The organism is Kyrpidia sp. (assembly GCF_023512215.1).
In the GTDB taxonomy this organism is placed as follows: Bacteria; Bacillota; Bacilli; order Kyrpidiales; family Kyrpidiaceae; genus Kyrpidia; species Kyrpidia spormannii.
In genome coordinates this window covers 1-56,944 of the sequence record NZ_JAILZZ010000011.1, presented here as the reverse complement: position 1 = coordinate 56,944, position 56,944 = coordinate 1, and the positions used below count along the sequence as shown (strand labels likewise).

Here is a 56,944-nt window from a genome sequence, read left to right as displayed (position 1 = left end):
GCCGGAACAACATAGATGTCGCAGTTCCGGTACCGGAGGGATTCCAACATGCCGTGCTTCAACCCATAATCCACCAAGACCACCCTCTTGCCCTGTCCGGGTATCCGATACGGGGCCCGGGCGGTCACCTGGGCCACGTGATCCCGGGGGATCGGCTGCTCCAGGTGCGCCCAGAGCGCTGCTTTATCCGGCAAACCCTCCCCGGGCCCCGTGGATACGAGTGCTCCTTTCATTGTCCCTTCGCGCCGGATGTGCCGGACAAGGCTCCGGGTGTCGATTCCCTCAATCCCCGGGACCCCGTGCCGCCGCAGGTATTCGTCCAACGTCTCCACCGATCGCCGGTGGCTCGGAGTGGGCGCCGCCTCCCGGACCACCACCCCGAAAGCCCGGACTTGCCAGGACTGTTCGACCCCCGGCGCCAGGCCGTAGTTTCCGATCAAGGGGTAGGTAAAGGTCACAATCTGTCTGTAATAAGAAGGATCTGTCAACGTCTCCTGATAGCCCGTCATGCCCGTGGTGAACACCACCTCGCCCACCGAGATGGCCGCAGCCCCAAAACCTTTCCCTTCAAAGGCCGTCCCATCTTCGAGCAGTAGATACGCCTTTCGCTCTCCGTGTTTCACGCCGGCGTTCCCCCCTTAACCTGTGCCTTTGCCGTCCCTTCTCCTTCGGCGATGCTGAGGGTCCCCATGGCTGGGACCGACAGCGCCTCCGATCCCTCCGGGTACGCTTCACCCGCGTCTTCGAGACATTGGCACAACAAGGCCATGCGCACGTACAGCCCCCCTGCGGCCTGGCGAAAATACGCCGCCCGGGGATCCGCATCCACGGCGGGATCAATCTCCCCCGCCCGGGGCAAGGGATGCAGGATCACCGCGTCCGCCCTCATCCGAGCGAGCAGCGACGGATCCAACACATACCGGCCATAGGCCCGTTCATACATTTCCATAGAAGGAAACCGCTCCTTCTGAATCCGGGTCTGGTACAGGACGTCCGCTTGGGCCGCCACCCGGGCCAGATCCGTCTCCCTGGACCAGGAGGTTCCCCGCTCATCGAGATACGCCAGCACGCGATCCGGCACCGGCGTCTCCGGCGGTGAGACAAAATCGATATGAATGTCCCGGAAGAGGGACAACAGGTAGGCCAGGGAATGCACCGTCCGGCCATAGGCCAAATCCCCCACCATCGCCACCCGCAGCCCGTCCATCCGGCCCTTTTCCCGGTAAATCGCGTACAAATCCAAGAGCGCCTGGGTGGGGTGCTCCCCGGGCCCGTCCCCGGCATTAATCACCGGAACCGAGGAGACGGCCGCCGCCCGGGCCGCCGCCCCCTCCTCGTGGTGGCGCAACACGATCACATCGGCGTAAGCGCCGATCACGCGAATGGAGTCTTCCAGGGTTTCCCCTTTGATGGCCGAGGAGAACTGCGCGGCGTTCTCGGTGCTGATCACCTGACCGCCCAGCCGCAGCATCGCCGCTTCAAAAGACAATCGAGTCCGGGTGCTTGGCTCAAAAAACACCGTCGCCATGATTCGCCCCCGAAGGCGGTCCAACACCTGCCCGCCCTTCACCTTCTCTTCGAAAGTCCGGGAGGTTTCAAACAACGCCTCGACTTCAGGCCGGGTAAATTGTTTGGCTCCCAACACGTGCCTCATCAGCCCAGCGCCCCCTCTTCGCCTTTACCTTTCCCCGATTTTCCCCGGGACGCCCCCAAATCCGCCCCGGTCTCTTCACTTCCCGGGCGATCGCCTGACTCCCGGTCTTTTCTCTCCGGAAAAATCGCGTTGAGAATCATGCCGCCAAAGGTGGCCAGAGCCAACCCCCCGATCTCCAGTCCGCCCAGGTGCAGCACCGTGTTCCCCACCACGCCCACACCGAGCACCATGATGACACTGGCGATGGCCAAGTTCCGCGGCCGGGAAAAATCTACCCGGTGCTCCACCATCATCCGCACCCCGGCTGCTGCGATCGTCCCGAACAATAGCACGCTGATCCCACCCATCACCGGCACGGGGATGGAGTGCACCAAGGCGCCCAGTTTGCCGACGAAGGCGAACAGCATGGCAATCACCGCCGCGCCTCCGATCACCCACACGCTGTACACCCGGGTGATGGCCATGACCCCGATGTTCTCCCCGTAGGTCGTGGTGGGAGGTCCGCCGACGAGCCCGGCCACCACCGTGGCGACTCCGTCGCCCAGGAGCGATCGATGCAGCCCGGGGTCCCGCATGAGCGGCTTGCGGACGATGTTTTCCGTCACCAACAGGTGACCGATGTGCTCGGCGATGGTCACCAGAGCCACCGGGGCGATCGTCCACAACGCCAGGGTCGAAGGTTTTGGAGCGACAAAATGCGGCAGTGAAAACCAGGGCGCCTGAGCCACAACCTGCCAGTCCACCTGGCCCGCCGCCGCGCTGTACAGATAACCGACGATGATGCCAAACAAAATGGGAATCACGTTCAGGAATCCCCGGAAGAAGACCATCGCCGCCATGGCCGCCGCCAGGGCGATGACCGCCGCCAAATACCCCTCGGCGGCCATGGATACAGCTGTTCCCGCCAGGCTCAAGCCGATCACCACCACCACGGGTCCCACCACGATGGGAGGAAGGAGTTTCTCCAGCCACGCCGTGCCGAACCGCCCGATGAGAAGCGCCACCGCGATGTACACCACCCCGGACATCGCCGCCCCAAAGAGAGCCTCGCCCATCCCCTGGGCTTTGGACACCGCCAGGATCGGGGCGATGAAGGCGAACGAGGACCCGAGATACGCGGGGATTTTGCCTTTGGTCAGCAGAATGTACAACAGGGTTCCCAACCCGCCGGTGAACAGGGCCACCGAAGGGTCGAGCCCGGTCAGAAAAGGCACCATCACCGTGGAGCCAAACATGGCGAACATATGCTGGGCGCTCAAGGGAAGCGCCCGGCCTAAGGGAAGCCGGTCCTGAACGTCGACGATCCGTCCCATGGTCATTCCTCCTCGATGGCCATAAAAAAACCTCTGCGCCGGCGCAGAGGTTCTCGGCTCCTCGGGGAATCCTCCCCTACAGGTGCCGAATCCCTCCCTTTCCGGCCTCGCGGGACCGTTTTTAAAGGGAGTGTTCATCACTGTGATTGAAAACAAGAATGTCCACTAACAGCCGGGCGGCCGGGCCGATCCGTCCCCCGCCTCCTCGATGACCACGCGGTCGACTCCGTCCACCTCCTGAAGCCTCACCGCCACGGTTTCCTCCCGGGAGGTGGGGACGTTCTTGCCAACATAATCCGGCCGAATCGGCAACTCCCGGTGGCCGCGGTCGATGAGCACCGCCAGCTGAATCGATCGCGGCCGACCCACATCGATCAGGGCATCCATGGCGGCCCGGACGGTGCGGCCGGTGTACAACACATCATCCACCAGCACCACCCGGCGGTTAATCACCGAGACGGGAATGTCGGCGCTTTGGATCCGGGGTTCCCGGCGAGCCTCCCCCGAGCGTTCCCGATCATCCCGATAGTGGGTCACATCCAGAGAGCCCACCGGCACCGTCCCTTCTTCAAACGAAGCGATCATCGCGCTCAGCCGCTGGGCGAGGTGAACCCCCCGGGTCCGGATCCCCACCAACACCACATCCTCTGTGCCTTTATTTCGTTCCACAATTTCGTGGGCGATCCGCACCAGCGCCCGGCGCACCGCCTGGGCATCGAGAATAACCGCCTTCTCCGCCACCGCCACCACCCCCCGGGTACAAAAAAACCTTTGCCCGCCGGCAAAGGTGAATAATCCGCCTCACCCCTCCTTACCGGCCTCGCGGGACCTGTTTCAAGGAAGGCCTATCCTTGTTCTCGCCTATCATACCGCGCGCTTTCCGCGTCGTCAACCCCTGAGTTCAGCGATGAGATCCAGCATATCTTCGGGCAACGGCGACTCGAAGCGCACCCGCTCCCCGGTGCGGGGGTGATCAAAGCCGAGCACACCGGCGTGAAGCGCCTGCCCCTTCATCCCCAGGGAACGCCGGGGACCGTATTTCGGATCTCCGATCACCGGAAAGCCGATGAACTCCATGTGCACCCGAATTTGATGCGTCCGTCCGGTCTCCAGGCGCAGCCGCAGCAGCGTCGCCCGGGCAAAGCGCTCGATCACGATAAAATGGGTCACCGCCGGCCGGCCGCCCCTCACCACTGCCATCTGCTGCCGAAGATGAGGATGGCGCCCCACCGGGGCGTCCACCGTTCCGTGATCGTGGGGAACCACCCCGTGGACCAAGGCGAGATACTCCCGATCCACAGTGTGGTCGTGAAACTGCTTGGCCAAGCCCATATAGGCGAGGTCCGTTTTCGCCGCCACCAAAAGACCCGACGTGTCCCGGTCGATTCGGTGCACGATCCCCGGCCGCAAAAACCCGCCCAAACGCGACAGTCGCCCACAGTGGGCGAGAAGACCGTGAACCAGCGTGCCCCGGGAGTGGCCCGGAGCCGGGTGAACCACCAACCCCCGGGGTTTGTCCACCACCACCACATCTTCGTCCTCGAATACGATCTTCAAAGGTATGGGCTCGGGCACAAGCTCCAAGGGTTCGGGCTCCGGCGGCTCTACCAGCACGTCTTCCCCCGGGCGCACCCGGTGGCTGGCCTTCACCGGCCGCTCCCCGACCCGCACCCGCCCCTCGTCAATCCATCCCTGAATCTGCGACCGGGACGTATCCGCCAACCGCTCAGCCAGGAAACGATCCAATCGTTCCCCGGCCTCCTCCGGGTCCACCACAAACCAGAGGGTATCTCGCTCCTGAGCCTCTTCCTTCACGATTCCTTCTCCTTATGCACAGTGCGACCGGCCAAAAGGGCATCCACCACCATCCACGCTACGGCAATGGTGATACAGCTGTCCGCCACATTAAAAATGGGAAAATGAATGATCCGCACATCGAGAAAATCGATAACCCGCCCGATGACCAGCCGGTCCCAGAGATTCCCCACCGCGCCCCCGAGCAACAACGCCAAAGCAATCCGGGTGGAACGGCGCCGGGTCCGCCGTTTGGCCGACAGAATCCCGGCGATGACCACCAGAGTAACCGCCACGAACAACCAGCGCTGATTCTGAAGCATGCTGAAAGCCGCCCCGGCATTTTCATGATAAGTAATATGAAACACGCCGGGCCATACCGGGATTGTCTGTCCCAGCTCCATGCTGTGACTCACCCAGTACTTCGTCAACCAGTCCACCAGCCAGACCAGAAAAGCCCCGACATAAAACATGGCTTCACCCCGTCCAATACCTAAGCGCCCCCAGTGTATCACAGGCCGGAGATCAGCCGCAACGCCGCTTTCGGGCAGGCATTCACCTACCCTCACCCCTCGTCGTCATCATCGTCCGACTGGGGGCTAAAGGTTCTCACCACATCGCTGGACGTGCCATAGAAGGCCACGTCCTGCCAAGCATCCTCCCCGTCGTACCCCGTCTGGTCCTGCCCGTCCATAAACGTCCTCCCAAACCCCGGAGCGAGAAAGGCCTCTTCCACCGGCCTGTTGTCATCCCCTTCCCGATCGTCCTCGCGCTGCTGGCAACCCATACACAAACCCACCGCCGGATCGGCCTCCAACCGGGCTTCCCCGATGGGGCGGCCGCACCGCTCGCACACCCCGTAAGTCCCCCGGTCGATCCTCGCCAGCGCCTCTTGAACCTGATCGAGCCTGCGGAATCCCGCTTCCCGAAGCGCCATGTCTTTGCCCCGTTCGAACATGTCGCTGCCTAGATCGGCCGGATGATTGTCGTAGCCCGAGAGCTCCCCCACGGAATCGTTCATCGGCCGGTCGAGGCCGAACCCGCCATTTCGCCCCAGCCTCTCGGATAACTCCGCCGCCTCTTGTACCAGCCGCTGGCGCAGCGCCTCCGTCTCCACGAGTTTCCCCCTTTCTCCCGCGTCCCCCGCGGGGCTTGCCTCTTGGGCTAGTGTTTCTGACCGGGATCGGAACCATGCAGAAGGGGTGACACCCTGGAGGAGCCCTTTTTCATCTTGACAAGGATTTTATAATAATATTAACGTAAGTGAATGTTTCGTGGGACGAAAGGGATAAAACCATGATATTATGGAAACGAAATCTTCTCATCGCATGGATCGGGTCCTTTGCCACCACTGCCGGGATGAGTTTGGTCATCCCGTTTCTTCCGCTGTACATTCAACTACTGGGCGTCCAGAGCACGGCGGAAGTGGAACAGTGGGCGGGCATGGCCTTCGGCTCGACCTTCCTCATGTCAGCCATCGTCTCGCCAATCTGGGGGCGCCTCGCCGACCGCCGAGGGAGGAAACTGATGCTTCTGCGGGCGAGCTTGGGGATGGCCATTGTGATGACGGCGATGGGATTCGTGACCAGTGTCTACCAACTGGTGGGCCTGCGGCTGCTGATGGGGGCGGTGTCGGGGTACATCGCCGCGGCCATCACCTTGATCGCCACCCAGACGCCGAAGGAACACTCCGGATGGGCCCTGGGAACCCTGTCCACGGGCACCGTGGGCGGCAACCTCATGGGGCCGCTCATCGGGGGGTATCTCGCCGAAGCGATCGGGCTTCGGCACGTCTTTTTTGTGACCGGCGGCTTCATGATGCTCGCCTTTCTCATCACCCTCATCTTTGCCAAAGAACATTTTGCGCCGCCGAAATCGACACCGCAGGCCAAAGGAGGATTCTGGGCCCAGATCCCCAATCGGCGGACCCTTTGGGCCCTTTTTCTGACGACCTTCATGTTGCAGTTGGCCAACATGTCCATTGAACCCATCGTCACCGTCTACGTGACGCAACTGGCGGGGAACACCGAACACATCGCCCTTATCTCCGGCGCCGTGGTCGCGGCGGCCGGGTTCGCCAACGCCATGACCGCCTCGTGGCTCGGCAGAATCTCCGACCGGTTGGGCCCGCACCGAATTCTGTTCGCGGCTCTTCTGGTCGGTGCCCTGGTGTTTATTCCCCAGGCCTACGTCCGCACGCCCTGGGAGCTCCTCGGTTTACGGTTGCTCCTCGGGGTGTGTATGGCGGGAATGTTGCCCTCGATCAACTCCCTGATCAAACGCAACGTCCCCGAGGCCATGGCCGGGCGGGTTTTCGGATACAACCAATCCGCCCAATATCTGGGGAACATCGGAGGGCCACTGCTCGGCAGTCAGACCGCCGCCCATTTCGGGTTTCACTATGTGTTCTTTTCCACCAGCTTTTTGCTCCTCGTCAACGCCCTGTGGCTTCGATACACGGAGAAACACGCGGGGTTGGTGCCCGGTTCTCGTCACCAGCACCGCCTTAACACCGGCTGACCTCCCGGTTGCGTTACGAGGTCCAAAAAGGCCCTGTGAATCGTGTTCCGGGGAGAGAAAATCCCGGCCCGGAACACCTTCCTTCCGGCCGGCCGGGTCCGCACCGAAATCCGGACATGTTTCCGGGCGGGATCTTGTGACCCGGGGGACCGCGCTCCCCTGCCCCGGGCGGGGTCTCTGCTCAGGGCACCCGGGGCGTGTGCAACTGAGCCTGGACGATTTTGACGAGTTCCGCGATAAAACCGCCGATCACCGGGAGGTTGTACACCGCCAGGGCCTGCAGGAGATAGACAAGGAGCGCGGCAATCAGGGTAAACCCCACCCCGATGCCCACCCCCCGGGACAGGCCGCTGATCAGATTGATCCAGATCAGTCGGGATGGCCTGGTCACCATATACACATATTCGGCAAAATTCCCTCTCTCCAGATAAGCCGCCAAGGTCCGAAGAGGTTCCTCGATCCTGGCGGCGGTTTCGGCCACCCTTCGGGTCGCTTCCCCTTCCCGCTCAGGCCCCCCGGATCCGCCCCGGCCTTCCCGATTCCCATCGCCGTCCCCGCGGCTGCCCGTAGCGTTCGCACCAAGGGGGTGACGGGAAATCGGATCAGGAGACCCGGTGCCGACACCTTTCCCACACTGCGGAACCTTCGGCCCACCCCCTGGAGGGGGGCCGACGGCGCCACTCCGCTCCCCGCGGCCCTCCGACGGGGTTTCTCCCCGATGGCCCATCCCGAACCGATGATCCCCCTCCCTCCCCCGTCCAGTTCCGGCGACACCCACTCGAATGCGCATTACTTCCCCTCCCCATCCACATCTACGCGGGCCGAGCCGGGGTTATGAGTCGCCTTGTCCCCCTCGCTCTGCTATGATGAAAGTTAGACAGACAGGAGGGACGTGTGGTGCGCAAACTATCCATCGCCTTGATTTGGATCGGCGGAATCGCCACCGGCGCGGGGTTCGTGGCCCGGGTGGCCTTTGCCTTGGACCCCCGTCCAGCATCTATTTTTTTATCGATCGCTTTTGCGATCTTCCTCATCGGAATGATCTTGTTCATCCTAAGCAATATTTTCCTGCCAAAACCTTAGACGGGAAGTGGCATGAGCATGGCCAACCCCAGCCCGCCATGGGGCCGCCCCGCCCAGGGTGCACGCCCACCTCATCAGTCACTCGCCCCCAACCAATGTCGGCAGGTGCGCCCGAACATCGCCCACCACCCCGCGCGACGGACATCTTTGGCCAGATACAGGGGCGCTGCGCTCACGGGCTGATCGTCCCGATAAACCACCACCTTGCCTACCAAAGCCCCTTTTTTCTTCGGCGCCGCCCCGGGAGAAACCACGACCCGGGCCCGAATCCCTGTTTTCGATTCGCCTCGGCGAAGCAAAACCCCCACACTTTGCCGCACCGTGACCGGAGCTTTTTCCGGGTCTCCTTTGTCCAACCGAACCTGCCCCACCGGATCCCCCGGGCCGTAGAGCTTTACGAATTGGTACTGCCCGAAGGCCCAGTCCAGCATTTGCGTCACTTCGGCGTTCCGCTGTTTCGAGGTCGGCTCTCCCATCACCACGGCGATCACCCGAAAATCGCCTTTTTTCGCCGTGGCGCTCAGACAGTACCGGGCCGACCCGGTGAACCCGGTTTTTAGCCCGTCTACACCGGGGTAAAAGCGGACCAGCTTATTCGTGTTCACGAGCCAGAAAGGACGATCGGTATTTTTTCGCAAATAATCCTCGTACAAAGACGTCCACCTGAGGACCTGGGGGTGTTTCAACAACTCCCTGGACATGATCGCAATATCATAAGCGGACGTATAGTGGCCTTCCGCAGGTAAACCGTTACAATTGACAAAATGGGTGTCCCGCATGCCGAGCTCTTCCGCCCGGCGGTTCATCAGGCTCACGAACTCCGCTTCGGAACCCGCCAAGTATTCGGCCACCGCCACCGAGGCGTCGTTCGCCGAGGCCACGGCAATGCCTTTCATCATATCGTCCAAGGTCATTTCTTCGCCAGGTTCCAAAAAAATCTGCGACCCGCCCATACTGGCCGCCCGTTCGCTGGTGCGAATCCGGTCGCTCAATTGCACCTGTCCCCGTTCCAGCGCCTCGACGGTTAGCAGCATCGTCATGATCTTCGTGATACTGGCAGGCGGCAGTTTTTCGTGGCTATTTTTCTCCATCAAGACCGTCCCGGTGGCGGCGTCCATGAGCACAGCAGAAACCGCGTGTTCCGCCAGCTTGGGGCTTGTCTCCGCCCGCGGCCGTTTGGCCGCCACGGGGCTCCCGGCGTCCGCCTCCGTCGTCGGCTCCAGGCCCGGGACCGACCGAGCCTCTAACGCTACCCCCGCCCCCTTGACTCCGACTTCGGCCGAGGCCACCGTAGGCGATGCAAAAAGCGCGGCGGCGCACAGACCGATCATTCCCGCGCGAAGGTTCATCCCTTCCTCCCTCCTTCACTGCCCTTGCGCATCTAGTGTGTGTCAGGGGGGGAAGGGTTATCCGATATTGACGCGGATTCCCTCCGGCTTTATAACCGGCTTACAGTCGGCTCACGATCTCGGTAATGAGCCCGCTGAACTGCGCGCCGATCCGCCGGCCGGTCTCCAACACCTCTTCGTGGGACAGGGGTTGATCGAGAATCCCCGCCGCCATGTTGGTGATACACGAGATCCCCAGCACCCGCATTCCCACGTGGCGGGCGGCGATAACCTCCGTCACCGTCGACATTCCCACGGCGTCGGCTCCCAAGACGCGGAGCATGCGAATCTCCGCCGGAGTCTCGAAGGTTGGGCCGAGGAGGCCCGCATACACCCCTTCTTGCAACGGGAGATTGAACTCCCGGCCCACCTGCCGAGCCAGACCGAGCAACTCCCGGTCATACGCCGCGGACATGTCGGGAAACCGGGGGCCCAGTTCATCGTCGTTGGGCCCCACCAAAGGGTTTTTCCCCGTCAGGTTCAAATGATCTCGAATCAACATCAGGTCTCCCGGACGAAATCCTATATTCACGCCCCCGGAGGCGTTGGTCACGATTAAAATCTCCGCCCCGAGGGTTCGCAGCACCCGCACCGGAAAGGCCACCTGCTCCGGGGTATATCCTTCATAAAGGTGAAACCGTCCTTGCATCACCGCCGTCGGCACGCCCCCCAGCCGTCCAAACACCAAGCGCCCGGCGTGGCCCACCACCGTGGAAACGGGAAACTCCGGGATCTCTTCGTAGGGCACCACCCGTTTTGCCTCTAACCGATCCGCCACTCCTCCCAGACCCGATCCCAGAATCACCGCCACCCGGGGCTTCTCTGCAAGTCCCTGCTCCAGCCGTTCCGCCACCTCGCGTACCCACTGCGTCTTCATCCCCGCACCTCTTTCCAAAAACTCATCCCCACCTGGGGCGCCGGAACTCCAAAGGCTTCCGCCAAAGTAGCGCCAATATCAGCAAAAGTATCCCTCGCCCCAAGGTCGACCCCCGTTTTCAGCCTCGGTCCCCACACCAACAGCGGCACCCACTCCCGGGTGTGATCGGTACCGGGTGTGGTGGGGTCACACCCGTGGTCCGCCGTGATGATAAGCACATCGTCGTACCGGAGCGCATCGAGGATCTCCGGCATCCGTCGATCGAAGGCTTCCACCGCTCTGGCAAAGCCTATAGGATCGTTCCGATGGCCGTACAGGGAATCAAAATCTACCAGATTCCCATAGATCAGACCTTGATCCAGCCGCCGCCCCCACTGCACAATTCGGTCCACCCCGTCCATATTGTCCTTGGTATGTACCGCCTCGCCGATCCCCGCCCCACCGTAGATGTCGTGAATCTTGCCAATCCCCACCACCGGCCACCCGGCATCGTGCAACTCATCGAGGACCGTCCGGCCGAAGCGCAAGGAGTAATCCCGCCGGCGGTCGGTGCGGACATACCGCCCGTTTTGGCCGACGAAAGGCCGGGCGATCACCCGCCCCACACCGTGTTCCCCCTGGAGCAATCCCCGGGCGACCTCACACATGTGGTAGAGCTCCTCCGGGGGGATCACTTCTTCGTGGGCGGCGATCTGAAAAACGCTGTCCCCCGACGTGTACACGATGGGGCGGCCCGTGCGCACATGTTCCTCCCCGAGCTCTTTCAGGATCTCCGTCCCCGAAGCCGGTCGATTCCCGAGAATTTTTCGCCCGATGGCCTGCTCAAAAGGGTCGATAATCTCCCGGGGAAATCCGTGGGGATAAACGGGCAAAGAGCGGTCCAGCACCACCCCGACAAACTCCCAATGACCGTTCGTGGTATCTTTCCCCACGGAGCGCTCCCTCATCTTTCCATAGCAACCCACAACTTCCTGATCCGCCGGATGGCCCAAATCGACCAAGCGCCCCAATCCTAAACGCTCAAGATGGGGCACCCGGAGGCCGCCCACCGCCTGGGCGATATGACCCAGGGTATTGGCCGCCTCATCCCCGTACCGATCCGCATCCGGTGCGGCGCCGATTCCGCAACTGTCCAAAACGATCCATATCCATCGCAACCCGGCCACTCCCTCCTCGCCTTTTGCCTTTATCCGAAATCGTTCCCCAGCCTTTTAGATCCTCGGTTCTCCCGCCTCGGACCTCCCACGGCGCCCCGCCCTCGGCCCACCCGGCCTAGGCCCGGGGATGGGTGCGCTCGTACACGTCTTTAAGCCGGGTTTGCGTAACATGGGTGTAGATCTGGGTCGTCGAGATATCCGCATGGCCGAGCATCTCCTGGACCGCCCGCAGATCTGCGCCGTTCTCCAACAGATGGGTGGCAAAGGAATGCCGCAGTGTGTGGGGGGTAATGGCCTTCTGAATGCCCGCCGTCCGGGCATATTTCTTTAAAATCTTCCAAAACCCCTGCCGGGTTAACCGTTTGCCCTGGTGATTGACAAAGAGGGCACCAGGATCCCCATTTTTCAATAACCCAGCCCTCCCCCTGGTCAGGTACGCATGGACCGCCTCCAGGGCTGCCGATCCCAGAGGCACAATCCGCTCTTTGGATCCTTTCCCGTAACACTTCACATAACCCATGTTCAGGTTGACGTCCGTCACGTTGAGGGACACAAGTTCGGAGACCCGAACCCCCGTGGCATAGAGCATCTCCAACATCGCCCGGTCCCGGAGGGCCATGGGGGTCAATCCCTCGGGCGCCGCCAGGAGCCGTTCGACTTCTTCGACGTTCAACACCCGGGGCAGCCGCTTGTCCGCTTTCGGGGAATCCAGCTGCCCGGTGGGGTCTACCTCGATCAGTCCCTCCCGGGACAAAAATTGATAAAACGACCGCAGGCTAGCCATGTGCCGAGACACGGTGGCCGGCGCCCGGCCCAACTTTTGCAGGTGGGCCAAATACGCCACGATGTGTCGCCGCCCGGTCTCCGGCCAATCCCCGCACCCCGTCCGCCTGAGGAAATCGGAAAAGTCCTCCAGATCACTCCGGTAAGACCCTAACGTGCTCGGCGCCAACCCCTTTTCAATGGCCAAATAGCGAATAAATCGCTCAATCATCGTCTTCATGCCATCGGCCCCCGTCCATCCCACCCCGATCGGATGGTGCGATTCGGTGCCTCGAAAATATTCTACAATTCATGTCGTAAATCCTCCCGATCACTCCCCCACCCGGTAAAACTCTTGCAGTCTCTGCCAAACCGCCTCCCAGGAAAATTCCTGGGCTGCTGGCCCCTGGACCCGTAGCGCCGGCCCCCGGGGTTCCCGATACGGGTTCCGTGCCTGGTGCTGCTCGTTCCACAACAACCAGGCCTGAAACAGCAAAAAGGCCAGAGCGATGGCGGTACCGAAATACCACCAACTTTCGCTCCGGCTCCGCTGACGGTGGCCCATGCTGATCCCCCCACCGCACTGTATGCTCCGACCCCAGGTTCTATGCCGCCCCGCCCGGCCCGCCGCGCCGGCGCCTCAGCCCCCGGCCACCCCCGAACGCCCCCGGGGGCGTTCGCCGCCTAAGGCTGCGACCCTCTGCACGGGCACCCCGGCAGCTACAGGGCAATGGCTTCCTCCAGTGGCGTGTAGGGAACCCCCACCGCCGAGGCCACAGCGGCGTTGGTGACACATCCGTGCACGACATTCACGCCCTTGGCCAAAACCGGGTCGCGATTCACCGCCGCCCGATACCCTTCCTTCGCCAAGGCGGCCACGTATGGAAGCGTGGCGCCGGTCAAAGCCAGGGTCGAAGTTCTCGGCACCGCCCCGGGGATGTTGGCCACCGCATAATGGATGACCCCGTATTTGACATACGTCGGATCGCTGTGGGTGGTGACCCGGTCCACCGTTTCAATGGATCCCCCCTGGTCGATGGCCACGTCGACGATCACCGAACCCGGGGACATCTTCTTGACCATACTTTCCGTGACCAATTTTGGCGCCCGAGCCCCGGGGATGAGCACGGCGCCGATCAAAAGGTCGGCTTGGCGCACTTCCTGTTCAATGGCGTAGGCGTTGGACATCACCGTCGTCACCCGGCCGCCGAACAGATCGTCCAACTGCCTGAGTCGCTCGGGATTCTTATCGAGGATCACCACATCGGCACCGAGGCCCACCGCCATTTTCGCCGCTTGAGTGCCCACGGTCCCACCGCCGATGATCACCACCCGGGCCGGATGCACGCCGGGCACCCCGCCGAGGAGTACCCCCTTTCCCCCATTGGGTTTCTCCAAAAACTGGGCCCCAATCTGAACCGACATCCGCCCGGCGACCTCACTCATGGGCGTCAGCAGGGGAAGGGCGCCGCTCGGCAATTGAACCGTTTCATAGGCGATGGCGGTGACCCCCTTTTCTTGCAGGGCCTTTGCCAATTCCGGGGCTGCCGCCAGGTGAAGATATGTAAAAATCACGAGCCCCTCCCGGAAAAATTGAATCTCTCCCGGCTCGGGTTCCTTGACTTTCACGATCATTTCCGCTTGTTGCCAAACCTCGGAAGCCTCGGGTACGATGTCCGCCCCCACGCTCTGGTACTCCCGATCGGTAAACCCGCTGCCCACCCCGGCTCCGGCCTCCACCAGAACCCGATGTCCCGCATCGACCAAGGCGTGCACCCCGGCCGGTGTCATCGCCACTCGATTCTCGTTATTCTTGATCTCCTTCGGCACGCCGATCACCATGGCGTTTCACTCCTCTCAACATGCAAGGCTCCCCCGATAGCTGCTTTATCCTCAGATTTCCCCGCCTCGACGTATCCTATGTCCGGGCATCCGGCTCCCGCCGGGCCAAACAAAAAGACAGATAGTCGTGCTACCTGTCTTCGGCCACCGAGGGGAGGGCGGTTCCTTCGGTCTTCGTTTTCTCTTGACATTCTCGACAGTATCCGAGAAAACTGACCCGGTGGTCCACAATTCGAAAACGGTGTCTCGTTTCGATACTCCGTTCCAGATCCCCCAAAAGATCTTCGATCTCCGACACCTTGCCGCAATCCAGACAAATCAGATGGTGATGATGGTGAGGCTGATCTCTTTCCCGAAACTCGTACCGGGCCACTCCGTCACCAAAATTCAACTTCTCGATGATTCGCAGGTCAACTAAAAGTTCAAGGGTTCGATACACCGTGGCCAGCCCAATGTCCGGCGCTTTGTGCTTGACGAGCATAAACACCTCTTCAGCACTGAGGTGCGCTTCTTGATTCTCCAGGAGAACCCTCAGCGTGGCCTCCCGTTGAGGGGTCAACTTTAGCTGTTCGGCGTGCAAGAGCTTTTTGATCTGCTGCAACCGATCCGCAAGCCTCTCCTCCACTCCTGCACCCCCCGTCCGTCTCTCTGATTTCATTATAGGACGTCCGGTTTTCCTCTGTCAAACTTTCCCTTGCAGCAAGGCCAAGGCCGCCTCCAGCGAGTCCGGCTGCACCCGGGCTTCAAAGAATAGCTTGTTCCGGGAGATGTGGCCGCAGCTGAGGCACCGGTGGACCACCCGATAGCCCTTCTTCCCGTCGTATTCCACCGCCACCGGTTCCATCGGCCTCCCGCAGGCCGCCGCCCGGTCCCCGGGGAGCTCGTCCACGTGCAAAGACCACAGGCAACGGGGGCAATGGTTGCGGCAACTCCCGGGAAGGGGAGCCACGGCGAGGCCGCAGTGCACACAAACGAAAGATTCGTTGCGAACCGTAAAGCGTTTGGCCATTTTCTCCCGCCCCCTCCCTGCCAACGGCACTCAATGAATCAATCGGCTGACCGCAAGGGTCATCAATCGGGCGGACACCAGCCCCTCCACTCCGGCGGCGACGAGAGCAACCCCCGCCATCATCATCACCAGCAAGGAGTAGCCGCGAAGATGGTCCGCCAGTTGCCCTCGGCCTTGGCGGGCAAACCCGACCCGGATCAGCTCCAGGGAGAAAGCGATGCCCGCCGTGGCACAAGCCATGAGAGCAGGTACGGTGAGGAGATTCTGGGGCAACATCCCCGCCATCGAAACCACAAAGCCCGGCCAGGCATATTTTTCGACAAAAAATGCCACTGAAAACCCGATCACGAATCCCTTTAGGAAAACCATCCCGACGATCAGGGGCAGCCCGATGATCGACAGGCCAAAGATCCAAATGAATGCCACCCACCGCAGGTTCACCGCAGCCGCGTGGCGCACGACGTCCCCGGGCGCCGCTCCTTGACCCGCCGTGAGCATCGTGAGAAAACTGCCGACTTCGTCAGCGAGCAGTTGTTTTTGGGATGGACCCAGGGATCCTTCGATGATCGCTCCAAAGAAAACGCCCACGAGAAACAGCACGGCCACAAACCGGTAGAGCCCGCTGCGGGTCTGAAGGTGCAGATCGGCGGCTTGACGCCATCGGGATTTCACCTCTGCCCCCTCCTTGTCCAAGATGTTCCATACTTATGCTGGACAAGGAGCGGCTATGAACGCCCGCCGCCGGAAACCCGTCACACAACGACCCCGCCGTACCGGCCACCTCCGCCGGTGCGCAGGGCCAATCGCCCTTCCCGGGCCCGGATCACCAGATCAGCCAGCCCTTCACCCACCACCTCCGCCAGGGCCTCCCGGGAGGCCCGGTGGAGCACCCCCATTTCACTGCCGAAAGCCTTGAGGAGGGCCGAGCGGCGTTTGGGTCCGAGACCCGGAATAAATGACAGAGGCACTTGACGCACATAGGGCGGACGCCCGGGGGGGTGCCGGGGTTCGTCGAGGTCGGCCACCTGGGTGAGGCGATCCAGGACCCCCATCACCGTCTGGGAATTGCCGCACACCGGGCATGTGGTCACCGGGGGCGGATCCGAAGCCACAGTGCCACAGCGGGGGCAAGCGGTCCGGTGGTATTTGCCCAAAGATGGATCGAGGCCGTAGTTGCCCGTCACCGCCCGGCCATCCCGGCTGTGGAGGGCGAGGCGAATCTCTTCGAAGCTCGGTTCCCGGAGGCGAAATCGGTTGTACTCCCGGGCAATCCGGCCGGTGGAATGTGCATCCGAATCGCTCACAAAGGCGAAGGACTGAAGTTCCGAAATCCGATCCGCCATGTCGGTGTCGGCGCTGAGGCCGAGCTCTACGGCATCGACCTCATCGGGGTCCACCATGTCCGCCATGTGAGTCACACAGTTTCCGTACAGACCTTTATGAGGGGTAAAGGCGTGATGGATAATGAACAATCCGCCCAGCCGCCGGCACTCCTCCTGAAGATCGATGGCGTCCGCCCGAATCCGTTGGGAGCTGAGACTTGGATTGGTCACCCGTTCTGACAACCACGCCGAGAATTCCCGAAGTTCACCCAAACCCGGAAGCCAAACGCCGAAATGAGCCGCTCCTCCCTCCGGGCCGGCCACTTCGATCTCAGCGCCGGTCAGGAGCAAGGTGCGATCCCGGAAAATCAACCCACCCCCGGAATGGGGCCGCAGGACACCGCTGTCGACCAGTTCCTGAACCTCTTCCAGGACGCCGGTGCAGGCGGCGTCCACGATTCCGATCACATCAAGACCCTTGCGCTGGGTCGCTTCCTCCAACACCGCCGGAAGGGTCATTGCTGCTGAAGCGGCCATTTTGACCGGCCGCCCCTGGAGCGTTCGCCCGATGTGGACATGGAGATCGACAAACCATTCACCAAAACCACCCACGGCCGACGGGACGTCTTCTACCAAAGCGCCGCCCCCTTTCCCTGTGCCGGCCCAATAAGGCGCCTCCGCACCAGGTCGGCGTTATTTTTCGGATCTGCGGCCGGCCCACCACTGGAGGGCTACCAAAGTTTTCGCGTCGCAAAAGAGGCCGCTCGCCAGACCGTGGCGCACTTCCTTCGGGGACATGGACGAGACCTCGAGAAATTCGTCCTCATCGGGGTGACTGGCGCCGGGGGTCAGGCCGGTCGCGTAATACACGTACATGACCTCGTCCGAAAAGCCCGGGGAGGTGAAAAATCGTGTAACGAATTTCCAGTGGCCCGCCCGGTAGCCCGTCTCCTCTTCGAGTTCCCGCTTGGCACAGGCTAGGGGATCCTCGCCGGGTTCCAGTTTTCCCGCCGGCACCTCCTTGGACATGCGACCAATGGGGTAGCGAAACTGATCCACCAGCACCACGTGGCCCTCATCCGTTTCCGCCACCACCGCAACAGCCCCGGGGTGGCGAACCACCTCCCGGGAGGTGCGTCTGCCGCCGGGCAATTCCACTTCATGCAACTCCACGGTGAGCACCCGGCCGGAAAACACCGTGGTCACCCCCAGGGTCTTCTCACCGACCTCTGAACTAGCCAACCTTCCTCACCCCCGTGCATCATCTGACAACCCCTGGCAGCGTTTCTCCTATGGGCGACCTCCGGGCCGTTATTCCTCGTCCGCCCCGGCAAGAGCCAGGGCCAGGCGAACCCCGTCCGCCAAAGCACGCACCTTCACCGACTCCCGGAGGCTATGGGCATCTTCATATCCCACTCCCAGGGCGATCGTCGGCAAACCCCGGGCATTGAGGACATGGGCATCACTGCCTCCGTCGGCTTCCCCAAAACGGATGGGCACGCCGAGCTGCCGGGCCGCCTGGCAAAAGCGTAGGACCACGGGGTCCATGGGCTCCACGTTCATCGCCGGGAACAGGACCGCCGTCCGCACCTCGGCGTGCAGCCGATGACTCTCCGCCGATTGACGAACGCTCTGGCCAATGCGGTCCATTTTTTCCCATACACGTTGGGAATCGTACCCCACCACTTCGGCGGTGATACTCATGGTCCCTTCGCCCCGGGCGAAACCTCCGATGGAGAGAATCCGAGCCTCAATCCCGTGCTCCCTCCGCTTCAACCCCATCCCGGCCAGAGCCGCCGCAGCCGCCCGACCGGGGCTCGACCCCAGCTCCCGCCGTCCCCACCGCCGGGATCTCCCTTGCGGCAAAAAAGCCCCCCGCACCACCCCCTGGGCCGGCCCCCGCAGCACCGCCGATCCCACCGGGCCCGGTGCATCGAACACAAAACCGCATCTGGCCGTCAGGCGGTCGACGTCAAACACTTTGGCGCCCATCAGCCCCACTTCTTCTCCGACGGTGAACAGAATCTCCAAAGGAGCATGGGGAGCGCGCCGCTCCACAAGCAACCGAACGGTCTCCAGCAAGATCGCCACGCCGGCTTTATCGTCCGCCCCCAGGGGGCGCGACCCGTCTCCGACGATGCGGTCGCCATGAAGGTGTGGGCTCGCTTTGGCCCCTCCGCCCCGGGTATCCAGATGGGCGACAAACAGAAGCGGCGTGCGGCCCTCACTCCCGGGCAGCCGAACCAACAGATTGCCCGCCGTTCCGCCAATCAACCGCCCGGCCCGATCTTCTTCCACCGCCACCCCCAGCTGCCCGAGCCGCCGGCGCACATAATCGGCCATTCGCCGCTCACCCCGGGAAGGGCTGGGGATCTGAACCAAACGAAAAAACTCTTTGACTACCCGGTCCTCCAGCGCTGACTTTTCGCCGCCTTTCATAACGGAATGTTGCCGTGTTTTTTCGCCGGCCTCGATTCTTGTTTCTCCTCCAGGATCTCCAGGGCTTCTTTTAGTTTACGCCGGGTCTCCCGGGGATCGATGACATCGTCCACCATGCCATAGGAGGCGGCCACATAAGGATTCGAAAACCGCGCCCGATATTCGGCGATTTTTTCGGCTCGGGTGGCAGCGGGATCCGGACTTTCTTCAATCTCCCGGGCAAAAATGATATTCGCCGCACCTTCGGGGCCCATGACGGCGATTTCCGCGATGGGCCACGCATAAACCAGATCCGCCCCGATGGCCTTACTGTTCAGGGCCACATAAGCCCCGCCGAAGGCCTTGCGGAGAATCACCGTGATCTTCGGTACCGTGGCCTCGGAGTAGGCGTACAAAATCTTCGCTCCGTGGCGAATGATTCCCCCGTGCTCCTGCTTGACGCCGGGGATAAAGCCGGTCACATCTTCAAAGGTGATCAAAGGTATGTTGAAACTGTCGCAAAAACGGATGAACCGGGCGATCTTGTCCGAGGAATCGATGTCCAGGCCCCCGGCCATGAATTTCGGATTGTTGGCGATGATCCCCACCGGGCGGCCGTCGATTCGGGCAAACCCCACCACGGCATTTTTGGCGAACTGAGGATGGACTTCCATAAAATCGCCGTCGTCCACCACCCGCTCGATGACCCGGCGGACATCGTAGACCTTCGTCCCGTCCACCGGCACCAAATCGATCAGCTCTTCCTCCCAGCCGTCGTCGTCCCGGGCGCTCGTCCGGGGCGGTTTTTCCCGACTATTGCTCGGCAAAAACGAAAGCAGCCGCCGAACCTGGCCCAGGACCTCTTCCTCCCCAGGCCCCGTAAAATGCGCTACACCGCTCAAACACCCGTGCACCTTGGCGCCGCCCAGATCGTTCGACGAAATCGACTCCCCGGTCACCGCCTCGATCACCTTCGGGCCGGTGATAAACATTTGACTGGTTCCTTCGACCATGAAAATAAAATCGGTGATCGCCGGAGAATAGACCGCCCCACCGGCACAGGGACCCATGATCACCGAAATCTGGGGTACCACGCCGGAATAGATCGAGTTCCGATAAAAAATCTGCCCATACCCGTCCAGGGAGACGACCCCTTCTTGAATCCGGGCACCTCCGGAGTCGTTCAACCCGATGATGGGGCAACCGTTTTTCGCCGCCAAATCCATGATCTTGGCGATCTTTTGCGCATGCATCTCCCCCAGGGCACCGCCGAACACCGTGAAATCCTGGGCAAACACGTAAACCGTCCGCCCATCCACCTTTCCGTATCCCGTTACCACCCCTTCACCGGGCGCTTCCACTTTATCCAAGCCGAATAAGGTGCCCCGGTGTTCAATGAAGGGGTTCAATTCCCGAAAGGTGCCGGGATCCAGCAGGATCTCCAACCGTTCCCTGGCCGTCAGTTTGCCCCGGTCGTGCTGCTGGGCGATCCGGCGGTCGCCACCGCCGAGCTCCACCTTCCGCCGGCGCTCTTCCATCTCCATGATTTTCTCGATCAACGGGATAAAGCCTCCTTACTTGCCTCGATCATCCTTTTTAGTCTTCCACCCGCTGGCAGAACTCCGTCAACACGCCCCCGGCGCTTTTCGGATGAACAAAGCCGATCAGCTTTCCATGTCCGCCCGGGCGGGGCTCTTCATCGATCAGCCGCAACCCGGCCTTTTTCGCCCGGCGCAGCCGGTCGGCCACATCTTTGACCCGGTAGGCCACGTGGTGAATGCCCGGGCCCCGCTTGTCGAGGAATTTGGCCACTGGACTATCGGGGCTCGTGGGCTCCAGCAACTCAATGGTGCTTTCTCCCACGGCGAGAAAAGCCGTGGTCACCTGTTGATCTTCAATCACTTCCTGGTGGATCAGTTTCATCCCGAGCTGCTCGGTATAAAAGGGCAGGGCCTCCCTTAAAGAAGTCACCGCAATACCAATGTGATCGATCTGCTCCGGCGGTTCGGGAAGATCTTCCTCCCCCCCTTCCCGGGGCCGCACATGAGTGCGAATGAATTCCGCCGTGTCCTGGATGGACGTCCCCGGGGTGAACACTTCGGCGATCCCCGCCGCCTTGAGGGCCGGAATGTCTTCCCGGGGAATCACCCCGCCGCCCACCACCAGGATGTCTTCAGCCCCTCGCTCCCGGAGCAAGCGCACCACCTCGGGAAACAACTCCATGTGCGCCCCGGAGAGGGACGACAACCCGATGCAGTCCACGTCCTCCTGGAGTGCGGCCGCCACGATCTGTTCGGGAGTTTGTCGTAGTCCTGTGTAGATCACTTCCATTCCGGCATCCCGAAGCCCTTGGGCGATCACCAGCGCCCCTCGGTCATGGCCATCGAGACCCGGCTTGGCCACTAACACGCGAATGCGACGTTGTGCCATCCGGCACCTCTCCTTTCCTCCATCAGTGCTTGCAAACTTCTCAGCTAGGCGGCCGGTCGCAACAACCGACTGGTCGTTTCAATCTCGTCTCTACCACTGGGCCGGGCGGTACTCCCCGAATACGTCCCGGAGCACGCCACAAATTTCCCCGAGGGTGGCATACGCACGCACCGCATCCAAGATGGGGGGCATGAGGTTATCCGTCCCCATCGCCGCTTCTCGCAAGCGATTCAAGGCCTGCTCCACCGCGGACGCGTTGCGGCCCGACCGAAGTTTGGCCAGTTCTTCCCTCCGGCGCTCCCCGAGCTGTGGATCTACCCGCAACAGCTCCGGTTCCGGCTCATCCTCAATCCGGAAGGCGTTCACCCCCACCACAATCTCGTCGCCATTCTCGATCGCCATCTGGGTCTCGTAGGCCGCATCCCGGATTTCCTGCTGCATATACCCCATCTCCACGGCTTGCACGGCCCCGCCCATCTCGTCGATCTTCTCGATATATTCCATGGCCCGGCGCTCGATCTCATCGGTCAGCTCTTCCACATAATACGAACCGGCCAAGGGATCCACCGTATCGGCGACGCCACTCTCATAGGCGATGATCTGCTGGGTTCGCAGGGCAATCCTCGCCGATTCCTCGGTGGGCAGCGCCAAGGCTTCGTCCCGGCTGTTTGTGTGCAGGCTCTGGGTTCCGCCCAGTACTGCAGCCAGGGCCTGAAGCGTCACCCGAACGATGTTGTTGTCCGGCTGCTGGGCTGTGAGCGTCGAGCCCCCCGTCTGGGTATGGAACCGCAGTTGCCACGACTTCGGATCCTTGGCGCCAAAGCGCTCCCGCATGATTCGCGCCCACATCCGGCGGGCCGCTCGGAATTTGGCCACTTCTTCAAAAAAGTGATTATGCGCATTGAAAAAGAACGACAACCTCGGCGCAAAATCATCCACGTCCAGCCCCCGGTCCACCGCCGCTTGCACATAAGCGATGCCGTTGGCCAGGGTGAATGCCAACTCCTGAACCGCCGTGGCCCCGGCTTCCCGGATATGGTAGCCGCTGATGCTGATCGTATTCCAATGGGGCACCTTTTCACTACAATAGGCGAATACATCGGTGATGAGCCGCATGGAGGGCTTGGGCGGAAAAATGTACGTACCCCGGGCCACATATTCTTTCAAGATATCGTTCTGCACCGTCCCCCCGAGCTTTTCCGCGGGGACTCCCTGTTTCTCGCCTACGGCGATGTACATGGCTAGGAGCACCGACGCCGGGGCGTTGATGGTCATCGAGGTGGTCACTTTATCCAAAGGAATCCCATCGAATAATTGCTCCATGTCCGCCAGGGACGATATGGCCACCCCCACTTTGCCCACTTCTCCCCGGGCCATGGGATGATCCGAGTCGTAGCCGATCTGGGTGGGAAGATCAAAAGCCGTGGACAGCCCCGTTTGTCCCTGTTCCAGCAGGTAACGAAACCGCCGGTTGGTTTCCTCCGCCGTTCCGAATCCTGCGTATTGTCGCATTGTCCAGAAGCGGCCTCGATACATAGTCCTCTGCACCCCGCGGGTATAGGGAAACTCCCCAGGGAAACCGACATTCTCTAAATAGCGGCGCAACTCTCTTTTCTCCCCGCCCTGGGGAACGTACAACCTGCGCACTGGAATGCCGGAAGATGTCGTAAAGGACGTTTTCCGTTCCGGGCGCTTTTTCAACGCGTGCTCCGTTTTCCTCTCCCATTCTTCATACCGTTCTTCAAAATCGGTCATTCTTTTTCACTCCTCTTTCGCTGCCGACCGTAACGTCTTCGATTATAGCATTCGACCTTTAAATGCGCATCGAAGAAAGACAAAGCCCGCCGACTCGGCGGGCAAAAATATCAGGTTTTATCGGCCATCGTGCGCTTGCGGGCCTTGTAGTCCCCCGGGTGATGGGCCCTCACCTGGGACCGCTGGGACTTGGCCTCCCTGGCCCGGGGCTTTCCCGGAGGCTTGTACAACTCGGTGGCAAACTCTTCGTGGGCAAAGTCCCGCTTGTTGCGAAAGATGTCCTTGTTATTGGGCATCAAGGGCACCTCCACGAAAGATGGCGGTACGGCCTTATTGTGTCCGGAGCACCGAGAAGCCATCCCTCGGAGAAGCTATACTCGGAGTGCCTGAGACGCTCCCACATGCCCTAAACGCCCTCCGCCCCCGAGAGCCGGGCTTCGCGAACCGCTTCCACCTGCTCATGGGCATGGTACGAACTTCGCACCAAAGGCCCCGATTCTACATGGCGGAAGCCGCGCTTCAGTCCTTCCTCCTTGAGTTGCGCAAACTCGTCAGGTGTGTAATACCGATCCACAGCCAAATGTTTCCGGGTCGGTTGCAGGTATTGACCGATGGTGAGGATGTCACAATCCACCGCCCGAAGGTCGTCCATGGTGGCGAGGATCTCCTCCCAGGTCTCTCCAACCCCCACCATGATGCTCGATTTGGTGGGGATCCGCGGGGCGATCGCCTTGGAACGCCGCAACAGTTCCAGAGACCGCTCGTATTTGGCCCGGGATCGCACCCGATCCGAGAGCCGCCGCACCGTCTCCACGTTGTGATTGAGGATATCCGGCCCGGCTTCCAGCACTTTTCGCAAAGACATCTCTTGTCCCTGAAAATCCGGGATCAGCACTTCCACCGAACAACCCGGCGCCCGGCGGCGGATGGCCCGGATGGTGGAGGCGAAAATTTCCGCCCCCCCGTCCTCCAGGTCGTCCCGGGCCACCGATGTCACCACCACGTGGCGAAGGCCCATGGCCACCGTCGCCTCCGCCACCCGCTCCGGCTCTTGTAGATCCAGTTCCGTCGGCCGGCCGCTGGTGACGGCGCAGAACCGACAGGCCCGGGTGCAAATCCGGCCCAGGATCATGAACGTCGCTGTACGGTGTGACCAACACTCAAAAAGGTTCGGGCACCGGGCCTCTTCACAAACCGTGTGAAGGGTTTGCCCCCGCATGAGAGCCTTGAGTTCGCGATAATTCTCCCCGGTGCGCAACTGGATTTTAAGCCAATCCGGGCGGCGGCCCTGCCCCGCCGGAGTCCCGGATATCACTCGCAACTCTTCCAAGCCCATCCCACCTCGCCCGTTCGACTAGATCCCTCCATCCTCCCGATAGGCTTCCAGCCGCCTTTTGACGCTCTGCAGGAACCTGCCCGAGATCCAGCCATCCAACACCCGATGGTCCAGGGATAGACACAGGTTGACCATCGAACGGATGGCGAGCATATCGCCGGGCATGACCACCGGGCGCTTGACAATGGCCTCCACGCTGAGGATCGCCGCCTGGCCGCCGTTTAGGATCGGCTTGGATAACACCGATCCAAATGCCCCTGTGTTATTGACGGTAAAGGTACCGCCCTCCATATCCTGGGTTTTCAGCCGCCCCTGCCGGGCTCGGGTGGCCAGATCATGCAAGGCGTGGGCCAAGCCCGTAATCGAGAGACGGTCGGCGTCCCGGATTACCGGCACAAACAGGGCGTCCTCGGTTGCCACCGCCACGGAAAGGTGGATCCGCTTCTTCATTATAATCCGATCGTCCGCCCAAGACGAATTCAGGATGGGAAATTCCCGCAAGGATTCCGCCACCGCTTTGAGAAAAAAGGGCATAAAAGTCAGAGGGATTCCTTCCCGCCGCCGGAAATCCTCTTTGATCTTATCCCGCAACCGCACCAGTCCCGTGACATCCGCTTCCACCATCGTCCAGGCATGGGGCGCCGCATGAACGCTCTCCACCATATGCCGGGCAATGGCCCGGCGGATCGGCGAAGCTTCGATCATTTCCACGTCGTCCGGAGTTTGTTCCGCCCGGGCCGTCTCCCCGGTCAGAATCCCTTGGCTCGCCCCCGCGGGCCGGGGAGCGCTCTGCATTGTCGCCCCTTCCAGCCAGGCGAGCACATCCCGCCGGGTCACTCTGCCCCCCGCCCCGGTACCGGGGATCCCTTCCAGGCGGACATTGTATTCCCGGGCCAGTTTCCGCACCGCCGGGGAATACCGCCCCCGAAGTCCGCTCCCCGAAGCATCGGCCACACCGGATCGACCGTCCCGGCTGCGGGCGGACTCCGGCCCCGCCGCCTGCGGAACCTTTGCCGGCCCGGACCCGGCCCCAGCACCAGAACCGGAAGCCCGCGACACCCCTGAGGTAAAAGTCTCCATCAACGCCACGGGAGTGCCGGCCGCCACCGTTTCTCCTTCCTGCACCAGGTGGCGCATGAGAATGCCCTCGGCCTCAGCGGGCAACTCCGCCGTCACTTTGTCCGTGATAATCTCGGCGATGGGCTCATAGCGATAAACCGGTTCCCCAACCTGTTTCAACCACCGGGACAAAGTCCCCTCGGTGACACTTTCACCTAATTTTGGCATTTTGATTTCGATCATCCCGGCCCCTCCTCAAAACCGCGCCAGTTCCCGCATCGCCTCGGCAATCCGAGGCGCCGTCACCAGATACGATTTTTCCAATTCGCGATTGAAGGGCATCGCCGGGATTTCCGGCCCGGCAAGGCGCATCACCGGCGCATCCAGCGAAAAAAGGGCTTTCTCCGCGATGAGGGCGGATACCTCGGCTCCAACCCCGCCCACCTTGTTGTCCTCGTGGATGATCATCACTTTTCCCGTCTTCTCCGCCGCTTCGAGAATGGCGGCCTCATCCAGGGGGCGCAGGGTCCGAAGGTCGAGCACGTGAGCCGAGATCCCCTCTTTCTCCACCTCTGCCGCAGCTTCCAGGGCGGTGTGCAGAGTCATGCCATAAGAGATCACCGTGATGTCCGTCCCCTCCCGGGCCACCCGGGCTCGACCGATGGGCACCACATAATCCTCCTCCGGCACCTCCCCCTTGATCGAGCGATAACATTTTTTGTGTTCAAAAAATAGCACCGGGTCATCGTCTCGAATCGCCGCTTTGAGCAGGCCCTTCACGTCATAAGGAGTCGCCGGCGCCACCACCTTCAGCCCCGGCACATGGTAAAACAGGGCTTCCACACTTTGGGAATGGTACAACGCCCCGTGGACGCCCCCGCCGTAAGGCGCCCGGATCACCAGAGGACAATACCAGTCATTGTTGGAGCGATAGCGCATTTTCGCCGCTTCACTGATGATTTGATTCACCGCGGGAAGGATAAAATCGGCAAACTGGATCTCCGCCACCGGGCGCATGCCGTAAAGGGACGCCCCGATGGCCACGCCCACAATGGCCGACTCCGCCAAGGGCGCATCCAACACCCTCTCCGGGCCGAATTGTTCGATCAGTCCCACAGTGGCGCGAAATACGCCGCCCCGAACTCCTACATCCTCACCCAACACGAATACAGAAGAATCCCGTTCCATTTCTTCCCGAAGCGCGTCCCGCACGGCCTCAATGTACGTTTTTACCGCCATACTTCCCACCCCCGGCCCGATTCTCCGCCCAGGCCCCTCTCGATCTCCTGGTCATGCTTCCCGATAGACAAATCGCAGGACGTCCGCGGGATCGGGATCCCTTGCTTGCTCCGCGTAGGCCGTGGCTTCGTCCACTTCCGCCCGCACCTCGTGATCCAGGGCGCGAAGCGTGTCCTCGTCCGCCACCCCTGACGCGATGAGATACTCCGCAAATTGCGGAAGGGGATCCCTGCGCCGGGCGTCTTCCAATTCTTCCTTGGTCCGATAGGTGCGATCGTCGTCATCGCTGGAATGGGGCGTCAAGCGGACCGTCATCGCTTCCACCAGAGTCGGTCCATCCCCCCTCCGGGCCCGCTCCACCGCCGTCTTGACGGCATGGTAAACGCCGAGAACGTCGCTCCCGTCCACCACGACCCCGGGCATTCCATACCCCGCCGCCCGATCGGCCACACTGGGGGTGGCCAATTCCTTGGAAGTTGGCACCGAGATGGCGTAGCCGTTGTTCTGACAGAAAAATACGACCGGCAACCGATGCACCGCGGCGAAGTTCAATCCTTCATGAAAATCTCCCTGGTTGCTCGACCCTTCTCCAAAGGAGACGTAGGTCACCACATCGTCCCCCCGCATCCGGGCGGCCAGGGCGATGCCCGCCGCGTGGGGAATCTGGGTGGACACGGGGCTGGACCCCGAGACGATGCGGTGCTTCCGGCTTCCAAAATGGTTCGGCATCTGCCGTCCCCCGCTGTTCGGGTCCTCGGCCTTGGCATGGGCTGCCAAAAGCAAATCCCGGGGTGTCTGCCCGAAAGCCAACACCACGGCCACATCCCGGTAATAGGGCAACACGTAATCTTTCTGCCGATCCAGGGCGAATGCCGCCCCGACCTGGGCTCCTTCGTGGCCTTGACACGAGATGACAAACGGGATTTTTCCGGCGCGGTTGAGCACCCACATGCGTTCATCCACCCGGCGGGCCGTGAGCATCACGCGATACATGGCCAAAAGGTCTTCTCCGGTCAATCCCAGGGCTTCATGGCGGTTTCTCATCTCCACACTCACCGGTGCCGCCTCCTCTTATTCAACCATTTGAGCTTCATTGCATCCGTTTAACTGTGTACCACGAAAGTGCTCCGCACCTGCCGAAGGACCGCGATTCTCTCCTCGGCCAGGCGGTCCGCCGCTTGATGGGCCGGGATCCTTTTTTTCCGGGCCAAGGCGAACACATCCCGAACCCGGTCGTAGATCCCTTCCACCCGGGCCCTCACCCGCTCCGGGCGGTACCCTTCCAGTTCATCCGCCACGTGAATCACACCGCCGGCGTTCGCCACATAATCCGGCACGTAAAGGATGCCCCTCGCCTCAAGTTCGGCCCCGTGTCGGTCCTCCGCCAGTTGGTTGTTCGCCGAACCGGCCACAATCCGGCACTTAAGCCGGGGGATCGTGCCGTCATTGATGACTCCGCCCAGGGCACAAGGGGCGAACACATCCGCCGGGACATCGTAGATGCCCTCAAGATCCACCGCTTCGGCGCCAAACTCCCGAACCGCCCGCTGCACCGCTTCTTCCCGAAGGTCGGTCACCACGAGCTCCGCCCCCGCTTGGTGAAGAAGCTTACACAAGTGATATCCGACGCTCCCCAGCCCCTGAACCGCCACGGTGCGTCCCGCGGGATCGTCGCTGCCGTAGACCTCGGCAAGGGCGGCCTGGATGCTGCGGAAAACCCCCAAGGCCGTCATGGGGCTCGGATCTCCTCCGCCCCCGGCCGCCACCGAGACGCCGGTCACATAGGGGGTCTCAAGGCGGATCCAATCCATCTCCCGGGTGGTGGTCCCCACATCTTCGGCGGTAATATACCGCCCGCCCAGGCTCTGCACGTAGCGGCCGAAGGCCCGGAACAGCGCTTCCGTCTTTTCCGTTCGCGGATCCCCGACGATTACCGCCTTGCCCCCGCCAAAATTCAAACCGGCCATGGCCGTTTTATAGGTCATTCCCCGGGCCAAGCGCAGCGCGTCCACCACCGCCTCAGCCTCGGAAGCGTACGTCCACATGCGGCAACCGCCCAGCGCTGGCCCGAGGGTCGTGTCATGAATGGCGATCACCGCCTTCAGGCCCGAAGAAGCGTCCTGGCAAAACATCACCTGCTCGTAATCTAGCGACGTCATCGTCCGGAAAATCTCCATGTCCGCTCCTCCATTCCCCGTACAGATCATCTTGAGAACATTCAGGTCTGGCCGCACCACCCACACCTAACCCCGGGTGGACCACAGAGTTTGTAAATTCCTCTGAACCCATACGGTTCGCAAGAACCATGCCAAGGGCGGGATGGAATAAAATTGGCGCCGGTTCGCATTACCGACGCCCGATTCCACCGGCTTCTGAATACCCTCCCTGCAACACATTGCATGTTATGCAGTATTTTGCAGGCAAAAACCTTCACGCCTGTGCCAACCCTTTGTCGGCACAACCTCAGCCGGACCAGGGGTCTATCCCAAGTTTCTCCAATTTATAATATAAATTGCGCACCGAAATGCCCAAGCGCCGGGCCGCCTCGGTTTTGTTGCCGTTCACCTTATCGAGGACCCGCTGGATATGGGCTTTCTCTGCGGCATTCACCACATCCTCCAGGGTCCGTTCGTCCTCCGGTTCTTCCGGGTTGATCTGTCCGGCTCCCAGGTCGGAGAGGGGCAGGTGGACCGTATCGATCCACGTGTCGGTGTAACCGACACGGATCATGGCCCGGCCGATCACATTCTCCAGTTCCCGCACGTTACCTGGCCAGGAGTATTCCTCCAACCGGGCAATCGCCCGGGGGGTCAGGCCCTCCACTTGGCGTCCAAAATCCTGGTTGAACTTGCGCACAAACTGCCGGGCCAAGGGCTCGATGTCCTCTTTGCGCTCCCGCAAGGGCGGAAGAACGATGGGCATGACATTCAACCGATAGTACAGGTCTTGCCGAAAACGTCCTTCCTGGATCGCCTTTTCCAAATTCACGTGAGTAGCGGCGATGATCCGCACGTCCACGGGAATCGCCCGACTCCCGCCAACCCGGACAATCTCTTTTTCTTGAATTGCCCGGAGGATCTTCGCCTGGGTGGGGAGGGGAAGCTCACCGATCTCGTCGAGAAACAGCGTGCCGCCGCTGGCTTCTTCAAAAACTCCCTTTTTCCCGCCCCGTTTTGCGCCGGTGAAGGCCCCTTCTTCGTAGCCAAACAGCTCACTCTCAAGGAGAGACTCGGAGAAGGCGGCGCAGTTGACCCGAATGAACTGGTGATAGCGCCTGGCGCTTTCGTTGTGGATCGCATGAGCAAAGAGCTCTTTCCCCGTTCCCGATTCCCCCCGGAGCAAAACCGTGGCCGGGGTTTGCGCCGCCGACCGGGCGAGGTGCACGGCAGAAACGAAGGAGGGACTGTGGCCGATGATGTCCTCAAAGGTGTATTTGGCCTCCAGCTTTCGAATCAGTCGCTTCGCCCGGTCCAACTCTTCCGTTAACTGTTGAATCTCTGAGATATCGTGAATCACCCCGACGCTGCCCTTGAGCTCGCCATCAACGAGAATCGGGGCGCAATTGACGATCACTTCCCGCCGGGCCGGGCCGACCTTCATCGGCACGCCTTTGACCGCCCGGCGGGTCCGCAGTACTTGGTAGTGCATGCTTTCTCCTTCCGCAATATCGACGGTGGCCGGCTTGCCGATCACATCATCCGGCCCCAGACCGGTGAGACGGGTGTAAGCGGGGTTGATGAGGATTCCTTTGCCTTCTCGATCCACCACCGAGATGGCGTCTTGGGTGGCGTTGATGATCGCTTCAAGAAGGGATTGGATCTCGCGAAGATTTGTCACTTCTTCGGCCAGGCCGAACAGTTCCGTGACATCCCGGAACACGGCCACCGCCCCCACCACCCGGCCATCTTCGTCCCGTACGGGCATCCGGTTGGTGATGATTTTCACCCGGCCGAGGTCCTGCAGTTGATTGAGTTCCGCCTGCCCGGTTTGAAGCACAATGTGCAAACGGCTGTTGGGAATGGTAGTCTTGGCCTCGGTGCCGAGGACCTCGGCGGCGTGCAAACCGGTCAACCGCTGGGCGGCGGCATTGAAAAGCGTAATGCACCCGGCCTGGTCCACCGCCATCATCGCATCGTGGGTGGAGTTGAGAATGGCATCCAACTCGCGGCGTTGCCGGGAAAGCCGGTGGATCAGTTGCTCTTTCTCCTGCAGCAGGGTCATCAAAAGCTCGGCCACCGGGCCGGGGACCAGAGTCACTCCAGGCGGTCGGGCGCTGTCGATCTCGCGGTACACACCGACATCCCCCGTGGCCTCAATGACCACATCAACTCCATGGAAGTACGGCCGGTAATCGGCCGCGGTCTCGATGCCCCATTCCCGGGCCAGACCCAGCGCCGGGGCGCCGGGGTCGAGGTCCACCACGGCGACCACTCGAACCGCCTCCATGGAGTGAAACGCCCGGAGCAGGGCCGTACCCCCCTTGCCTCCTCCGACCAACAGCACCCGTACCACCGACGCCCCCTCGCTTTCGACCCGTGGATTTGTTTTCATTATATCAGTCATTCCACGGGGCTCCATGTGCTCTTCAAGATCAGGTATACTGGTAACAGTCGTCCACGCCCAAGGTCCCAGGATCCCGGGGCTTGAAAGGAAGGTTGTCACATGGGGCTTTTGATATCCTGGATTATCCTGATCGGCTTTTTCCTGCTCGGCGGTTACGGGGTGACGCTCGTCCGGGATGCCGTGATGGGTCACTTGTTCAACCCGTCGCAACCCTGGTTAGGACCCACCCTGGCGGGCACCGTCCTGATCGCCATCAGTGTGGGATTTCTCGGCGGGTTCATCTACTATAGGGAGAAAAAGCGCGGGAAAGTGAAAGGAGCCCGCCGGGGAACCGACGACCCACCCTCTCCGCCCCCCTGTTGCTTCCGATCGGGTTGAACTCGTGCCAACTCGTCACTTTTCATTAACAGAATCGACCATCCGACATCGTCACCCTCCCAGTCGATCCCGCCTCTCTCCACAATCATCGTTTCGATTCTTCGTGACGATGGTGAACCGGGCCGTGGTCTCGCACCCGGCCCCTGAGCACCCCCAAGGCGTGGGGCAGCACGTCCCCCACCGCCTCCAGACACTCCTGCACCCCTTTGGGGTTGCCCGGGAGGTTCACGATCAAGGTCTGCCCTCGGATGCCGGCGACGCTCCGGGACAGGATTGCCGTGGGCGTCACCGCCGCCGTGGCCGCCCGCATCCGCTCCGGAATCCCCGGGACCAGCCGCTCCACCACCGTCAACGTCGCCTCGGGGGTGACATCCCGGGGCCCCAGGCCGGTCCCGCCGGTGGTGAGAACGAGATCCACCCGTTCCACGTCGCAATAATACACCAGTGCCGCCTCAATCTGATCCCGTTCGTCGGGCACCACGCGATGTCCGCGCACCGCCATGCCCCGGCCCGTCACATAATCCCGAATAACCTCCCCGCTCGTATCCGGCCTCTCGCCCTTGGCTCCCTTGTCGCTGCACGTCACAATGGCCACCGTCCACCCTTCGCTCATACCCCATTCCTCCTCCAGGGCTCGTCCCGCCGGTAGTCCCCGCTTTTACCTCCGCTCTTCTCCAACAAATAAACCGAGGTTACCTCCATGGCCCGATCAATCGCCTTGCACATATCGTAAACGGTGAGCGCCGCCACCGAAACAGCCGTCAGTGCCTCCATCTCCACGCCTGTGGATGCCACAGTGGAGACCTCCGATTCGATCTCCAGTTCGGCAAAATCACGCCGGCCCTCGCTTTCCCGGGGAAAAAAGCGAAGGTCCACATGAGTTAACGGAATCGTATGGCACATGGGAATCAAGTCGGGGGTGCGTTTGGCCGCCATGACCCCCGCCACCTGGGCCACTGCCAGGACATCCCCTTTCTTGACTCTCCCTTCCTGAATCGCCGAGAGCGTTTCCGGTTTCATCCGAACCACCGCCCGGGCCACGGCGGTGCGCTTCGTCTGCTCTTTTCCCGAAACGTCCGACATCTTCGCCCTTCCTTGCTCATTAAAATGGCTCCACTCCGCCATTCATCCGTCTCCTCTCGCCCCTTGTCAACCGTTTGGGGATTCGTTAGTGTGAAGATGATGTCCGGGTCTTCGGACCATCCTTCGATTCTCGATGAAAGTGAAGGGATCCTCATGATATCAGATCAAGAACGGTATTCCCGTCAGTTCCTGTTCCCCCCCATCGGAGTGGCCGGGCAAGAAAAACTGCGCGCCTCCCGAGTGGTCATCGTGGGCCTCGGAGCGCTGGGAAGCGCGCTATCCCAACACATGGTCCGGGCCGGAGTGGGGTTCGTTCGGTTGATCGACCGGGATTATGTGGAACCGAGCAACCTCCAGCGCCAAATGCTCTACGACGAACAAGACGCTCTCCAATCTTTGCCAAAAGCCGAAGCGGCAGCCATCCATCTTCGGGCGTTTAACAGCAGCGTCCACGTGGAGCCGCTGGTCACCGATGTGACGTGGCGCAACGCCGAAAAGCTGTTGACCGATGTCGATCTCATCCTCGACGGCACCGACAACTTTGAAATTCGGTATTTAATCAACGATGTCGCCATTAAGCACAAAATTCCGTGGATCTACGGCGGGGCGGTGTCTGCCCGGGGCGTTTTACTCCCTGTCATCCCCGAAAACGGTCCGTGTCTGCGCTGCCTGTTTCCCGAACCGCCCGGGCCGGGAGACGCTCCCACCTGCGATACGGTAGGCGTGATCGGACCAGTGGTGGACGTGGTGGCATCCCTTCAGGCGGCGGAAGCCCTCAAGTGGCTCGTGGGCGACCGGGACCATCTGCGCCGTACCCTGTTACACCTCGATCTTTGGGACAACGAATGGTCGGAAATCAGCGTCAGTCACGCCCGGCGACCGGATTGCCCGACCTGTGGGCTTCGACGCTTCGACTTTCTCTCCCCCCGGGAGCGAGAAGCCATATCCTTGTGCGGGCGGAATACCGTTCAAGTCACCCTGGGAAGCCCCCTGGACCTCGATGCCCTTGAGCCTCGTTTATCCGCCCTCGGCCGGGTTCGGCGCAACCCGTTCCTGCTGCGAGCCGAGATCGAAGGCAAGCGACTCACCCTCTTTCCCGACGGCCGGGTGCTCGTTCAAGGCACGGACGATCCGGCGGTCGCCCGGTCCCTGTGCGCCCGGTTCGTCGGCGTGTGACAGATTCGCCATCAGGCGCTGGATGCCAAACGGCGAATCTCCGCCATCACCAGCTGGGCAATGTCCGCGTAGCTATCTGTGGCCGGCCGGATCGGGCGTCCCACCCGAATCCGGATCCGGCTGAACAGTCCGCACGGTCCTTGAATCGCTACCGGAACGATGGGCGCACCGCTTTTTACAGCCAGCATGCCCACCCCCGGTTTGGGGCTCGGTCCCGCTTTAAAGGTTCGAGAGCCTTCGATAAAAATGGCCAACACCTTTCCCTCTTGGAGAAGCCGCAGACTGTGCCGGATCGCGCGGATGTCTGGCATCCCCCGATGTACGGGGAAACCGCCGAGATAACGGATCAAGGGATTGAACACCCGATAACGGAACACTTCGGCTTTGGCGATAAAATACGGTTTTCTTGGAAGGTAGGCCCCGAGGAGGATCGGGTCCAACCAGGTTGGATGGTTGGCCGCCACGATCACCGCCCCTTCATAGGGTATCTGCTCGACACCTGAAACCGAGATTCGAAAGATCCCCCGAAACACCAAGCGAACCAACCACTTGAGCAGCCAATACACGGTGTTCACCCCTTATCCGAGGCCCAATCCGCGCCGATGGTATGTGTTTTTATTTTACTCAGTGAACAGGTTTTTGGCCAGCATCCGCCGGCAAACCCATTGACCGGTCGCCCGGGCGTGCATAGAATAAAAAATAACGCTTGTATTTCGTTGAACGAAATATATGCCTCCCGCAACAACAACTTTTGTCATCAAAAGAGAGGTGATCCACGATGCGAACATTAGAAGAAGACAATCGGGCCACCCGGGCGATCTACGCCACTTGCCTGGCCGCTCTGTTCGGCTTTATGGGCATCGGCGTCGTGGATCCCCTGCTGCCGGTCATCGCTGCCCAGATCGGGGCGGCAAAGTGGCAAATCGAGCTGCTGTTTACGACGTACATTTTTATGATGGCCATCGTCATGATCCCGGCGGGAATCCTGGCCGCCAACCGCGGCAATAAGGGCGTGATGGTGGTAGGATTGGGGCTCGTCACATTGTTCGCGCTCTTTTGCGGATTTTCAAACAGCGTCTACTCACTGGCCGGCCTCCGGGCCGGGTGGGGAATGGGCAATGCGATGTTTTTCGCCACATCGATGTCGATCATCATCGGGCTATCATCGAATTTGGAGCGCAGCATGGGGCTTTACGAGGCCGCCCTGGGCCTGGGGATGTCGGTGGGACCACTCCTGGGCGGAGTGCTCGGCGCCGCCAATTGGCGGTACCCATTTTTCGCAACCACTGCCTTAATGGCCATCGCCTTCATCCTTACTTTAAGTACGGTGTACGAACCGCCGGGTGGGAAAAGTCGCAAGGGATTCCGGGACTTCGGCCGGGCCATGGCCCATCCTCCGTTTCTCGGAGTCGCCCTCGTGGCCATGTGTTACTATTTCGCGTTTTTTACGATCCTTGCCTACTCCCCGATTTTTCTTCAAATCCCCGCCCTTGAACTCGGGTTGATCTTTTTCGCTTGGGGTCTGTGCCTGGCTTACGGATCGGTGTTCCTGGCCCATAAACTGCTCGACCGCCACGGCGGGGCTTGGACGGTTAAATTCGGCCTTTCCGCCATTGTCGCCGTCTTGGTCCTCTTGATCGTCGTCCCCTCTTTCTGGGGACGGGTGGCCATCATCATCGTGTCCGGACTGTTTTGCGGGTTGAACAACACGACCTTTTCCACCTTGGCTGTGGAGATAAGCAATGCCCAGCGCAGCATCGCTTCAGGGGCGTATAATTTTGTCCGATGGATGGGGGCTGCCATCGCGCCTGTGGTCGCCGGCGTCGTCGCCGAACGCTGGTTCCCCACCGCACCCTATCTGATCGCCGGGATTCTCGTGTTTGTCGGCCTCCTGGGCGTGTGGCTAACCGTGGGCCAACAGAAGACCATGACCATGCCCCATTAAAACAAATCCCCCTGGGCTGACCCAGGGGGTTCATGCTCAAAAAGACCGCCCGCATTATCTCTGATGCTGAAGGGGGGGTAGAAACCTTGTTCACTGCGCCTCTTGGAACAGCGGAGTGGACAGGTAACGCTCCCCCGTATCCGGCAGGATGACGACGATCGTCTTGCCCTTATTTTCGGGGCGATGGGCAAGAATCGAAGCTGCGTGATAAGCCGCTCCGGAGGAGATTCCCACCAACAACCCTTCCTCCCGGGCCAAAAACCGGGCTCCGGCAAAGGCCTCTTCATTCTTGACCTGAATGACTTCATCGACCAACTGTGTGTTGAGCACCTGCGGCACAAAACCGGCCCCGATGCCTTGTATCTTGTGCGGGCCCGGTTGACCACCGGACAACACCGGAGAATCCGCCGGTTCGACCGCCACCGCCCGGAATGAAGGCTTGCGCCCTTTGAGGACTTCGGCCACTCCGGTGATCGTCCCTCCGGTTCCAACGCCGCTGACCAGAATATCGACCTTGCCGTCGGTGTCCTTCCAAATCTCCTCGGCGGTGGTTCTCCGGTGGATCTCCGGATTGGCGGGATTGTTGAACTGCTGAAGGATAATCGCCTTTGGATACTTTTTGACCAATTCCTCTGCTTTCTTGACGGCGCCCTTCATCCCTTCAGACCCGGGGGTAAGAACCAACTCGGCCCCGAATGCTTTTAAAAGGCTGCGGCGTTCCACACTCATGGTTTCCGGCATCACCAGAATCAACCGGTACTTTTTCGCCGTGGCCACCATGGCCAACGCGATTCCTGTGTTTCCGCTGGTCGGCTCGATGATAACCGTGTCCCGGTCCAATTTGCCATCCCGCTCCGCCGCCTCGATCATCGATAAGCCAATCCGATCTTTGACACTGCCCCCGGGATTAAAAAACTCGACTTTACCGAGCACTTCCGCCCCGGTCTCGTCGCTTAAATGGTTCAACCGCAACAGCGGCGTCCTTCCGATCAACTCGGCGACACTTTTGGCGACTGTCATGTTCCATCTCTCCTTCGTTCAAATTGCACACGCCCTGGTTCGAACCACCGCATACACCCTGGTCCCAATAGAACCGACAATACCGATAAAAACACTTAACTTATCTGTCCCTAACATACCACATCCGAGAGACTATGTAAAGAAAACCCGGACAAGGCGCAGGCCCTCGGGTTTCGGTATATCGCCCGAGTTGCGTGCTGCGATGACCGGGGTCTTCTCATCTCCTGGGAACAATACCGCGCGGGTGCACATGGCAACGACATTCCGGACCTTGGCGCACATAAAAAAAACCCGGGCATCAACCCGGGCTCTGACATGGTGCGCCTTCATCCGCCTTCAGGCCGCCGTCCTCACGACTGGGAAGGAGCGGGTTCGGCAAACAGCTCTTCGAGTTTCTTCTCGACGTTTTGCAATCCCCGATCCCCGGCCGCGCGGAATTTTAAATGGCCTTCGGTGTCAAAGAGGAAGAACGCGGGCACGAACTGGTTCTGATACCGATCGGCAATCCGGTGCAGATTGTCCACCGCCACCGGATGATGAATCCCGAACTCCTGGATGTCCTTCTTGACCTTCTCAACATCGGTGTCGGCCTCCTGCCGGGGCATGTGAATGGAGACCAATTGGAGCCCCTTCGGAACAAACCGGTCCCGGTAGGCCAAGAGGTTTGGCAGGGTCTCGTGGCAAATGTGGCACGACACCGCCCAGAAGTGGATCAAGATCGGCCGTCCGATCTCGATGTTCGGCGGCCCGTCCACCACCAGCCACTCCGTCGCTCCCTCCAGTCCCGGGAACGGGGTACCCAAACGCATGGGCATGAGCGAGTCCCCCTTTACAGTCTCCTCGGCGTGGACACCCGCTCCGCCGGATCCCCGAGATCAGGCTTCCAGAAGTTTATCTCCGGGTTTCCAGTCGGCCGGGCACAACCCGCCGGTTTGCAGCGCCTCAAGGACGCGCAAAGTCTCATCGACGCTGCGTCCGATATTCAGATCATGGACCACTTGATAGCGCAGGATACCCTCGGGGTCAATGATGAACAGTCCCCGCAGCGCCACGCCTTGTTCGGGAATCAACACATCGTAAGCCCGGCTGACCGACTTAGTGATGTCGCTCGCAAGCGGGTAACGAATCTCTCCCAGGCCATTCTTATCCCTGGGCGTGTTGATCCACGCCTTGTGCACGTGAACGGAGTCCACGCTCACCCCGAGAATCTCGGCGTCGAGATCAAAGAACTCCTGAGCCCGATCGCTGATCGCCGTGATCTCCGTGGGGCACACGAAAGTGAAGTCCATCGGGTAGAAAAACATCACCAGCCATTTTCCGCGATAGTCGGACAAGCGAACTTTCTCATCCAAGGTTTTCATGTTCTTCGTGCTCAGCATCTCAAAATCAGGTGCAGGTCGTCCTACCAACGGCATGGTTCGCTGCCTCCTCATTATGTAGAATTTCCCCCGCAGTGAGATCAGGTTTCCACCCATCGCCACCCGGGCACCGTGCCACCAATGACATTATACATCAATAACGAGTATCAATCAATAATTAGTTTTTCTTTTGTCACCTCCTTGTCGAGATCTTCCCCTTTGTCCGACACACCGCGGTTTGCTATGATGGATCCGAAGGAGATGATCCCCATGAGCGAAGCCGTACAAACCCTTGAGGGCTGGTTTGCCCTTCACGATTTTCGCCATATCGACTGGCCCCGATGGACCCATCTGCCGGCCGACGAGCGCCGCCATATGCGCGACGCTTTCCTCGACCTGGTGGCCCGGTGGGATGAGATCGAGGCAACCAAACAAGGGAGCACAGCTCTTTACACGGTGGTCGGCCAGAAAGCGGACCTGGTCATGGTCCACCTGCGCCCCACCTTGCAGGATCTCGAGGCGACGGAACTGGTTTTCGAACGGTCAGAATTCGCCACTCTCGCGCGACCGGCGTACTCCTATGTGTCGGTGGTGGAGCTAAGCAATTATACCACGAAACCCGGGACCGACCCCAGTGACGACCCGGTGATTCAGCGAAGATTAAAACCGATCCTGCCAAAAACAGAGCATATTTGCTTCTATCCGATGAACAAACGCCGCCAAGGCGAAGATAATTGGTATATGCTCGATATGGAAGACAGGCGGACCATGATGCGCAGTCATGGAGAAATTGGCCGGCGCTACGGCGGCAAAGTGACGCAAATCATCACCGGCTCTGTGGGTTTGGATGACTGGGAATGGGGCGTGACGCTGTTTGCCGACGATCCCATCGTGTTTAAGAAGCTCATCTATGAGATGCGTTTCGACGAAGTGAGCGCCCGCTTTGGCGAATTCGGCCAGTTCTTCGTCGGGAATCGCCTGACCCGGGAGCGGATCGACAGCTGGCTGGGATTATAAGGAACCTTTCGGGACACCAAAAGCGAGGAGCCTTCGCCGTGCCGCAACTTCGTATCCGCGGCGCGGAGAAGGCTCGTGTCGTGAGATCCCGTCACTCGTAGCAGCCTTCTGTGGACTTCCTGAGCGTCTTAAACTGCTCCGCATCGTGACCAAACCACACCTGGGAATTGGGCAAATAACATTCCTCGGTGGCCAGGTATGGAAATTAATCCTGGGTGGTCTCGCTCCAACGCCCTCCTTTTCCCATAGCATGTGGATTGCATGCCGTGACGAACAAAATCCTGCCCTCCGGATGATGCTTGACTCGGTACCCACTCCCCGTCGATCCATAGCGCTTCCGTGCGCATGCACGCCTACCCCTTTAATCGGAAACCACGATAGACGCCCGGGTCAACTGACGTTTGGCGGACCGATCCAATGCCTCACCCACTTGGTCCAGGGTGAACTCGGCATCCAGCATCTCAGCAAAGGGGTATTTGTTGATATTATTCGACAAAAATTTCAGTGAACGGTAAAGGTACCAGGGGTTATAACGGATCACAGGAATGATCTGAATCGATTTGCGCGTCATCAGCCCTGGATCGAAGTCGGTCAATTCCCCAGGGGAAATGTTCCCAATGCTGACATACCGACCTCCGGCTCGCACCAGGTGGATACCCTCATGAAAGGCAGCCGGGACACCGCTGACTTCCAACCCCACATCCGCTCCGGCCCCGTCTGTCAACTCCTGGACCGCCCGGGCACGTTTCTCCACAGAGTCAACTTCATTCAGGTTGATGGTGTAGTCGGCACCAAAATCCCGGGCTAAGGCCAAGCGGGATTCCAAAGCGTCGATGACGATCACCCTGGCGCCCATTTCCTTCGCCAGGGCGCAGGCGTTCAAGCCGAGCCCGCCGGCCCCCTGAATCACCAGAGTCTCTCCATAGCGCAACCCGGCCTTGTCGAGGCCAAAATAGACCTGGGACAACGCGCAGTTCGCGCTGGCCGCCGCAACATCCGGAACATTATCGGGAACTTTATAAAAATACTGATCGGGGTGAATGTAGTAATGGGTGGCGAAGGATCCATGAAAATGAGGATATTCGTCAGCTTCCTTGGACCAGAAAGAATAGGCGTTCTCGCACAGGTGAAACTGCCCCTCCCGGCACGGGCGGCACTTTCGGCACGTGAGATAGTAGGCGGCCACGATTCGATCTCCCACCTGAACCGGGGCCCCGGCGTAATCGGTCTTTACGCCCTCACCGAGTGCCTGGATCCGACCAATGGCCTCGTGCCCCATGACCCCCGATTTTTTTGTGGGGTGAAGGCCCTTCCAGATGTGCAATTCGGACCCGCAGATGTTTGTTCGGGTGATCTCCATCAAGACCGCCCCCGGCCCCGGCGAAGGGACCTCATATTCCTCAAAGACCAAGGTTCCCGGCTTCGTCATTACGGCGACTTTCCCGATCATTCGCGTCACCCCGATCTTAAAATTGTATGCGGGATCCGACATCCCCATCATAATTCTATCTTGCCCCGAACAATTGTCAATACGATTGTGTATAATCGATATTATTTTTATTTCCGTTTACATTTTCTTCGCAACCTGTCAATAGGAGCGCGGAAGCCCGAGGACGTGTTCCGCCACGTAAGACAAAATGAGATTGGTGGAGATCGGCGCCACCTGATAAAGTCGAGTTTCACGAAATTTCCGTTCGACATCATACTCCTCGGCAAAGCCGAACCCACCGTGGATTTGCAAGGCCACATTGGCCGCCTCCCAAGACGCGTCCGCCGCCAACAGCTTCGCCATGTTGGCCTCACCCCCGCAGGGTTGCCCGGCGTCAAACAATTCCGCCGCCCGAAACCGCATCAGATCAGCTGCTTCCAGATTGACATAAGCCCGGGCAATGGGAAACTGCACCCCTTGGTTCTGGCCGATGGGCCGCCCGAACACCACCCGCCGGCGTGCATACTCCGCGGCGCGACCCAAAAACCACCTCGCGTCCCCAATACATTCCGCCGCAATTAAGATCCGCTCCGCGTTCATTCCATCAAGAATATAGTGAAATCCTTTGCCTTCCTCCCCGATCAAATTATCCACCGGCACCTCCAAGTCTTCGAAAAACAGCTCTGTGGCGGAATGGTTCATCATTGTCCGAATCGGCCGCATGGTCAGCCCGCGGCCTATCGCTTCCCTCAGGTCAACCAGCAGCACGGACAAACCTTCCGTCCGCTTCCGCACCTGGTCCACCGGAGTGGTTCGAACGAGGAGAAGCATCAGATCGGAGTGTTCGGTTCTGGAGATGAACACTTTTTGCCCATTGATGACATAGCGGTCCCCGCGCCGGACCGCCGTGGTTTTCAGTTGAGTGGTGTCCGAACCCGTGTTGGGCTCAGTAATACCAAAAGCCTGCAGTCGAAGCGTTCCCTCGGCAATCCTCGGCAAATACACTCGTTTCTGCTCCTCGGAACCGTGGCGAAGCAACGTCCCCATCGTGTACATCTGGGCGTGGCACGCCCCGGCGTTCCCGCCGGATCGATTGATCTCTTCAAGGATAATGGAAGCTTCAGTAATGCCCAGGCCGGCCCCGCCGTACTCCTCCGGGATCAAAGCCGCCAGATATCCCGCCTGGGTCAGGGCATCCACAAACTCTTGGGGATAAGCCCGTACTCGATCAAGTTCTCGCCAATAGGCATCTGGAAACCGCTCACAAACTTTTCGCACCGCCTGCCTGAGATCTTGATGCAATTCCGACTCTTTCACCTGTCCCCGCCTCCTTCAACGTCCAATCCGATAACTCCCTTACTGAGCAATTCCTCCACCCGAGCCAACTCCCCGATCTCCTCAAGAATCTCTCGGGTATGTTGACCAAGTAGCGGCGCAGATGTGCGAATCGCGGCAGGAGTGTCCGTCAATCGCACCGGAAGCCTCGGAATCTTCACTTCGGCAATTCGCGGGTGGGGGGTCAGCTGCAACAACGACAATGCCGCGAGCTGTGGATCTTCCATGACCTGAGAGGGCCGTTGAATCGGCGAACAAGGAATCCCCACTTCCCGAAACAACGCCACCCACTCTGCCCGCGGGCGTTGCCGGAGCTGCTTATTTAACAGCCCCTCCAGTTCCTCCCTGTTCAACACCCGGTCCGGGTTTGTCGCAAACCGCGGATCGTGTGTCAACTCCGGCCGACCGATGGCCTGGGCGAGGCGGGCAAACAGTCCATCGTTCGAAATTCCAATCATGATCGGGCCATCTGCCGTCTCAAAAGCCCCATAAGGGGCAAAGGCAGTATGCCGGGCCCCCTGAGGCACGGGATCCCGACGTGTGACCTGGTAGGCCACCAAGTGATAATTCATCCAGTAGACTCCCGTTTCGAACAGCGAGGTTCCGACGATCTGTCCTCGCCCGGTTCGCTCCCGGTGAAATAACGCAGATAAGATTCCGACTGCGGCCCACGTGGCACTGCCGGCATCCAGGATGGAAACCCCGGCCCGGGAGGGTTCATCCTCCCGGCTCCCGGTGATACTCATGATCCCCGTGCGGGCCTGAACCACCGCATCGTAACCGGGAAGCATGCAGTCTGGCCCATCATCTCCGTACGCACTGAGGGAACAGTAAATGAGAGACGGGTGTTCGCGCAAAAGGCTTTTCCCGTCTAGTCCATACTTTTCTAACACGCCCCTCCGAAAATTCTCCACCACCACATCCGCTTGGGCAATGAGTTTTAAGGTGATCTCCCGGCCCTCCGGCTGTCTAAAATCGAGGGCAAGGGACCGCTTATTCCGGTTTATTGCCAAAAAATACGCCGATTCTCCGTTCCAGGCGGGGCTCATGTGCCGGGCGTCATCTCCTTTTCCCACCCGCTCGATCTTGACGACGTCCGCTCCCAGGTCCGCCAGAATCGCCGTCGCCGACGGTCCGGAAATGTTGGTGGTAAAATCGACAACGCGAATCCCTGCCAGGGGGCCCTCCTTTTTCTTCACCTGTTCCTTCATACCGCTCCCTCCCCGGTTCCAAGGATCTTCCACCGCCGCCAAAACCCCGCTACTTCACAAGACTAGCGCCCCTGGAAATGGGGAGATCGTTTTTCGTTGAATGCCCGAACTCCCTCCAGACGGTCTTCGGTATCCACGCATTGGTTGTACCAGTACAACTCCCGAACCCGAGCTTCACCATCTGCCATCCCGAACAACTCGTCGATAGCGGCCTTACAGAACCGCACCGCCAAGGGGGCATTGGCACTGATCACCTGGGCCAACGCCAGAAACTCTGCGTCCAACCTCTCCCTGGGGACCAGTCGATTCACCGCCCCCATCTCCGCCATCTGCTGAGCACTGAACTTTTGACCGCTGAGAATGACCTCTTTGGCGCGGTGAACGCCAATCCGTTTAGCCAGGAGCCGCGTTCCCCCACCTCCGGGCATAATGCCCCGGGTCACCTCGGGCAAGCCAAAAGTGGCACCTTCACTCACCACCCACAAATCGCAGTTCAGCGCCAATTCCATTCCGCCGGCCAAGCAGTAACCATCAATCACCGCCACAGTGGGCATGGGCAGGTCTGCGAGAGCATAAAACATGGCTTCAAACAGGTGGTGCTGGTTTCGCCATTGTTCCTCGCTCATCCTATTCCGCTCTTTAAGATCCGCTCCGGTACAGAAGAATCCTTTGTGAGCCGACCGCAGCCCAACCACCCGAACATCAGATCTTGTCCTCAGGTTCTTAAAGATTTCGAGCAACTGTTCTGCCATTTCCGTGTTGAAGGCGTTCATCACTTTCGGGCGGTCCAAAATCACTTCAACGATCGTCGAATTTTCCGGCCTCTCCTTAACTTGTACGAAGCTTTCCATCTCCCCTTGCCCCCTCGCGATCTAGATCCGCATCTCCGTCCGCAGGAACGGTTCGCTACGATTGTATATTGGATCCATAATCCTAGTCAAGGAACGAGGGAATAGCGAACTCAGTTCGCCCATAACTCTCTTACATTTGACATTTTTTCCAGTCGTAGAATCTGATCCACCCACCGTTCGAGTCTTGCCTCGGATACGTGTTCGGCAGCTAGATCCCGAAATTTTGCAACCAGTTCTTCCGTCATGACCGGGTTCTCAAAATCCCCTCTCGGGTAATCGGTTCGTCCTGTGTATCGGGCGCCGCTGCGGGTGCGCAGAACGACTCTTGCCGCCCATTTGTTTGGATAGACAGCCTCGCACTCTGGATCCACCGCAACCCGAATCTTGGACATGACCCCGCGGATTACAGGATCCCACAAAGAAGTTTCATTAAAATCTTTTCGCGAGGCCCTTTTCTTGACCGCCGCAAGGGCTACACAGAACTGGAGACTGAATTTCGCCGCATAGACGGTCTGAGGGTCAGGTTGATCGGTAATGTCCAGTGCCACCAGATAAGTCCCCACTTCGATCGCTTCGATCTCTTCCGGCTCGATGTCGTTCTCGGTCACCAAATCGATCACAAGGTCGATGGCATTGTGCGTATGTCGGCAAGACGAGTGGATTTTAAAGCAATTTTCGAGAATTTTATAGTTCGACCCAAGGTCCCGGATCACTCGGCTCGGGTCGTATTCGGCGGCCATTGCCCGAAAAAATCCGCGATCCCCTTCCAAAATACGCCGGGCACCGGTGAAGCCCTTTTGTGCGAGCAAAGCCGCCATAGCACCGTTCATGCCGGCCTTCCCGGCGTGAAGATGTTTGCTCATTGCGCCATCTTCGATAAACTCCCACAACCCCGCCGCCTGGGTCCCGGCATTGCCGAGAGCATCCACCAACGGCCCGACTCCCAGTCCCAGCAACTTGCCGACGGCGGCCGCGGCCCCAAAGGTCCCCGCGGTACCCGTGGTGTGAAAAAAACGATAGTGCGACGGGGTCACCGCCTCCCCGATCCGGATACAGACATCAAACCCCACCACGACTGCCTCGATCAGCCGCCTGCCCGGCAGCCCCAGGTGTTCGGCCACCGCCACAGCGGCGGGGATCACAACGGTACCGGGATGCAGAATGGCTCCCTTGTGTACATCATCCAATTCCACCACGTGGGAAGACCCGCCGTTTGCGAGGACCGCCCATAGAACCGAGGTTCGCAGCCATCTCCCGGGTTCGTCCCCCAGGGCGCCACCTAACACCGTCACCTGGGGAATTCCCCCTTGACCCTGGATCAGCTGGTGAATCATCCGGGCCGGCGGAGTCGTCGACCCCGCCAGTACGTTCCCGAGCCAATCGAGAATGCTGACTTTTGTCCGTTCGACAACCTCGGTGGGAAGCTGCGCATAATCGACCTGTTCGATCCAACGAGCCAACTCTTCCGTCAGTGAAAGCTCCACAAAGGCACTCTCCTCTCAACGCCGTTTTGCACCGATCGGCTACACGGGAGCCATTAGGGAACACACGCTTCGAGAAACGAACGAATGTTCTCAAAATGTTCGAAGTCGCGAACCCCTTCGATGATTCGTTGTTGTTTCTCTTTCACCAGCACATCTCCGGTCAAATCCAGGAATTTCTGTTCCAACTGTGAGTCCGACATGGGGTTTGCCGCACTTCCCGTGACGTGCTCGACGTGATACGACACGACTTCCCCATTTGTCCGCGTAATGGTGACGGTGCCTTCGTCCTCCCGGATCCCAGGATCAATGGATAAAGACACTTTGTCCCTCAATTCACAGACCAGTGGATCTGCGACTCGTTCATCCGTGAATTGCTGCAACCCGCAGTTCCCATCGATGAGCGCAACTGCAACACAATGATAGACGCTGAACTTCCCGTCAAGCCCGGACTCAGGATGCCGTTTTCCGGTCAATTCATCCACCAAAGGATGTCCTTCCACCCTGACGTGCCGAATTTCTTCAGGTGTGAGATTATACCGGTTCCGCAAAGCAATGGCCGCATCAATGGCCGGATGAGTCACCACTCCACTGGCGTAAGGTTTAAACGTATTGTACTCCACCTCCCACTGAACGCCCCAACCCTCGTTGACCAATTCCAAGTGAGGGTCATCGGACAAAACATGGCCGAACCCTCGTTTCCCCTCCAGAGATTCGAGAGAACTCGTAAATCCTTCCTCCGCCAATAAAGCCGCAAGGAGACCGTTCATTGCTGCCTTGCCCGGATGTAGAGACTTCGTCATCGTCCCAAACATCTCGCGTAGACCCGTCGGGGTCGTAGCCGCAATCCCAACCGCATAAGCCAACCTTTTTTTATCCAGATTCATCAGTTTTCCCACTGCTGCCGCCGCTCCAATAGCCCCCACGGTTCCCGTGATGTGCCAGCCACGCAGATAATGCGAGGGATACAGACACCGGGCCAGACGAGCCTCAACCTCACAACCCACAACAAAAGAGAGAAGAATATCCTCACCCCTCGCCCCACGCAGTTCCGCATAGGCAAGAATGGCCGGAAAAACCGGGGCGGATGGATGAAGAACCGTTTGTAACAGTGTGTCGTCAAAATCATGTACATGGGAGGACAGACCGTTGATCAGTGCTCCAAAGAGCGGATCCGATTTCGCGTGTCGCCCTAGAATTGTCACCTGTCTTCTGCCGCCCATCCTTTCCGCCACCCGTAGAACCTTCTCCACGGCGGGATGACCAGCACCTCCGATGGCTGTGCCGATCCAGTTTAATAAACTCCGTTTCGCCTGCTGTATCGCAAGCGGAGAAAGCTGCTGGAACTGAGTGTTCTGGACGTGGAACGCCACCTCCTGCGTGACTTGCATGGCCATGGTCCAACCCCTTCCATGTTGCTCTTGTACCATCAGAAAGAGATACGCCGATATTTTGCTATTTCCTGGGTGTAAAGGTCCCCCCCATGGGCGTCATAGGTCACTAGAGTGGGAAACTGTTCAACCTCAATTCGGCGGATCGCCTCAGGACCCAAATCCTCATAAGCTACGACCTCGACCGAACGCACCCTTTGACTGAGCACGGCGGACAGCCCGCCCACAGCAGCCAGAGAGACAGTGCCATACGCGCGACACGCATCTCTGACCTCCGTGCCCCGGGGACCTTTTCCGATAGTCCCTTTTACTCCGTAGGCAAACATGGCCGGAGTGAAGGGATCCATGCGGGAAGCCGTGGTGGGTGCGACCGGACCAATAATCCGGCCGGTCTTTGCCGGACACGGCCCCGCGTAAAATAGAATTTGCCCTCGAAGGTCCACAGGTAACGGCAATCCTTCCTCGAGTAACCGTACCATCCGCAAATGGGCGGCGTCTCGGGCCATATAAATAACACCAGTAAGTAGGACTTCGTCCCCGATTTGTAACTGTCGAATGGTTTCGTCCGTAAGCGGGGCGGCAAGTTCATACACAGCCACTGACTCACCTTCTCTCCTTGTAATCCCTTAAAGTTCATTCCCTACAGGACGGCTATCCTCTTTCGCGCGGCATGACACTGAAGATTCACTGCTACGGGCAGCGAAGCGATGTGACAGGCATAGGTTTCCACCGCCACCCACAGTGCGGTGTTCACACCTCCCAAACCCTGGGGGCCGATACCCGTTTGGTTGACCAATTCTAGCAACTGTTTTTCCAACGCGGCAATGTGTGGCTCAGGGTGGTGGACACCGATGTCCCGAAGAATCGCCCGCTTTGCGATCTCCGAGACCTTGTCAAAACTGCCTCCAATACCAACCCCGACAATCAGCGGCGGACAAGCTTTTCCTCCAGCCGATTCCACCGTTTCAAGTACAAATCGTTTGACTCCCTCCTCCCCCTCCCCGGGCAACAGGACCTTCATCGCGCTCATGTTTTCGCTGCCGCCGCCTTTCGGCAGCACCGTGATTCGGATCCGGTCTCCAGGAACGATTTCGGTGTGCAAAACCGCCGGCGTATTGTCACCCGTATTCACTCGGCGTAGGGGATCCCCCACCACTGAATTTCGTAAGTATCCTTCCTTGTAACCCCTTCGTACCCCTTCTTGGATGGCGTCTGCAAACGACCCGCCCACAATATGAACGTCTTGCCCGAGATCGACATAGACAATGGTCATACCGGTGTCATGGCAGTAGGGGATCGCCTCTGTGGCGGCCAGTTCTGCGTTGTCGATGAGTTGCGTCAAAATCGACTCACCGATTGGGGACTGCTCCGTTGCCTGCGCCCGCTTGAGCCCTTGTACAACATCTGACGGCAAATAATAACAAGCTTCCCAACAGAGGCGTGCCACCGTGTCGCGAATTTCATCCACGCGAACCGTCCGCATCCATGAACCCCCTTCAAACTACTTGATCAGATACAACGACACCGCCGGAAACACGATCACGAGCACCAATGCGATCAGCATCAGGCCGAAAAACGGTGCAACACCTCGGACGACTTCGCCGACCTTTTCTTTGGCAACTCCACTCACCACAAATAGGTTGAGTCCCACGGGTGGAGTGATCATCGCAAATTCCATGTTCATTGTCATAATGATCGCAAAGTGAATGACATCAATATGGAATAACGGCAACACAGGCAACAGGATCGGTAATGTGATCAATATGATCGCAACGGATTCTAAGAACATACCGAGAACGAATAACAACAGATTCACACCCAAAATGAATACCCACTTGTTCGCGGAGCTTTGTTCGATCCATTGGGCAAAATCCTGAGGAACCTGCTGGGTAGTCAAATACATCCCAAACACGGTGGCCGATGCGATAATCAAGAAGATCATCGCCGTAATGTTTATGGACTCCCTTAACACCTCAAAAAACCTCTTTACCGTCATTTCCCGGTAAACAAACACCGATACAACCAATCCATACACACTGGCCAAGACTGCGGCTTCCGTTGGGGTTACAATTCCCGCATAAATTCCGCCCAAAATCATGACGGGGAGCAGAAAACCCCAGATCGCCTTTCTCGATTTTCGCAGTCGTTCCCCCCAAGTCTGCTTTGGTAACGCTCCGTAATTATTCACCTTCGCGTGAAGAATGGCAGCTACAATGAGAATAGATCCGAGAACCAAACCCGGCACGATCCCCGCAGTGAAAAGCCTACCGGTAGATTCCTCTGCCACCGCTCCATAGATGATCAATGGAATCGAAGGAGGAATGAGGATCCCTAATGTCCCGGAAGCCGCCACCAGCCCCATCGCATATCGTTTACCATACCCTGCTTCTATCATTGCGGGAATCATGATACTTCCTATAGCTGCCGCTGTGGCGGGGCTCGATCCGGAAATCGCTGCAAACACCATACAGGCGAGCACAGTGACGACCGCAAGCCCTCCTCGAACATGACCCACCCAGGATTTTAAGGCCTCAATGAGGTGGTACGAAATACCACCTTTTGACATGATGACCCCCGCGAAAACAAACCCCGGGATTGCCATCAATGTGGCGGAAGCCAAAGCGCTAAACATTTTTTGAATGACGGGATACAGCGTAAAGTCAATCATATTTAATGCAATCAAACTGGCAACACCTAGACCAATGGCGATGGGAACTCGAAGCAACGACAATAGGGCAAAAGTCCCGAATAATACCAGTGTTGGGTCCACCTATTTTCGCCTCCCTACCAAGGAGGTTTCCGTGCCATCAGCGCTCAAGTGATCCGAACCGAGCGGTTTTACCATGTAAGGTTCCATAGTTGACCTGGGTCGAAGGATTCGCATCAACTTCAGAACAAAGTGGATCGCCAACAATGCCATCCCAATCGGCATAATTAAATAAGTGAGCCATACGGGAATTCCTGCATCTGTTGTCACGATGCCCTGTTGGTAGGCGAGCATCGTAATCTGTACTCCTGTAACAGTCATAAAAATACTATAAGCGGCACCGATGAAATTAGAAATGATATCAAATATTTTTCTGATTCCACCGGGTAATCGGTCATACAACAGATCGACGGAAATGTGATGATTGTCACGCAGCGCCATCCCAAACCCCAAAAAGATGGACCACACCATCAGAAACTCGAATACTTCAAGAGCCCAGGCGGGAGAAGATTTGAATACGTAGCGAGTCACCACAGCGTAAAAACTAAGTGCCATCCCGCCGACAAAAAATGCGCCCGATAGGTAGTCTTCCGCATTCCGGATCCAATTCCACCGCATGGCTATCGACGCCTTCCTTTTTTACTGATTACGGCTCAATGCGTCTTTGATCACATCCTCGCCGATAATCTTGGTGTATTCGTCAAAAACGGGTTTCAACGCTTGTTGAAATTTCTGACGTTCATCGGCAGACAATTGATAAATCTGGGTATGACCGCGCTGCTTGATTTTATCGAAGGCCGTAGTGTTCAAAGTGTCTGCTTCTTTACGCGCTACCTCTGTCCCCGCTTTAACTCCATCCATAACGATCTTTTTCGTGGTGTCATTGAGGCTGTTCCAAAACTTTGTATTCGTCATCAACACGTAGTCCACCCGGGTATGGCCGACCATCGTTAGATACCTTTGCACTTCATCAAATTTCATGGATTCGATGTTGCTCAAAGTATTTTCTTCACCATCGACTGTTCCTTGTTGTAAGGCCAAGTACAGCTCGTTATAAGGAATCGAGACGGAACTCGCCCCCAGCCCGGAGTAAACTTTTTCTAAAAGCTGACCTCCTTGGGTACGGAACTTAAGGCCTTTCATGTCCTCTGGAGTTTTGATGGGGCGAACATTGTTTGTAATTTGTTTTGGACCATTGGGCCACATGGCAAGACCGATTACACCGTTTTTCTCCAAACGTTTGAATATCTCCTGTCCTTTAGGCCCGTCCCAAAACGCCTCGGAAGCCGCATCGTTGTTGAAAAGAAAGGGCATGGATTCAATATTGAAGGCCGGATCCACACCAACCAATTTCGCCATGTCGGGAATAATGAATTGTACGTTGTTTGCTACAAGATTCTGATATTCATCTTTGTCTCCAAATAATTGACTGTTTGGATAAACTTGGACCTTGATTTTGCCCCCCGATTCCTTTTCAATGGTGCTCTTCATTGCAAGGGCACCCTTGTGTTTTGGGGTGTTTTCCGCAACCACGTGGGAAATCTTAATCGTCATTGGCTGCACATCTGTCGCTCCCGTAGCACCGGTCGAACCACCGGAATTGGAGGTAGTTTGGCCCCCACATGCGACAAGCCCCAGGGATAAGATCGGAGCTAAAAGAATGGACACTATTTTCCGGTTACGTCCCATAAATGAGACCCCCTTTATTTAACTGTTTTGCCTAGATCACCTTTTCGACGAAATTCTCAGTCGTACGGTAGATCACCTCCTTCTCAGCCTGCGGCAGATCTCGTCCGACACATCTCGAGTACCGGAATGTCCGCCGATATCCGGCGTCTTGATTCCTTCCGCCGTCACGTCTTCCATCACTTGCAGCAACTCCTGAGCCGCATCTCGGTGCCCGAAGTGTTCGAGCATGAGGGCCCCCGTCCAAATCTGCCCGATGGGGTTGGCGATGCCCCTGCCCGCGATGTCCGGGGCCGAGCCGTGCACCGGTTCGAACATCGACGGATAGCGTCCGTTGACATTGATATTCGCCGCCGGGGCAATGCCGATGCTCCCCATCACCGCGCCGCTGATGTCGGTCAGAATGTCCCCAAACAGATTACTGGCCACCACCACATCGAAGACATAAGGCCGGGCGACAAACTGTGCCGCCAGGGCATCAATGTGATAGGAGTCAACCCGGACATCCCGGTAGTCCCGCTGTACGTCCTTGAACACTTCGTCCCAAAAGGGCATCGTGTGGTAAATGCCGTTCGATTTTGTCGCACTGGTTACATGTTTTCGGCGGGTCCTGGCCAATTCAAACGCATAACGCATGACCCGCTCCGTTCCCTTGCGGGTGAACACCGCAGCCTGGATCGCCATCTCGTCATCGCCCCGATGGAGCCGCCCGCCGATTTCGCTGTACTCCCCTTCGCTGTTTTCCCGAACCACGACGAGATCGAATCCTTGAGGGTCAGTCAGCGGCGATGCCACGCCCTTCAGGGCTTTGGCCGGACGAACATTGATCACCTGTTCGAACTCCCGGCGAATCTTTAAAAGCAACCCCCAAAGAGAAATGTGGTCGGGCACCAGTCCAGGATTCCCCACCGCCCCCAGAAAGATCGCATCAAACCCTTTCAGAATGTCCAGCCCATCCGGCGGCATCATCTCCCCGTGCTCAGCGTAGTAGTCACAACTCCACGGGAACTCCTGAAACTTGAAATGAAATCCACCGTGCACCTCCGCCAAAACCTTCAGAACCTCCACTGCCGCCGGCACCACTTCCCGTCCAATCCCGTCGCCGGGAATGACCGCAATCGTATACACATCCATGCCTCAAAAGTCCCCCTTGTCAAAGACTCGTGCTCCATTCTCACTGTTCTCCGGCCCGCCGCAGGGTGTCTTCCGCCCATCGCACCAGAGGACCGTCCACCAAGAGGCCGTCCTCGGTCAAAACAGCCCCCTGCCCGGACTGCCGGGCCTGGGCAGATATCTCCAGAATACGCCGGGCTTTCAACATTTCCTCATCCGACACCCCGTACACTTCGCGAACCACAGCCAATTGGGAAGGGCGAATGACCATCTTTCCCTGACACCCTATGTCGTGTCCAAAGTGCACGTCCTTGCGGAATCCGGCTTCGTCATCGAGAAACACATACACCACATCCCAGGGGGGTTCGAGCCCAATAGCCCTGGACACGAGAACCAAACGGACCCGCTCCGCCGCAAACCCATTCTGTCTGAAGGCAAAATCGAGAGACATACCCGTGTCCACCGCCAAGTCCGCAATGCCCAAGGCTGCAGCCCGAATCCGCTTACTTGCGGATAACAACTCTTCCATTCTCATGACCCCAGCAGCCGTTTCCAACAGGATCACCATCTGAATCCCGTTGAGATTCTGACCGGTTTCTCTTTCCCACCTGCGCAAACGGTCCTCCAGTGCTCGCAACTGCCCGGCGCGCTCCACTTTCGGAACCACGAAGCCGTCCGGCGAAGCGGGCAAAACTGCGTCCAGATCGCTCTCCCAGTGGGGGGTATCCAATCCATTGATCCGCACCCACCGCCTCGGTGGCCCATCGGAAGCCCTCTGTTGCAGCCACCGGGTCGCGTTTGCCCGCGCCCGCTCCTTGTCGGCTTCGGACACGGCGTCCTCGAGGTCAAGGATGATCCCCGAACACCCCAGTGTCTCCGCCTTTTGAATCTTATGTTCATCTGTGGCCGGTACAAAGAGGAGCGCGGACATCTCCATTCGCCATCCTTTCCATCAATCCACCGACTCGATCACCGCGTATCTTTGGCTTGCAATGGAAGACGGGAAGTATCGCTTAATACAGAAAACACCACCAACTATCGCATATTATATCTTGGATCCAACATTTAATCAACAAGAAATTGACTTAGTTTTTTTGAGCATCACCCCCGGTGATTTCCGAGCGATGGTGAAGAAAATCCCCCAAGCTCCTCAGCACGTGTTCCGTCATCGCCGCCCGGGCCTCGTCGTCGTGTCCGGCGCGGATGGCCTCCACAATCCTGGCATGCTCTTGAGCGGACCGGGAAGGTTGCTGGGGCAACAGTTCAGGCAGGTGCGGAGGCAGTCCGTTCCACAACAGGTTCAACAACATCACGAGCCGAGGGCTGTGACTTGCCTCCCAAATCGAGCGGTGAAACGCTTCGTTGGCAGAAACGAACTCCGAGGTCGAACCTTGGTCGGCCATTTTGACCGTGTCCTCAAAGGCCGAGAGAATCTCCTCGTGTTCCCCAGGGTGTTTTGCCGCCCGAGCCGCCGCCTCCCCCTCCAGCAGAGCGCGGATCTCATAATGATCTGAAATCTCATCATCGGTGAGGATCCGGACAACCGCTTTGCGGTGGGACTGTAAAGTGATTAAGCCGTCCCTCTCGAGGATTTGAAAAGCCTCCCGCACGGGCATACGGGAGATACCCAATTGATTCGCGATCTCTTCCTGCACCAACTCTTGGCCGGGCTTTAATTCACCGGAAAAAATGGCTTTTCGCAAAATCGCCGCCACCTGCTCGCGCATCGGCTGCACCGAGATGGGTTCCATCTTTGTTTTCCTCCATTCGCCTTCGTGCTTCAGCGTCAAGATTTGTTGCTCTCTGTCCCTATCCTAACGAACCCGGGAGCTGTTCCGCAAATATTTTGTGCAGCCGGGTCTTCCGAGGGTCGTATCGCCTAACGGAAAGGATCTGATCCGAAAAAACGCGCCGCAAACCTCGATATCCTTCCGAATCATGGACAAAGGAACGCAACCTCTTTTGGCAAATATATGTTTGCTATCTCGGCGGATTTGGTGTATCATAGAAACATAAAAATTCTCAGGTCCTTTCGATTCCGCCTGGAACCCACAACGGAACAAGCCAGGAGTCTCACACGCTACCGGGGATGCGCACGGCTTATCTGGAACAAAACGCTGGCCTTGAAAACGGCTCGGTGACAGGAACGGGGGTAACGAGAAGATGAAAGGGCTACTTATTGCGATTCATATTGGCCGGGTCAAGACGATGACCGACCCGTCCCAGGCGAGCCGGAAATGGCGCAGCGCGATTTTGAAGCAGCCGGTCTCCGGGCCCGTTTGGCTCAGCCGGACGAACCTCGCCGGAGATGAACAAGCGGACCTCAAGCATCACGGCGGACCGGACAAAGCCGTCCTGGCCTACGCGGCCGCCCATTACCCCCTCTGGCGGCAAGAATTGGGCATATCCGAAATGGAGCCGGGCGGCTTTGGAGAGAATTTTGTCGTCTCCGGCATGGCCGAGCCGGACGTCTGCATCGGAGATACGTTTCGCGTCGGTGAAGCGGTGGTGCAGGTGTCCCAACCCCGGCAACCCTGCTGGAAACTCGGCCGTCGGTGGAACCTGGCGGATCTGCCCAAGCGGGCCGAGGAAACCGGCCGCAGCGGGTGGTATTTTCGCGTGCTGGAAGAGGGATGGGTGGCGCCCGGACAAGAGATTGTCCTCGTCGATCGCCCGTTTCCCCAGTGGACGGTGGCCCGGTGCAACGAGATCATGCACCACCGGCGGCGCGACCGTGCGGCGGCTGCCGAGCTCGACGCTTGTCCGGCGCTGTCTGAGAGTTGGAAAAAGACCCTGGGGCAAAGGAGGTGAGGTCACTGGCCGCGGTCATCAAGACGATCCGGATCGGGATTCACAAGGAGGTCCACCGGTGCAAGACGGAGGCACTGAAGAGGACTAAGGAAATCTATAATGCCGTGATTGCGTTTTACATAGAGTTTTTCGCGGCGCACCTGGACGTGTTGGACAAGACGGTGGAAGCCCGGAAAAAAGACGGCACTCCCACTCCCTACCTCCGCAAGCACACCAACCAGGAACTGCTGACGTTTGCAGAGCTTCACACCCTGGCGACCAAAGCCCACCCGAACCCGGGGTGGCCGCTCGACGAACACGTTCCAGCGGCTAGAGGGATGCCGACGGAGTTGCGCCGGGCGGCGATCAACCAAGCTATTGGCAAGGTGCGGTCCTGGTGGAGCCACCTGAAAACTTGGGAGGAAACAGCACAGGACCAGCGCGGGCGGGAACCACGACCCGGCGCACCGAACGAACCGGTGACGTTTTATGCGGGGATGGTCGAGCACCCCGCGTATGACCTAAACCCGCAGAAGAAAAAGCGGCATACGTTCATTAGCCTGAAACTGCACACGGGGCAGAAGTGGGAAAAGGTGTCGCTGCCGGTGGTGGTTCATGCCCAGGCCGAATCGCTTCTCGCCGGGTCCGCCCTGGAGAAAGAGCGCATCGCTCGTGGAAGGAAACGTTCAAAGACGGCCCAGACCGGTTCCGGCGAAGAAAAAGGGGACCGGACATGGGTGGCGAAATCCCTGACGGTGTACGGGAAGCGGGACAAACGGTATCCGGGCGGGGTGCGGTATGCGCTGCACGTCCCGATGGAGAAATCCGTCGACAAACCCCGGAAGGCCGAGGAACAGCGCCGGGCAGACCCACAGATGCCGGTGGTTGCGGTGGACCTGGGCGTGGGCAGGCTGGCGGTGATGGGAGCGTTTGTGGAGGGAAAACTGGCGGCCACGAGGTTCGTGGACGGCAGAGCCCTGAACCATCGCCGGCACCGGCTGTTGACCGTCATTCACCGCAAGCGGGAGCAAAGCGGACGGCTCCAGCCGGGCGTCCAGGACAACGCGAACTTGTGGAACAAGATCCGGAACCTGGACGAGAACGCGGCCAAGCAGACGGCCGTAACCATTGTCCAATTCGCGATGGAGCACGGCGCAAGGGTGATCGTGTTCGAGCACCTGCGCCGGTACCGGCCGCCCAAGGAGAGGATGAGCAAAAGCGGTCGGAAGAACCACAAACGGGCGTATTGGTTGCGCGGACAGATCATGAAATGGGTCCGGGACTTGGCGTTTCGTGAGGGAATTCTGACGGTGGAGCGCAACCCGGCCTACACTTCCCAGACCTGTCCGCACTGCAAGGTGCTCGGGGAACGCAACGGCTCACGGTTCACATGCAAGAACCCGAACCACCGGTACAGCGCGGACGCGGATTTTGTGGGGATGATGAACCTGT

At 59.3% G+C, this 56,944-nt stretch carries 59 protein-coding genes (1 of these 59 cut by a window edge); 9 read left to right on the top strand and 50 right to left on the bottom strand.

Annotated features, from left to right (window positions below; genetic code table 11):
- From carA to K6T64_RS06370, 7 genes are all read right to left on the bottom strand, one after another.
- Window positions 1-623 carry the 5' portion of a glutamine-hydrolyzing carbamoyl-phosphate synthase small subunit gene (carA, locus tag K6T64_RS06400; RefSeq protein WP_288009119.1) on the bottom strand. It extends 502 nt beyond the left edge of the window, so 623 of the gene's 1,125 nt are visible here — the first part of the coding sequence; the start codon lies at window positions 621-623; the stop codon falls past the left edge of the window.
- Complete coding sequence (pyrB, locus tag K6T64_RS06395; RefSeq protein ID WP_288009118.1) at window positions 620-1,654, bottom strand: aspartate carbamoyltransferase; 1,035 nt, start codon at window positions 1,652-1,654, stop codon at window positions 620-622. Before pyrB ends, carA begins: the two co-directional genes overlap by 4 nt.
- Window positions 1,654-2,973 carry a uracil permease gene (uraA, locus tag K6T64_RS06390; RefSeq protein ID WP_483306132.1) on the bottom strand — a complete coding sequence of 440 codons (1,320 nt, stop codon included), beginning with the start codon at window positions 2,971-2,973 and terminating at the stop codon, window positions 1,654-1,656. The genes pyrB and uraA overlap by 1 nt, the downstream gene beginning before the upstream one ends.
- Before the next feature lie 159 nt (window positions 2,974-3,132).
- A complete protein-coding gene (pyrR, locus tag K6T64_RS06385; RefSeq protein WP_170085761.1) occupies window positions 3,133-3,708 on the bottom strand; it encodes a bifunctional pyr operon transcriptional regulator/uracil phosphoribosyltransferase PyrR in 576 nt (191 codons plus the stop codon).
- A 147-nt stretch (window positions 3,709-3,855) separates the two neighbouring features.
- Complete coding sequence (locus tag K6T64_RS06380; RefSeq protein WP_288009115.1) at window positions 3,856-4,782, bottom strand: RluA family pseudouridine synthase; 927 nt, start codon at window positions 4,780-4,782, stop codon at window positions 3,856-3,858.
- Window positions 4,779-5,234: a signal peptidase II gene (lspA, locus tag K6T64_RS06375; RefSeq protein WP_100667945.1), complete on the bottom strand. Its 456-nt coding sequence runs from the start codon at window positions 5,232-5,234 to the stop codon at window positions 4,779-4,781. Before lspA ends, K6T64_RS06380 begins: the two co-directional genes overlap by 4 nt.
- 92 nt (window positions 5,235-5,326) lie before the next feature.
- Window positions 5,327-5,878 carry a TraR/DksA C4-type zinc finger protein gene (locus K6T64_RS06370; protein ID WP_288009114.1) on the bottom strand — a complete coding sequence of 184 codons (552 nt, stop codon included), beginning with the start codon at window positions 5,876-5,878 and terminating at the stop codon, window positions 5,327-5,329.
- A 179-nt stretch (window positions 5,879-6,057) separates the two neighbouring features.
- On the opposite strand from K6T64_RS06370, the gene K6T64_RS06365 reads away from it, so the two are divergent.
- A complete protein-coding gene (locus K6T64_RS06365; RefSeq protein WP_288009113.1) occupies window positions 6,058-7,281 on the top strand; it encodes a multidrug efflux MFS transporter in 1,224 nt (407 codons plus the stop codon).
- 181 nt (window positions 7,282-7,462) lie between these two features.
- Here K6T64_RS06365 and K6T64_RS06360 read toward each other — a convergent pair whose 3' ends face one another.
- Window positions 7,463-8,071, bottom strand: coding sequence for a DUF5665 domain-containing protein (locus tag K6T64_RS06360; RefSeq protein WP_288009111.1), 609 nt, complete (start codon window positions 8,069-8,071; stop codon window positions 7,463-7,465).
- 107 nt (window positions 8,072-8,178) lie between these two features.
- On the opposite strand from K6T64_RS06360, the gene K6T64_RS06355 reads away from it, so the two are divergent.
- Entirely contained in the window at window positions 8,179-8,364 is a 186-nt protein-coding gene (locus K6T64_RS06355; protein WP_170085766.1) for a hypothetical protein, read from the top strand.
- 74 nt (window positions 8,365-8,438) lie between these two features.
- On the opposite strand, the gene K6T64_RS06350 is transcribed toward K6T64_RS06355, so the two are convergent.
- The 22 genes from K6T64_RS06350 to K6T64_RS06245 all read right to left on the bottom strand — a co-directional run bounded on the left by K6T64_RS06350 (window position 8,439) and on the right by K6T64_RS06245 (window position 31,470).
- Window positions 8,439-9,713 (bottom strand): D-alanyl-D-alanine carboxypeptidase family protein, encoded by a 1,275-nt coding sequence (locus tag K6T64_RS06350; protein ID WP_288009110.1) that lies wholly within the window; start codon window positions 9,711-9,713, stop codon window positions 8,439-8,441.
- 100 nt (window positions 9,714-9,813) lie between these two features.
- Window positions 9,814-10,629 (bottom strand): purine-nucleoside phosphorylase, encoded by an 816-nt coding sequence (locus tag K6T64_RS06345; protein WP_288009108.1) that lies wholly within the window; start codon window positions 10,627-10,629, stop codon window positions 9,814-9,816.
- Window positions 10,626-11,786 (bottom strand): phosphopentomutase, encoded by a 1,161-nt coding sequence (locus tag K6T64_RS06340; protein ID WP_288009107.1) that lies wholly within the window; start codon window positions 11,784-11,786, stop codon window positions 10,626-10,628. The genes K6T64_RS06345 and K6T64_RS06340 overlap by 4 nt, the downstream gene beginning before the upstream one ends.
- Window positions 11,787-11,901: 115 nt before the next feature.
- Complete coding sequence (gene xerD, locus K6T64_RS06335; protein WP_288009105.1) at window positions 11,902-12,789, bottom strand: site-specific tyrosine recombinase XerD; 888 nt, start codon at window positions 12,787-12,789, stop codon at window positions 11,902-11,904.
- Between the two features lie 90 nt (window positions 12,790-12,879).
- Window positions 12,880-13,113 carry a DUF4227 family protein gene (locus tag K6T64_RS06330; protein ID WP_100667952.1) on the bottom strand — a complete coding sequence of 78 codons (234 nt, stop codon included), beginning with the start codon at window positions 13,111-13,113 and terminating at the stop codon, window positions 12,880-12,882.
- Between the two features lie 155 nt (window positions 13,114-13,268).
- Complete coding sequence (gene ald / locus K6T64_RS06325; protein ID WP_100667953.1) at window positions 13,269-14,390, bottom strand: alanine dehydrogenase; 1,122 nt, start codon at window positions 14,388-14,390, stop codon at window positions 13,269-13,271.
- A gap of 130 nt (window positions 14,391-14,520) precedes the next feature.
- The gene (fur, locus tag K6T64_RS06320) at window positions 14,521-15,048 is read right to left on the bottom strand and encodes a ferric iron uptake transcriptional regulator (protein WP_288009102.1); all 528 of its coding nucleotides are present in this window, start codon (window positions 15,046-15,048) and stop codon (window positions 14,521-14,523) included.
- A gap of 24 nt (window positions 15,049-15,072) precedes the next feature.
- Window positions 15,073-15,399: an RNHCP domain-containing protein gene (locus tag K6T64_RS06315; RefSeq protein ID WP_288009101.1), complete on the bottom strand. Its 327-nt coding sequence runs from the start codon at window positions 15,397-15,399 to the stop codon at window positions 15,073-15,075.
- Window positions 15,400-15,429: 30 nt separating this feature from the next.
- Window positions 15,430-16,071: a stage II sporulation protein M gene (gene spoIIM / locus K6T64_RS06310; protein ID WP_170085773.1), complete on the bottom strand. Its 642-nt coding sequence runs from the start codon at window positions 16,069-16,071 to the stop codon at window positions 15,430-15,432.
- 80 nt (window positions 16,072-16,151) lie between these two features.
- Window positions 16,152-17,357, bottom strand: a complete 1,206-nt coding sequence (locus tag K6T64_RS06305) for an endonuclease Q family protein (protein WP_288009099.1) — start codon at window positions 17,355-17,357, stop codon at window positions 16,152-16,154.
- Between the two features lie 57 nt (window positions 17,358-17,414).
- Window positions 17,415-17,963 carry an NUDIX hydrolase gene (locus K6T64_RS06300; protein WP_288009097.1) on the bottom strand — a complete coding sequence of 183 codons (549 nt, stop codon included), beginning with the start codon at window positions 17,961-17,963 and terminating at the stop codon, window positions 17,415-17,417.
- Window positions 17,964-18,032: 69 nt separating this feature from the next.
- Entirely contained in the window at window positions 18,033-19,160 is a 1,128-nt protein-coding gene (locus tag K6T64_RS06295; protein WP_288009095.1) for a M20/M25/M40 family metallo-hydrolase, read from the bottom strand.
- Window positions 19,157-20,683, bottom strand: a complete 1,527-nt coding sequence (locus tag K6T64_RS06290; protein WP_100669370.1) for an acyl-CoA carboxylase subunit beta — start codon at window positions 20,681-20,683, stop codon at window positions 19,157-19,159. Before K6T64_RS06290 ends, K6T64_RS06295 begins: the two co-directional genes overlap by 4 nt.
- Window positions 20,684-20,735: 52 nt before the next feature.
- Window positions 20,736-21,569, bottom strand: a complete 834-nt coding sequence (gene mce / locus K6T64_RS06285) for a methylmalonyl-CoA epimerase (RefSeq protein ID WP_100667960.1) — start codon at window positions 21,567-21,569, stop codon at window positions 20,736-20,738.
- A 90-nt stretch (window positions 21,570-21,659) separates the two neighbouring features.
- Window positions 21,660-23,324 (bottom strand): acyl-CoA mutase large subunit family protein, encoded by a 1,665-nt coding sequence (locus tag K6T64_RS06280; RefSeq protein WP_100667961.1) that lies wholly within the window; start codon window positions 23,322-23,324, stop codon window positions 21,660-21,662.
- 110 nt (window positions 23,325-23,434) lie between these two features.
- Entirely contained in the window at window positions 23,435-23,620 is a 186-nt protein-coding gene (locus tag K6T64_RS06275; RefSeq protein ID WP_100667962.1) for a hypothetical protein, read from the bottom strand.
- 110 nt (window positions 23,621-23,730) lie between these two features.
- Window positions 23,731-24,660 (bottom strand): lipoyl synthase, encoded by a 930-nt coding sequence (gene lipA / locus K6T64_RS06270; RefSeq protein ID WP_288009092.1) that lies wholly within the window; start codon window positions 24,658-24,660, stop codon window positions 23,731-23,733.
- Between the two features lie 18 nt (window positions 24,661-24,678).
- Complete coding sequence (locus K6T64_RS06265; protein WP_288009090.1) at window positions 24,679-25,962, bottom strand: dihydrolipoamide acetyltransferase family protein; 1,284 nt, start codon at window positions 25,960-25,962, stop codon at window positions 24,679-24,681.
- A 12-nt stretch (window positions 25,963-25,974) separates the two neighbouring features.
- Window positions 25,975-26,958 (bottom strand): alpha-ketoacid dehydrogenase subunit beta, encoded by a 984-nt coding sequence (locus K6T64_RS06260; RefSeq protein ID WP_288009088.1) that lies wholly within the window; start codon window positions 26,956-26,958, stop codon window positions 25,975-25,977.
- A gap of 51 nt (window positions 26,959-27,009) precedes the next feature.
- Window positions 27,010-28,002 (bottom strand): thiamine pyrophosphate-dependent dehydrogenase E1 component subunit alpha, encoded by a 993-nt coding sequence (locus tag K6T64_RS06255; RefSeq protein ID WP_288009135.1) that lies wholly within the window; start codon window positions 28,000-28,002, stop codon window positions 27,010-27,012.
- 59 nt (window positions 28,003-28,061) lie between these two features.
- Window positions 28,062-29,135, bottom strand: coding sequence for a Glu/Leu/Phe/Val family dehydrogenase (locus K6T64_RS06250; RefSeq protein WP_288009087.1), 1,074 nt, complete (start codon window positions 29,133-29,135; stop codon window positions 28,062-28,064).
- A gap of 286 nt (window positions 29,136-29,421) precedes the next feature.
- Window positions 29,422-31,470, bottom strand: a complete 2,049-nt coding sequence (locus K6T64_RS06245) for a sigma-54 interaction domain-containing protein (RefSeq protein WP_100669376.1) — start codon at window positions 31,468-31,470, stop codon at window positions 29,422-29,424.
- Between the two features lie 150 nt (window positions 31,471-31,620).
- On the opposite strand from K6T64_RS06245, the gene K6T64_RS06240 reads away from it, so the two are divergent.
- Window positions 31,621-31,899, top strand: a complete 279-nt coding sequence (locus K6T64_RS06240; protein ID WP_013075319.1) for a DUF2627 domain-containing protein — start codon at window positions 31,621-31,623, stop codon at window positions 31,897-31,899.
- 85 nt (window positions 31,900-31,984) lie between these two features.
- Here the strand turns inward: K6T64_RS06240 and K6T64_RS06235 are convergent, their stop codons facing one another.
- Together K6T64_RS06235 and moaC are read right to left on the bottom strand one after the other, a co-directional pair.
- Entirely contained in the window at window positions 31,985-32,512 is a 528-nt protein-coding gene (locus tag K6T64_RS06235; protein WP_288009085.1) for a MogA/MoaB family molybdenum cofactor biosynthesis protein, read from the bottom strand.
- Window positions 32,509-33,024, bottom strand: coding sequence for a cyclic pyranopterin monophosphate synthase MoaC (moaC, locus tag K6T64_RS06230; RefSeq protein ID WP_288009084.1), 516 nt, complete (start codon window positions 33,022-33,024; stop codon window positions 32,509-32,511). The genes K6T64_RS06235 and moaC overlap by 4 nt, the downstream gene beginning before the upstream one ends.
- 111 nt (window positions 33,025-33,135) lie before the next feature.
- Here moaC and K6T64_RS06225 point away from each other — a divergent pair, with 111 nt between their 5' ends.
- The gene (locus tag K6T64_RS06225) at window positions 33,136-34,158 is read left to right on the top strand and encodes a ThiF family adenylyltransferase (RefSeq protein ID WP_288009134.1); all 1,023 of its coding nucleotides are present in this window, start codon (window positions 33,136-33,138) and stop codon (window positions 34,156-34,158) included.
- A gap of 11 nt (window positions 34,159-34,169) precedes the next feature.
- On the opposite strand, the gene K6T64_RS06220 is transcribed toward K6T64_RS06225, so the two are convergent.
- Window positions 34,170-34,724, bottom strand: coding sequence for a lysophospholipid acyltransferase family protein (locus K6T64_RS06220; protein WP_041303852.1), 555 nt, complete (start codon window positions 34,722-34,724; stop codon window positions 34,170-34,172).
- Window positions 34,725-34,936: 212 nt separating this feature from the next.
- Here K6T64_RS06220 and K6T64_RS06215 point away from each other — a divergent pair, with 212 nt between their 5' ends.
- Window positions 34,937-36,103 (top strand): MFS transporter, encoded by a 1,167-nt coding sequence (locus K6T64_RS06215; protein ID WP_288009081.1) that lies wholly within the window; start codon window positions 34,937-34,939, stop codon window positions 36,101-36,103.
- 90 nt (window positions 36,104-36,193) lie between these two features.
- Here K6T64_RS06215 and cysK read toward each other — a convergent pair whose 3' ends face one another.
- The 3 genes from cysK to K6T64_RS06200 form a co-directional block, all read right to left on the bottom strand.
- The gene (gene cysK, locus K6T64_RS06210; RefSeq protein ID WP_288009080.1) at window positions 36,194-37,123 is read right to left on the bottom strand and encodes a cysteine synthase A; all 930 of its coding nucleotides are present in this window, start codon (window positions 37,121-37,123) and stop codon (window positions 36,194-36,196) included.
- Between the two features lie 350 nt (window positions 37,124-37,473).
- A complete protein-coding gene (locus K6T64_RS06205) occupies window positions 37,474-37,938 on the bottom strand; it encodes a TlpA family protein disulfide reductase (protein WP_100667969.1) in 465 nt (154 codons plus the stop codon).
- Between the two features lie 60 nt (window positions 37,939-37,998).
- Window positions 37,999-38,538: a peroxiredoxin gene (locus K6T64_RS06200; protein ID WP_198591989.1), complete on the bottom strand. Its 540-nt coding sequence runs from the start codon at window positions 38,536-38,538 to the stop codon at window positions 37,999-38,001.
- Between the two features lie 213 nt (window positions 38,539-38,751).
- On the opposite strand from K6T64_RS06200, the gene hemQ reads away from it, so the two are divergent.
- Window positions 38,752-39,498: a hydrogen peroxide-dependent heme synthase gene (gene hemQ, locus K6T64_RS06195; RefSeq protein WP_288009077.1), complete on the top strand. Its 747-nt coding sequence runs from the start codon at window positions 38,752-38,754 to the stop codon at window positions 39,496-39,498.
- Window positions 39,499-39,859: 361 nt separating this feature from the next.
- Here the strand turns inward: hemQ and K6T64_RS06185 are convergent, their stop codons facing one another.
- The 14 genes from K6T64_RS06185 to K6T64_RS06120 form a co-directional block, all read right to left on the bottom strand.
- Window positions 39,860-40,990, bottom strand: coding sequence for a zinc-binding dehydrogenase (locus K6T64_RS06185; RefSeq protein WP_288009076.1), 1,131 nt, complete (start codon window positions 40,988-40,990; stop codon window positions 39,860-39,862).
- 96 nt (window positions 40,991-41,086) lie between these two features.
- Window positions 41,087-42,244: an acyl-CoA dehydrogenase family protein gene (locus K6T64_RS06180; protein WP_288009074.1), complete on the bottom strand. Its 1,158-nt coding sequence runs from the start codon at window positions 42,242-42,244 to the stop codon at window positions 41,087-41,089.
- Window positions 42,241-43,473, bottom strand: a complete 1,233-nt coding sequence (locus K6T64_RS06175) for a CaiB/BaiF CoA transferase family protein (protein WP_288009072.1) — start codon at window positions 43,471-43,473, stop codon at window positions 42,241-42,243. The genes K6T64_RS06180 and K6T64_RS06175 overlap by 4 nt, the downstream gene beginning before the upstream one ends.
- Before the next feature lie 62 nt (window positions 43,474-43,535).
- Window positions 43,536-44,324 carry an enoyl-CoA hydratase/isomerase family protein gene (locus K6T64_RS06170; RefSeq protein WP_170085795.1) on the bottom strand — a complete coding sequence of 263 codons (789 nt, stop codon included), beginning with the start codon at window positions 44,322-44,324 and terminating at the stop codon, window positions 43,536-43,538.
- 110 nt (window positions 44,325-44,434) lie between these two features.
- Window positions 44,435-45,808 carry an MmgE/PrpD family protein gene (locus K6T64_RS06165; protein WP_288009069.1) on the bottom strand — a complete coding sequence of 458 codons (1,374 nt, stop codon included), beginning with the start codon at window positions 45,806-45,808 and terminating at the stop codon, window positions 44,435-44,437.
- A gap of 53 nt (window positions 45,809-45,861) precedes the next feature.
- Entirely contained in the window at window positions 45,862-47,202 is a 1,341-nt protein-coding gene (locus tag K6T64_RS06160; RefSeq protein ID WP_288009068.1) for an MmgE/PrpD family protein, read from the bottom strand.
- 32 nt (window positions 47,203-47,234) lie between these two features.
- On the bottom strand, window positions 47,235-47,795 hold the full coding sequence (locus tag K6T64_RS06155) for a FumA C-terminus/TtdB family hydratase beta subunit (RefSeq protein WP_288009066.1): 561 nt from the start codon (window positions 47,793-47,795) through the stop codon (window positions 47,235-47,237).
- 41 nt (window positions 47,796-47,836) lie between these two features.
- Window positions 47,837-48,679 carry a fumarate hydratase gene (locus K6T64_RS06150; RefSeq protein WP_288009065.1) on the bottom strand — a complete coding sequence of 281 codons (843 nt, stop codon included), beginning with the start codon at window positions 48,677-48,679 and terminating at the stop codon, window positions 47,837-47,839.
- 18 nt (window positions 48,680-48,697) lie between these two features.
- The gene (locus tag K6T64_RS06145; RefSeq protein WP_288009063.1) at window positions 48,698-49,966 is read right to left on the bottom strand and encodes a TRAP transporter large permease; all 1,269 of its coding nucleotides are present in this window, start codon (window positions 49,964-49,966) and stop codon (window positions 48,698-48,700) included.
- Window positions 49,967-50,521: a TRAP transporter small permease gene (locus tag K6T64_RS06140; protein ID WP_288009061.1), complete on the bottom strand. Its 555-nt coding sequence runs from the start codon at window positions 50,519-50,521 to the stop codon at window positions 49,967-49,969.
- Between the two features lie 21 nt (window positions 50,522-50,542).
- Complete coding sequence (locus tag K6T64_RS06135; RefSeq protein WP_288009060.1) at window positions 50,543-51,592, bottom strand: DctP family TRAP transporter solute-binding subunit; 1,050 nt, start codon at window positions 51,590-51,592, stop codon at window positions 50,543-50,545.
- 72 nt (window positions 51,593-51,664) lie between these two features.
- The gene (locus tag K6T64_RS06130) at window positions 51,665-52,723 is read right to left on the bottom strand and encodes a tartrate dehydrogenase (RefSeq protein ID WP_288009058.1); all 1,059 of its coding nucleotides are present in this window, start codon (window positions 52,721-52,723) and stop codon (window positions 51,665-51,667) included.
- A 40-nt stretch (window positions 52,724-52,763) separates the two neighbouring features.
- Window positions 52,764-53,633, bottom strand: coding sequence for an HpcH/HpaI aldolase/citrate lyase family protein (locus K6T64_RS06125; protein WP_288009056.1), 870 nt, complete (start codon window positions 53,631-53,633; stop codon window positions 52,764-52,766).
- 154 nt (window positions 53,634-53,787) lie between these two features.
- Window positions 53,788-54,453, bottom strand: a complete 666-nt coding sequence (locus K6T64_RS06120) for a GntR family transcriptional regulator (protein WP_100667977.1) — start codon at window positions 54,451-54,453, stop codon at window positions 53,788-53,790.
- A 222-nt stretch (window positions 54,454-54,675) separates the two neighbouring features.
- Here K6T64_RS06120 and K6T64_RS06115 point away from each other — a divergent pair, with 222 nt between their 5' ends.
- The 3 genes from K6T64_RS06115 to K6T64_RS06105 all read left to right on the top strand — a co-directional run.
- Complete coding sequence (locus K6T64_RS06115; protein WP_232059677.1) at window positions 54,676-54,843, top strand: helix-turn-helix domain-containing protein; 168 nt, start codon at window positions 54,676-54,678, stop codon at window positions 54,841-54,843.
- Between the two features lie 22 nt (window positions 54,844-54,865).
- Window positions 54,866-55,513, top strand: coding sequence for an MOSC domain-containing protein (locus K6T64_RS06110; protein ID WP_100667978.1), 648 nt, complete (start codon window positions 54,866-54,868; stop codon window positions 55,511-55,513).
- Window positions 55,510-56,944: zinc ribbon domain-containing protein (locus K6T64_RS06105; RefSeq protein WP_288009053.1), on the top strand; the 1,435-nt coding region annotated here is incomplete at its 3' end. The genes K6T64_RS06110 and K6T64_RS06105, both read left to right, overlap by 4 nt.

What these genes read in the sequence shown, in the direction of transcription:
- pyrB (WP_288009118.1), bottom strand. Translation starts at nt 1,654, where the DNA reads ATGAGGCACGTGTTGGGAGCCAAACAATTTACCCGGCCTGAAGTCGAG.
- uraA (WP_483306132.1), bottom strand. Translation starts at nt 2,973, where the DNA reads ATGACCATGGGACGGATCGTCGACGTTCAGGACCGGCTTCCCTTAGGC.
- lspA (WP_100667945.1), bottom strand. Translation starts at nt 5,234, where the DNA reads ATGTTTTATGTCGGGGCTTTTCTGGTCTGGCTGGTGGACTGGTTGACG.
- K6T64_RS06365 (WP_288009113.1), top strand. Translation starts at nt 6,058, where the DNA reads ATGATATTATGGAAACGAAATCTTCTCATCGCATGGATCGGGTCCTTT.
- K6T64_RS06360 (WP_288009111.1), bottom strand. Translation starts at nt 8,071, where the DNA reads ATGCGCATTCGAGTGGGTGTCGCCGGAACTGGACGGGGGAGGGAGGGG.
- K6T64_RS06350 (WP_288009110.1), bottom strand. Translation starts at nt 9,713, where the DNA reads ATGAACCTTCGCGCGGGAATGATCGGTCTGTGCGCCGCCGCGCTTTTT.
- K6T64_RS06345 (WP_288009108.1), bottom strand. Translation starts at nt 10,629, where the DNA reads ATGAAGACGCAGTGGGTACGCGAGGTGGCGGAACGGCTGGAGCAGGGA.
- xerD (WP_288009105.1), bottom strand. Translation starts at nt 12,789, where the DNA reads ATGAAGACGATGATTGAGCGATTTATTCGCTATTTGGCCATTGAAAAG.
- K6T64_RS06330 (WP_100667952.1), bottom strand. Translation starts at nt 13,113, where the DNA reads ATGGGCCACCGTCAGCGGAGCCGGAGCGAAAGTTGGTGGTATTTCGGT.
- ald (WP_100667953.1), bottom strand. Translation starts at nt 14,390, where the DNA reads ATGGTGATCGGCGTGCCGAAGGAGATCAAGAATAACGAGAATCGAGTG.
- fur (WP_288009102.1), bottom strand. Translation starts at nt 15,048, where the DNA reads ATGAAATCAGAGAGACGGACGGGGGGTGCAGGAGTGGAGGAGAGGCTT.
- K6T64_RS06315 (WP_288009101.1), bottom strand. Translation starts at nt 15,399, where the DNA reads ATGGCCAAACGCTTTACGGTTCGCAACGAATCTTTCGTTTGTGTGCAC.
- K6T64_RS06295 (WP_288009095.1), bottom strand. Translation starts at nt 19,160, where the DNA reads ATGAAAGGCGGCGAAAAGTCAGCGCTGGAGGACCGGGTAGTCAAAGAG.
- K6T64_RS06290 (WP_100669370.1), bottom strand. Translation starts at nt 20,683, where the DNA reads ATGGAGATGGAAGAGCGCCGGCGGAAGGTGGAGCTCGGCGGTGGCGAC.
- mce (WP_100667960.1), bottom strand. Translation starts at nt 21,569, where the DNA reads ATGGCACAACGTCGCATTCGCGTGTTAGTGGCCAAGCCGGGTCTCGAT.
- K6T64_RS06280 (WP_100667961.1), bottom strand. Translation starts at nt 23,324, where the DNA reads ATGACCGATTTTGAAGAACGGTATGAAGAATGGGAGAGGAAAACGGAG.
- K6T64_RS06275 (WP_100667962.1), bottom strand. Translation starts at nt 23,620, where the DNA reads ATGCCCAATAACAAGGACATCTTTCGCAACAAGCGGGACTTTGCCCAC.
- lipA (WP_288009092.1), bottom strand. Translation starts at nt 24,660, where the DNA reads ATGGGCTTGGAAGAGTTGCGAGTGATATCCGGGACTCCGGCGGGGCAG.
- K6T64_RS06265 (WP_288009090.1), bottom strand. Translation starts at nt 25,962, where the DNA reads ATGATCGAAATCAAAATGCCAAAATTAGGTGAAAGTGTCACCGAGGGG.
- K6T64_RS06260 (WP_288009088.1), bottom strand. Translation starts at nt 26,958, where the DNA reads ATGGCGGTAAAAACGTACATTGAGGCCGTGCGGGACGCGCTTCGGGAA.
- K6T64_RS06255 (WP_288009135.1), bottom strand. Translation starts at nt 28,002, where the DNA reads ATGAGAAACCGCCATGAAGCCCTGGGATTGACCGGAGAAGACCTTTTG.
- K6T64_RS06250 (WP_288009087.1), bottom strand. Translation starts at nt 29,135, where the DNA reads ATGGAGATTTTCCGGACGATGACGTCGCTAGATTACGAGCAGGTGATG.
- K6T64_RS06240 (WP_013075319.1), top strand. Translation starts at nt 31,621, where the DNA reads ATGGGGCTTTTGATATCCTGGATTATCCTGATCGGCTTTTTCCTGCTC.
- K6T64_RS06235 (WP_288009085.1), bottom strand. Translation starts at nt 32,512, where the DNA reads ATGAGCGAAGGGTGGACGGTGGCCATTGTGACGTGCAGCGACAAGGGA.
- moaC (WP_288009084.1), bottom strand. Translation starts at nt 33,024, where the DNA reads ATGGCGGAGTGGAGCCATTTTAATGAGCAAGGAAGGGCGAAGATGTCG.
- K6T64_RS06225 (WP_288009134.1), top strand. Translation starts at nt 33,136, where the DNA reads ATGATATCAGATCAAGAACGGTATTCCCGTCAGTTCCTGTTCCCCCCC.
- K6T64_RS06215 (WP_288009081.1), top strand. Translation starts at nt 34,937, where the DNA reads ATGCGAACATTAGAAGAAGACAATCGGGCCACCCGGGCGATCTACGCC.
- cysK (WP_288009080.1), bottom strand. Translation starts at nt 37,123, where the DNA reads ATGACAGTCGCCAAAAGTGTCGCCGAGTTGATCGGAAGGACGCCGCTG.
- K6T64_RS06205 (WP_100667969.1), bottom strand. Translation starts at nt 37,938, where the DNA reads ATGCCCATGCGTTTGGGTACCCCGTTCCCGGGACTGGAGGGAGCGACG.
- K6T64_RS06200 (WP_198591989.1), bottom strand. Translation starts at nt 38,538, where the DNA reads ATGCCGTTGGTAGGACGACCTGCACCTGATTTTGAGATGCTGAGCACG.
- hemQ (WP_288009077.1), top strand. Translation starts at nt 38,752, where the DNA reads ATGAGCGAAGCCGTACAAACCCTTGAGGGCTGGTTTGCCCTTCACGAT.
- K6T64_RS06185 (WP_288009076.1), bottom strand. Translation starts at nt 40,990, where the DNA reads ATGTCGGATCCCGCATACAATTTTAAGATCGGGGTGACGCGAATGATC.
- K6T64_RS06175 (WP_288009072.1), bottom strand. Translation starts at nt 43,473, where the DNA reads ATGAAGGAACAGGTGAAGAAAAAGGAGGGCCCCCTGGCAGGGATTCGC.
- K6T64_RS06170 (WP_170085795.1), bottom strand. Translation starts at nt 44,324, where the DNA reads ATGGAAAGCTTCGTACAAGTTAAGGAGAGGCCGGAAAATTCGACGATC.
- K6T64_RS06160 (WP_288009068.1), bottom strand. Translation starts at nt 47,202, where the DNA reads ATGGCCATGCAAGTCACGCAGGAGGTGGCGTTCCACGTCCAGAACACT.
- K6T64_RS06150 (WP_288009065.1), bottom strand. Translation starts at nt 48,679, where the DNA reads ATGCGGACGGTTCGCGTGGATGAAATTCGCGACACGGTGGCACGCCTC.
- K6T64_RS06140 (WP_288009061.1), bottom strand. Translation starts at nt 50,521, where the DNA reads ATGCGGTGGAATTGGATCCGGAATGCGGAAGACTACCTATCGGGCGCA.
- K6T64_RS06135 (WP_288009060.1), bottom strand. Translation starts at nt 51,592, where the DNA reads ATGGGACGTAACCGGAAAATAGTGTCCATTCTTTTAGCTCCGATCTTA.
- K6T64_RS06130 (WP_288009058.1), bottom strand. Translation starts at nt 52,723, where the DNA reads ATGGATGTGTATACGATTGCGGTCATTCCCGGCGACGGGATTGGACGG.
- K6T64_RS06125 (WP_288009056.1), bottom strand. Translation starts at nt 53,633, where the DNA reads ATGTCCGCGCTCCTCTTTGTACCGGCCACAGATGAACATAAGATTCAA.
- K6T64_RS06120 (WP_100667977.1), bottom strand. Translation starts at nt 54,453, where the DNA reads ATGGAACCCATCTCGGTGCAGCCGATGCGCGAGCAGGTGGCGGCGATT.
- K6T64_RS06115 (WP_232059677.1), top strand. Translation starts at nt 54,676, where the DNA reads ATGTTTGCTATCTCGGCGGATTTGGTGTATCATAGAAACATAAAAATT.
- K6T64_RS06110 (WP_100667978.1), top strand. Translation starts at nt 54,866, where the DNA reads ATGAAAGGGCTACTTATTGCGATTCATATTGGCCGGGTCAAGACGATG.